We start from the raw sequence: 57,671 nt of genomic DNA, 5'->3' as shown, positions 1-57,671 counted from the left end.
GACCCGGAGATTCGTCGCCGAATTGACCAGGAAATCAGGTCATCCGGACCGTAGAATCATGATCATGACTGAAAAGATACCCTCTGCCTCCACGACCGCGGCGCCGTTCCAGGCCGTGCTGACCCGCTGTGCTGACGCCGAGACCTGCGCCGACCCGAGCAGTGTGATGACCCTGCTGGGCGAGTCGCACGACGCCGGGAGCGGCTTCACGAGCTACCGGTCGACCTTCGCCAAGGGAGCGGTGGGGGCACCGGCCCATTTCCACACCAAGGCGACCGAGCTGTTCTTCGTGATCAGCGGATCCCTGCAGGTGCTGGTGGGCGAGGAGATCACCGTCCTGAACGAGGGTGACTTCCTGGCCGTGCCGCCGCACACCCCGCACGCCTTCGCCGCGGCGCCCGGTGCCGAGGCGGACGTCCTGTTCGTGTTCACCCCGGGCATGGACCGGTTCGACTACCTGCGCCTGCTCGGCCGGGTGCTGCGCGGCGAGGCCGACCCCAAGGAGATCGCCGAGTCGGGCGAACGCTTCGACAACCACTACGTCGACAGCCCGGTATGGCGTGCCGCTCTCGAGAACTCGGTGTGATCGACGCCAAGACGACGGTGGCGGCCCTGCCGTAGCGGGTGGCAAGGCCGCGCCACTGCTTGAGCTTGTTGACTTCTCGATGTTGTTGGCCCTCCGGCGTGTTGCTGCGCTTGCGTGTCTGGTCGACCGCGGCGCGACCGTACGGCGAGAGCGGGCCGGGTCTGGGCGTCATGGCCGAGTGCCCTGCCTGAGGACCCTGGTGGGTTCGTGCAGCCGGGCGCGCCACAGCAGAAAGCGGCGGGTGCGGCGTTCGACCGTGTTCCGCTGGTGGTAGCTCTCGGCATCGGAGGGGCTCCGGCGGCATGGTGATGAGCCCTGCAGTCCCGTCCGGAGACCCGGTGTCCTGGCGCATCGGTCGTTCGACGACGAAGGAGTCACTGTGCCGACCCCGCCCTACTTCCCCTTGCCACCCACCGATCGGGTGCGCTCCCCGCGCACCGGCTGGACCCGTGCGCACTGGGAGGCGACCGCCGACCATCTGCTGCGTGCCGTGGCGCCCTACGCGACTCCGGGCGGCGCACAGTACCGGCTGCCGGGGCGGCACAGCTGGTCCGGTGTCGTGTCGGACGGCCTGGAGGGCTTCGCGCGTACCTTCCTGCTGGCCGCCCTGCGGATCGCCGGCGCCCACGGCGAGGTCGAGCCCGCCCTCGTGGAACGCTATGCGACGGGGCTCGCCGCCGGGACGAACCCCACGAGCGGCGAGGCCTGGCCCGCGCTCACGCCCTGCTCCCAGCAGATGGTCGAGTCCGCCTCCATCGCCATCGCCCTCCACGAGACCCGCCCCTGGATCTGGGACCGGCTCGACCCCCACGTACAGGAGCGGATCGTCGGATGGCTTTCCGGCTTCGTGGGGTCCCGTACCTGGGACAACAATTGGCGGCTCTTCCAGGTCGTGGTGGAAGAGTTCCTCGCCTCGGTCGGCGCGCCGCATTCCCGGTCGGAGATCGACGCGGGCCTGGACCGGATCGACGACTGGTACGCGGGAGACGGCTGGTACAGCGACGGTGACGGTCGTAACTTCGACTACTACGGTGGCTGGGCCCTGCACCTGTACCCGCTGCTGTGGGCCCGGATCGCGGGGGACCAGGACGGCGAACGCGCCCGGTGCCACAAGGCGCGACTCGCCCGATTCCTCAACGACTACCAGCAGTTCTTCGGCGCCGACGGCGCGCCCGTACATCAAGGCCGCTCACTCACCTATCGCTTCGCCTCCCTTGCCCCGGTCTGGATGGGCGCCCTGGCCGGCTGCACCCCGCTGCCCCCGGGACGCACCCGCCGCCTCGCGTCCGGTGTCCTGCGGCACTTCGCCGAACGCGGCGTACCCGACGAACGGGGGCTGCTGCCGCTCGGCTGGTACGGGCCGTTCCTCCCGGCCACCCAGTCCTACTCGGGCCCGGCGTCCCCGTACTGGGGGAGCAAGGGCTTCCTGGGCCTGCTCCTGCCGCCGGAGCACGAGGTGTGGACCGCGGATGAACTGCCGTTGCTCATCGAGGAGTCCGACCAGTACACCGCCCTCCCCGCCCCGGGCTGGCTCCTCCACGGCACGCGGCACGACGGCATCGTGCGGCTCATCAACCACGGCAGCGACCACGGAGGCGACGACCCCCACTACTCCAAGCTCGCGTACTCGACGGCCACCGCCCCCGATGCGGCCCCCCACGCGTGGACGAACGCCGTCGACAACCACCTCGCGCTCGTCGCCGCCGACGGCACGCCTTCACGGCGCACCCTCATCCACCCCCTGCACTGCGCGGAGCGGACGGCAGCTTCGTGGTACTCGGCACAACTGCCGGACGAGGAAGGTGAGTTCAGGGTCGAAACCGCTTCGTTCCTCCACGGCCCGTGGGAACTCCGCGTGCACTGGGTGGCGGCCCCACCGAGGGTGACCGTCCGGGAAGGGGGCCACGCGGTCGCCTCCGCCGCGCGCCCAGGGGGCCGAACCGGCGCGATGTGGTCCCTGGCGCAGACCGCCGATGGCCTGAACAGCACCCTGGTGGCCCTCCACGGCTGGCCCGATGGGTGCGCAGGCATCGCCCGCAATACAGCGGCCAACGCGTTCGGCCCGCACTCCGCCACCCCGTTCCTGGCCCTGGAGAACCATCCTGGTGGTCGGTCGGTCCATGTCTCCCTCATCGGCCTGGCCCGCGATGTGCTCCACCCCCAGGCGCTGCGCGAATCGATCACCGTACGCCTCGACGGCCCCCGGGTGATTCTTCATCTCCCTGACGGACGGCTCCTGCACGCGGAGCCGTCCGGCCTGCCGCCATCGGGTCAGGGTGTCGTCGGGAGTCCAGGCTGAGCGGGCTGGGGATCGGCATCTGGTCGGAGGCCGCCGCGACGTTACGTGGTTCCCGCGTGGGGGTTGCTCCCGCTGCGGTGAGGAGGTCGGCAGTTGCGGGGTGAGGGCCGTGGTTCGCCCAGTCCAGGGGGGACCAGCCCGTGCCGTGCTCTTCGCGAAGGTTCGGGTCGGCGCCGTGCGCCAACAGTTCACGCACCGTCTCGGTGTGCCCCCAGCACGCGGCCGCGCACAACGGCGTGCCGTCCGAGCCGAGCCCGCTGCTCTCCCTGTCGGGCAAGGCCCCGGCCGTCAAGAGCAGGCGGACGATCTCCGCCCGTCCGTTCACGGATGCCTCGTACAGCGCGGTGGTGCCCTCGCCGTCGCCTCGCTCCGGGTCGGCCCCAGCCCGCAGCAGCGCCTTCACGCGGGCGGTGTCACCCAGCGGAATCGCTGAGAAGAGACTTCGGGAGAGCTTCTTCTGCTTCCGTTGGTTCATGGTGCCGAGGTTAAGGGCCGTCCCGTCATGCCGGGCGGGCGCACGACGACAGCTACGGCACCTCGCCGCGTCCCGATCCCGTCCCGCACCAGCGTGTTGACGGAGACGGTGCCGAAGCAGCCGGAACTCCACGGGCGGCTACAGGACGACCACATCGGCATGGCCGAGCCTCGTGTGGACGTCGGCGGTCGAGCCTTTGCTGCGGGTGCGCCCCTCAACCCCGGGTGACCGCGAGCAGCGCCGTGTCATCGGTGATGCGGCCGTCGGTGTGGCGGCTCACCTCGGTGAGGAGCGTGTCGAGCAGCGCGTCCGGTCCGGGAAAGTCACGCCCGGTCAGTCCGGCGCCGGGGTCGTAGAAGTCCCCGGCGCGGTTGCGCGCCTCGGTCAGGCCGTCGGTGTACAGCAGCAGAGTCGCCCCCGGGGGGAACGGCACCGTGTCGGTCCGTTCCTGGTCGGCGCCCAGCTCCGCCAGTCCCAGAGGGAGGGCCGGCTCGGACGGTTCCGCGCTGCGCACCCGGCCGGCGTGCAGCAGCAGAGGTGCCGGGTGGCCGCGGTTGACCAGCCGCAGCTCATTGCCACAGCGCGGGATCTCGACGAGCACTCCGGTGACGAATCCCTCGGTCCGCTCGGGTCCCGCCCGCCGCTCCCTTTCCCGCAGCAGTGCCCGCTCCAGCCTGGCCGCGACCCCGACGAGCGTGGATTCTTCCTCGGCGGCCTCCCGGAACACCCCCATGGCCACGGCCACCACCTTGACCGCCTCCACGCCCTTGCCCCGTACGTCGCCCACCAGACAGCGCACGCCGTACGGGGTGTCCTGCGCGCTGTACAGGTCACCACCGATCTGTGCTTCTTTCATGGCCGCCTGGTAGCGCACGGCGATCCGCAGCGCCCCGATCGATTCCGGCGGCTGCGGCAGCACGGCGCGCTGCACGGCCAGGGCGACTCTGCGTGCGGACTGCAGGCGCACATTGCTGTAGTACATGAGGCGGTTGACGACGATGGCGAAGGCCGAGACGGTCGCGACCGCCGCCAGCTCGCTCTCCCCACCGGATTTCCCTATGAAGCCGAAGTGGGTGAGCAGCGCGAAGTCGATGGCACAGGCACCGATGCCGGCCAGGATCGTAGCGGGCAGCGACAGCAGCGCGGCGGCCGTCATCGGCGCGGCCGTGTAGAAAGCCTCTCCACTGAAATGCGGAGGGGTGTGGTAATCGATGAGGGCGCCTCCGACGAGCAGCACGACGGGCAGCAGCTGGAGGCGACGCACACACCAGTGCCTGGCGGTGGTGCGCCTCGCGCTCGGTGCCCTCACGTAACCGCTCCCGGTCCGTCGTGCCGTACACCTCCCCAGCATCCTCGGGCCGGAATACGTCTGCCAGTCGTGGGGCGCCGCCTGTACGGGGACGCGCCGTATCGCCGCGGGTGTCGGCGTCGGGCCCTGGGGGCATGCCTTTGGCATATCCGCACATGACTACAGAGGGTGGTGCGAGTGCCGGTCCGGTGCCGGCGCCCGTGATCGGGAGAGGGACGAGCCTCAGGTCGCCGGGCTGCCGCCGTGCACCTGGCGGTGGGTCAGTGCCCACCAGATCTCCGCGAGGTCGGCCGGGTCGCGCAGGCTGGTGCCGGTGATCTCCTCGAAGCGCCGGAGCCGGTTGCGCAGGGTGTTGGGGTGCACATAGAGGGTCCGCGCGGCGGCCTCCAGGCGCAGCCCCTGTCGTAGGTAGGCGGCCGCCGCGTCCTCCAACTGGGCGCCCTCTTCGCCCCGTTCGGCCAACGGCGCCAGCCGAAGTCGCACCAGCTGCTCACCCACGGCCGGCATCGCCACGACCGTGGCCCGCAGCCCCAGCTCCTCGCGGGTGAACGCCCCGACGAGCCCGCAGCCCGCGGCGGCGCGGAGCGCCTGAGTGGCCTCGGCGAATTCCGCGGCGAGTCCGGATGCGGGCGCGGGGGCGCCCAGCCCCACGATCAGCGCGCGGCACAGTCCGCTCGGCCGGCCGGCAAGCAGCCCGGCCGCATCCCCGTCCACGGTCGTGACCAGGGGCTTCCCCGAGGCGTCCAGGGCAAGCCAGGGGCGCAGCAGATCGACGGCGCGGGTGAGAACACCGTCGCCGGAAGTGCGGGCGCTGTCGGCCGAGTCGGGCAGCCGTGCGCGGAAGGGGAGCCGGAGGGCGGTGTTCCGGTCGTATGCGTCGCTCGCCTCCACGGCGTCCTTCTTGCCGAGCAGCAGCGCGCGGACCAGCGTCGACCGTCGGCGGTCCGCCGCCGCGCCGTCCGGGACGCCGGCCCGGCAACTGCGGACGAGGTGCAGGGTGTTGGCGTCGGCCCAGATGCGGAGCGTCTCGGCGATCGGCAGCAGATCCTCGGCGGTGCCCTGCCGAGCCGCCATTTCCCCACAGAACCGCCGCCAGACGATGTCCGTGCCGATCCGGTACGCCGTGATGAGGTCTTCGACGGGCAATGAGCGGGCCAGGGGCGTGACCTCGTCGAGATACGTGGCGGGGATGTCGTACGAGCGCCCGCCGCCACGCCCCGGCCCCACCGGTGACCGGCGCTGCTCGTCGGACCAGCGGCCCACCAGCGACAGGCCGTTCCGCAGCGACGCCCTCACCCGCGGCCGCAGCGCGTGGGCCGACACCGATGCGTAGCAGGGAAGTTGGGCCCGGAGAGCGTGGATGACCTGGTCGGTGAGGGTGTCGAGGCCGGCGTGCAGCGCAGCGACGGCCTCCGGCACCGTTGTGGAAGTCTCCACCCATCCCCTCCCGACGCGGTGTCTTTCCCCATGGCGAAAACGATCATTCGTCGCCATGCTACGAGCAAGCCGCCCGAACCCCTACAGATGTTCGATCTTGGACGACTTTTCCACCGTCGTCGGGATCCGTCCGTCGTTCGGTACCCGGCCCCCGCAACCCCCGGGTCACTCGACACCCTCAAGGAATTCCATGGCCGTTTCCTGGCGCCGCATCGCGGTGCCCGCCGCCGCCGTCGGCGTACTCGTCCCCGCCGCCCTGGGCGCCCACGCCCTGCTCTCCGACTCCGGGAATTCCGGCGCACCCCCGACCGGGATACGGGCCGCCGGGTCCGCGGACCCCGACGGCGTACCGGATGGCAGCGCGGGAGCCACCGGTCCGGAGGGCGGCGCCGTCGTCGCCAAGCCCTCCGACGCGCCCGCCGGTTCCGGCCGTTCGCTGCCCGTGCGGCTCTCGTCGTACGACGCCCGCAACGGGCAGGCGGTATGGAAACCGGCAGCCGGTAAGACCGTGCGCACGGGAGACGTCGTTGCCGCCGCGCCCAACCGGCACGCCCCGTCGGGCGCGCTGTTCAAGGTGGGCAAGGTCACCGGGTCCCGCGGCGGCGAGGTCCGGGTGACCACGGTTCCCGCGACGCTCTCGGAGCTGCTCGGCGACCGGAAGGTGGACCGGCGGGCGGGGCTTCGGGCCGGTGAACTCACCGTCAAGCCACTCTCTTCCGGTGTCACGGTGCAGCACCCGCCCGCCGGGGGCGACCAGGACAGCGGCGCCCCGTCCGCACCGTCCGACGGTGCGAGCCTGCCGTCCGGCGACACCAGCGCCGGTGCCAACGCCGATTCGGGTGCCGACGCCGGTGGTACGGGGCGGGACGCGCCGGCCGAGGGCTCGCCCGGTCCGTCGGCCTCCGCCACCGGGGCGGCGCGCGCCCAGCTCACCGGCCCCGGTGCCCGCGCGGCGCAGCCCTCTCCGCGCGGCGATGCGCTGCCGCGCGATGCGGCGAAAGCGCTCACCACCCTGCGGCTCGGGATCGATGTGCCGCTGCCGAAGGGCGTGGAGGCGACCGGAAAGTCTCCGGCCCGGCTGTCCGGCGAGGTGACGTTCCGGCCCGAGCTGATCTTCCAGTACGAGAAGCGCGGCGGGCCGAACCTGCTACCGCAGCGCGCGGCCATCGGCCTCGGCGGCTCCTACGCCTATGACTGGCAGGTGCACGGCAAGGTGCGCGGCACCGCCGACACCGGGCAGATCGCGGTGCCGCTGGCGGCGGTCACCGGCCGGCATGTCTTCTGGGTGGGCCCCGTCCCGGTCGTGGTCAGCACCGAGGTCACCTTCACCTACCGCTTCACCGCAGGCGGGCGCATCGTGCTCGACGCCGACCAGCGCACCTCCGGATCGTTCGCCATCGGTGCGCACTACGACCGCGGGCACGGGTGGCGGCCGCTGCACGAGGCGCACCAGCGGACCAAGGGCGCCGCGCCCCGGGTGGCGGGCGCGGCCTCCGCAACGGCCCGCATCGGGACGCACGCCCAGGTGTTCCTCTACGACACGGCGGGCGTCGGCGGCGACCTCTCCGTTCACCTCACCGGACGGGCCGCGGCGGCCACCGACGGCCGCGCCCCGGCGTGGGCGCTCAGCGCGGGCTACGACCTGAAGACCGAGCTGATGCTGCGACTGAAGATCTTCGGCATCGAGATCGCGAACCTGAGAACCACCCCGTTCGCCCTGCACGACGAGCGCAAGCTCTTCGGCCGCGGAAAACTGCCCGCTGTCTGAGGCGGCGGTCGCCTGCCGCCCGCTCGGCCATCGGTTTCCAGATGCCCCGTCCGCCCGGGTGAGCCGTGTCCCACCCGGGCAGTACCCCTTGTCCAGGCAACGAGTTGTGGGCCGGACGCACCCCTCGCGGTCCCTGCCCTCTGCCCTTCTCGGGGCCGACCGGAGGAGGCATCCGGCAACCGCCGTCCCTTGCGCGAAGCCGGGCTCAGAAGGCGGAGTTGTCGAACCAGCGCGTCAGCAGATCCTCGTCCCCATGCGTCTCGAAGGCGTCCGCGTCGTGGCCGAGGCGGCCGTACATGAGGAGCAGCAGATCCGCGGCGGCGCCGTGCACGGCGGCGTCGGCGCTGCCCGGCGCCGCGGGGCTCTCGTCGAGGCCGAAGCCGTCGGGCCGCAGGCGGACCAGCCAGTCGCCGTCGGCGTCGGTGCACCGGAAGCGAAGGGTTTCGCCGTTGCCGCGCAAGGCGGCGACCTTGGGGGCGAAGAAGGCGGCGAAGGGAAGATTGACCAGGAACTCGTCCACACCGTCGGCCGCGAGCCCGCAATCGATCTCGGGCGTCAGCCCGAGGGCGACCTCCGCGTCGGTGCGGTGCACCAGGGTCTCGAACAGCATCCGCCGTACCCAGAACCTGGCGTGCTGATCGGCACCCCACGCCCACATCGGGGCGTCCGGATCGGTGGCCGCGAACACGCTCCCGGCCTCCGCCGCGCTCGCCGTGAGCCAGTCGGCGTAGCCGTCCTCGTGCTTCGGCAGATCCAGCTCGACGTCACGGCTCCGCGGCGCTTCCTGCACGAGCTGACGCAGCAGGACGGAGAACCAGCGCTGCACGCTCCCGGCGTGCCTGACCAGGTCCACGAGAGTCCAGCCCGGACAGCCGGGCACCGGGGTCGCCGGGTCGGCACCCCTGATCACCTCCACGAACCTGCCGGTCTCCGCCGCGATGGCCGCACGATGGGCAGCGGGGGCACCTGCCCAGCCCGATTGATTCGGCATGTCCTCTTCGCCACGCTTTCCTGACGTCCGGCCCGACCACCTGACCGGCCGGGCATCCTGGTGCAGCGTGTCACAGCGGTGCGACCGGTGAGCGGGCGGCAGCGGCCATCCGGCGGCGGCGATCCGCCCCATCCGGTCCGGCCGGTGCCGTAGGTGTCGAACCGCAGGCTCATCACGCCGTCACCGCCGAGGGTGTCGGCGAACAGGGCGAGGGTGTGCGGGGTGACTGCGGGCGGCTGGTCGCCGTCGCGGTCGGTCGGACCGCGGTGAACCGTATCTCGCGGTCGGTGGCGGGAATCAGCGGTGCGGGGCGGGGAGTTGTCGCCGTCCGGGCGGTAGCCGAGGCGGGCCCGGTCGTCAGTGGGCGATCAGCGGCAGGACGAGCGGAACGCCCACGAGGAGTGCGCACAGGAGCAGCGCGCGGGGATTGCCGAAGTTGAAGGTCCAGCCGAAACCGGACCGTTTCTGCACCAGCAGCGAGGGATCGGCGCGATTGACGTAGAGCGATCCGGCTCCGCGCCAGTACCGGTCGTCCTCGCGCTGCACCACGCCGGTGTCCGGCTCCGCCGCCCCGTCACCCGCCGCGGCGGGCAGTCGGCTGCCCGCCTGCCCGGTACGGATCGCGATGCCCACGACAATGGCCAGGCCGAGCAGCAGGGGGAGCAGAACGAGTGCCGGCGACAGCCTTCCGACGCGCCACATCGACCAAGCCCCGACGCCCATCGACAGGTCGGCGCACGCGGCGAGCAGCAGTACGGAGATCACCGCGCGCACCGAGAAGCGCCGGTGCCTGCGCGCGGAGTCGGCCGGTCGGGCCGGGTCGAGTTCCGGCCGGGCGCGGAACGAGAACCAGGACACCACCACGAGCAACGCGCTCACCCCGACCTGCGCGAAGACCAGGGAGAACACGCTGCCGATCGACTTGGTGGCGTACTGGTCGGCGTACCCGGACGTGTTGAAGTGCACCGCCAGGCGTTCGGGCACCGACGGATAGACGAGGACGCCGGTCACCGCCGTGCCCGCAATGACCAGCAGCGCGGGGAGCGACCAGAACCAGGGGAAGCGTTCCGGTTCGGTGCGCAGCGAGGTGTCGGTCACCACGCCCTGACGCAGGCCGCGATACCACTCCTCGTCCCGTTTGACCGCCGCGATCGCCGCACGGGCCCGGGCGAAGGCGGCCAGGCATACGGCGAGGACCAGCGCGGGCAGCGCGCCGGACCAGGTGAGAGGGGTGGTGGCCGCCAACACGGTGCCCACGACGATCAGTCCTGCGCCGACGGCGCCCACCCGCCACCGGTAGCGCCCGCGTTGCTCGGCGATCACCGGAGCGTCCGCCCGCGCGGCGGGTATGCGTACCCCGAAGGGCAGCGTGGGACCGGCCAGCGAGGGCGCCACCCACGCCAGTATCGTGATCATCAGTGGCGGCACCGCGTTGCCCAGTAGCGCTCCGCTGTTCATGGCTCCGGATCTCCTTGCTCTGCCCCGTGGTCCGCGCCGCGTGCGGCGAGCGCGGGTGGTGTGAACGAGGTCAGGACGGAGCCGCAGCTGCCCAGTACCGTCGGATCGCCGACGCCGTGGGCGACCGCTTCGGCGAGCAGCGTCCGCAGCCGTGTCTCCCACTCGTCGGTGAAGCCGGGCTCCGGCGGACCGGTGCGGGCGTCGCGCTGCACCAGCGCGCCGCTCTTGCGGTTGATCCGCAGCAGCCCTTCCCGCCGCAGCACGTCGTAGGCCTTGTTCACGGTGTGGAAATTGATGCCCAGATCGACCGCGAGCTGCCGGGTCGAGGGCAGCTGACTGCCCTCGACCAGCTCACCGGACGCGATGGCCTCAACGATCCGGTTTCGGATCTGGAGGTAGATCGGCACCTCGCTGTCAAGGTCGAGGCTGAGGATCACGTGAGGACTCCCGCTGTCGCTCTGTTATAGCTTTTATAGAACAGTACAGCCGACTGGGGTACTCCCAGGGGGAGTTAAGGGTGCGTCAAATTCGGGGGGAGCGGTGCTGTTCAGCCGACGTGGACGCGGGGCCGGCGCTCGCGGTCGGGTTCGGCCTCGCGCAGGACCTCGCGGGTGACCGGGGCGACCTCGCCCTGGCCGAAGAGGAAGAAGCGGAGGAACTGGGCGAAGGGGTTGCCCTCGGTCCATTCGAAGTAGATGTGCGGCCGCTGTCCGGTGGTGTCGCGGACGTGCAGGAGCAGGGCGGCCAGGGCGTTGGAGATGGTGGAGCTGTCGAGGCAGAGCACGCGGTAGCGGCCGTGCAGGACCTCGCCGCGGACCCGTAGTTCGCTCTCGAATTCGGAGGGGTCGCCGACGGTGACCTCGACGAAGATGCAGTCGTCCTTGATCGAGAGGTCGTTGTCCGTTCGGATCTGCTGGAGCTTGTCGCGGTATTCGGCCACGTCGCGCTGGTCGGGCTCGTTCGCGATGAAGCGGATCGTGCGCTGAGCGGTGTCGCGGATGAACCGCTCCGCCACGTCGTCGAGGATCACGCTGGTCACCCGGAGCTCGAAGGCGCGGGCGAGGCGGGAGAGGAACGACAGCAGGATGATGCCGGCGATGAAGCAGGCGCCGATCTTCACGCCGTCCGGCCGCTCGATGACGTTCGTGACCGTGGTGTAGAGGAAGACCAGGGAGATCACGGCGAAGCCGATGGTCCAGCCCCGCTGACGGGCGCGCCGGGCGGCAATGGTCACGGCGATCGCGGCGGAGCTGATCAGGACCAGGACGCCGGTGGCGTAGGCGCCGCCCTGGGCGTCGACATCGGCGTTGAAGATCCAGGTCACCAGGAACGCGACCAGGGTGAAGACCAGGACCATCGGCCGGACCGCCCGTGCCCAGTGGGGCGCCATGCCATAACGGGGCAGATACTGCGGCATGAGATTCAGCAGGCCCGCCATGGCGGAGGCGCCGGCGAACCAGAGGATGGCGATGGTGGAGACGTCGTAGACGGTGCCGAAGGCGGAGCCCAGGTACTCGTGGGCCAGATAGGCCAGGGCGCGGCCGTTGGCCTGCCCGCCGGGCTTGAAGGCGTCCTCCGGAATCAGCAGCGTCGTGATGAAGCTGGTAAGGATGAGAAAGACGCTCATGATGACGGCGGCGGTGGTGAGCAGTTTCTTCGCTCCCCGGATCCGTCCCGCCGGCCGTGCTTCGGTGTCGTCGGGGTCGCCCTCGATGTGCGGCATGACCGCGACGCCGGTCTCGAAGCCGGACAGTCCCAGCGCGAGTTTCGGGAAGACCAGCAGGGCCACCCCCACCATCGCCAGCACATTGCCGTGCTCGGTGGTCAGCGCGTGGGACCAGTCGGGGACGACATGCGGCGCGGTGGCCACATGCCACAGTCCGACGACGACCACGGCCACATTCAGCGCGAGGTAGAGCCCGACCAGGACGACCGCCACCCCGATCGCCTCCAGGAAGCCCTTGAGGAACACCGCGCCGAGCAGGGCGACCAGGATCAGGGTGGTGACCAGCTGCTGGTTGTGCAGGACGCTGTTGACGTGCGGGTTCTCCACCAGGTGGGTGGAGGCATCGGCCGCCGACAGGGTGATGGTGATCAGGAAGTCGGTGGCGGCGAAGCCCAGCAGGGTCAGAACGAACAGCTTGCCCTTCCAGAACGACAGCAGCCGCTCCAGCATCGCGATCGACCCCTGGCCGTGCGGGCTCTCCTCGGCCACCCGCCGGTAGACCGGCAGCGCGCCGGCGAGGGTCACGATGACCAGGACGATGGTGGCGATCGGCGACAGCAGGCCCGCCGCGAGGGCCGCGATGCCTGGCTGATATCCGAGGGTGGAGAAGTAGTCCACGCCCGTCAGGCACATGACCCGCCACCACCGTTGCCCCTTGTGGGCGCTCTGGGGTCCGGCGTGCGGGCCGGGGTGGTGCTTGGCCATGTCGGTCAGGCCTTCCAGCATCCACGCGCGCACGCGATGCCGGGCGGCGGCCCCGGAAGAGGAGGCGGCAGGGGAGGGGGTGGCCATCGTGCGCTCCTGTCGTACGGGTACAGCTCGTACGGCGAATTCTGGCCATCGACACGACGGCCACGTCAGGTTACGCACCCGAGGCCTGTCCGCCAACGCGTTCGTCGGCATGGCGGCCTCGTGTCCCCGGAGCGGTGGCGAGGATGTCCGCAGCCCGATGGTGAAGGAAGGACACGGGCGGGTGCGTGGACGGTCCCCGGTGCAGGACCTTCTCCCCGGCAGCGCCGACCAGTTCAGGAATCGTCCGCCGGGACGTCCGACGGCTCTCCCGGCCGACCCGCCGCGGCGGCCTCCGCCTGCCGGTTCCGTGGCGGCGGAGCGGTGGATCCGCGGGGGATGAGGTGGGTGGGGAGTACCACCTGCCGGGCGGGGTCGCCGCTGGGGTCCGCGAGGATCGACGAGACGAGCTCGGCGGCGATGCGACCCGTGTCCCGAGGCGACTGGGCGATGGTCGACAGATCGAGAGCCTCGGCGAGGGAGTGGTCGTCAAAGCCGAGGACCGACATCCGGCCGGGTACCTCGATGCCGCAGGAACGCAGGATGCTCAGTACCTCAAAGGCCATCTCGTCGGTCTCCACGAAGACGGCCGTGGGCATCTGAAGCAGGCTCAGCAGGGAACCGATCCCCTCGCGGAGGCCTTCCCGGCTGTATTCGGCGCGCACCACCAGGGCGTCGTCACAAGGCACTCCGGCATCTTCCAGGGCCTGGCGGTAGCCGGCCAGCCGGTCGTGCGCGCTCCAGGCGAAGGATTCCACGACGGCCGACTGGATGTGGGCGATGCGCCGATGCCCGAGGTTGAGCAGATGCTGCGTGCCTTTGCGGGCGGCCTCGGCGTCATCGACGTAGACGCCGGCCCGGCCGGGGGCGTGCTGACTGACGAACACCACGGGTACGCCGAGTTCGTCGAGCCGCTCCCGCTCCTCCTGGGTGAGGATGAAGGAGACCACCATCAGGGCGTCGGCGTTGTGCCGGGCCGGGAGGCGGTCGAAGAACGCCGCGCGCTCCGCCTTGTTGGTGACGACATAGACCAGCAGATCCAGTTCGGCCTCGCCCAGCACTCCCGCTATGCCGGTGAGCGTGGTGCCGAGAAACCAGGGGGCCCGCGCGAGCCCCGGCATCAAGACGGCGACCCGGCGCGTCTTGCCCGTCACGAGGCTCGACGCACTGCGCGAGAGGGCGAACGACATGTCCCGCGCCGCCCGCTCCACACGGCTCCGGGTTTCCGGGGTCACCGTCGGTACGCCGCGGAGGGCCCGCGAGACCGTCGAGACGGATACCCCGGCCTCGCGCGCGACGTCTGCCATCGTGGCCTGACGCTGCTCTCCCACCATGGTCCAGAACCTACACGAAGCCCCTGGGCCCCGGATGGCCCGACCGAGGGGCGCTTCTTCCTGGTCGGGGGCCGGTCGACCGGGTCGATCAGCGCCGGGATGCCGGCGGGGTCCGTCAGCCGCCCCTACGAGCGCGCGTATCGGTGAGATGACCGATGTGCGGGGAGCGGAGGCGCGGCCATAGTCCTCGGGAGATCGTTTGCGGGTGGCCGTGGTCGCCCGGTTTTCGTGAGGAGCTTCTGTGGACACGTATGCGGATCTGGTGTTTCTCGGCGGGCGGGTGGTCACGGTCGACGCGGAATTCTCCGTCGCCTCGGCCCTGGCAGTAACCGGCGGGATCATCACTGCCGTCGGGGGGCGGGACGACGTCGCGCCGCTCGTCGGGCCCGGCACCCGCGTCGTCGACCTTCGAGGGGCGACGCTGCTTCCCGGTATCAATGATTCCCATCTGCACGGCTGCGCCTTCGGCATGGCGACGCCGCCGCTCTCCCTCGACCTCGGCCATCCCGCCGTGTCCTCCCTCGCGGACGTCGCCGAGGTGGTACGGGAGGCCGTCGGGCGGGTTCCGGGCGGGCGGTGGATCACGGGGCACGGGTGGGACACCGGTTACCTCGGCGAGTGCGTCGCCGATCCGTCGCGACGGCCCTCGCGGTGCGACCTCGACGCCGTGAGTCCGGACCACCCCGTCGTGCTGTACTCCTTCTCCGGGCACGCCACCTGGGTCAACTCCAAGGCACTGGAACTCATCGGGATCGATCGGCACACCGTGGCGCCGCCCGGCGGGGCCATCGTCGTGGACGACGCCGGGGAACCGACCGGGCTGCTCCACGAGGGGGCCCAGGCCCTCGTCCAGAACGCGCTGCCGCCGCTCAGCCGGCAGGAGCGGACCGACGCGATCAGGTCGACCCTCGCCACGCTCGCCCGGCTCGGCGTGACCAGCTACACCGAGCCTGGGCTCGGCCCCGGCGGCGACGGCATCATGCGGGGCGCGCTCGGCGCTCAGACCCTCGACGTCTACCGCCGGCTGCTGGCCGACGGCGAACTGACCGCCCGCCTCGGCGTCCTGCTCCTGCCCACCGGAATGGCGAGCACCGCCGACGATTTCGCCCGCACCCTCACCGCCCTCGGCGAGTCCGGCGACGCCGATCCTCGCCGCCTGGCGATCCACGGGGTCAAGATCTTCGCCGACGGCATCGTCCCCAACAAGACGGCCTGGATGCACGAGCCGTACGTCGGCGGCGGCTGCGGCTCCCTGTGCGTCGGCGGCGAGACCGACGCCGAGCGGACCGCCGAGATCGACGCCATGATCCGGCATGCCCACGCCGCCGGGCACCAGTTGGGCGTGCACGTCACCGGCGACCGGGCCATCGACACCGTCGCGGACGCCTTCGCCGCGGCCATGGCCGAGCACCCGCGGCCCGACGCCCGCCACTACGTCATCCACGGCGACTTCCTCACCGCGCACAGCATGAAGGTGCTGGCCGCGCACGGCTTCGGCGTCAACATGAACCCCACCATCAAGTGGACCGTCGCCGACATGGAGGAGGAGTTCGTCGGCGTCGGCAGGGCCGCCTACGCATGGCCCTACCGCGATGCCCTCGACGCCGGGGTACGGGTCGCGAGCGGGTCCGACGCCCCCGTCACCTACCCGGACTGGCGCCAGGGCGTCGCCACCATGATGCTGCGCGAGTCGAAGGCCGCCGGCCGGGTCAGTGGCCCCGAGCAGCGCATCGGCCTGGCCGAGGCGATCCGTACGTACACGATCGACGCGGCCTGGCAGGACTTCGCCGACGACTGGAAGGGCTCCCTGGAGCCGGGCAAGGTCGCCGACCTCTGCGTGCTCGACGGGGATCTGCTCGCCGCCGACCCCCACGACATCCCGGAGATGCCCGTCGTCCTCACCGTCGTGGACGGGCAGGTCGTGCACGACACCCTTCGCGATTGACGTATTCCGGGCGCATGATCATTCTTGGGGGATGGCAGCGCAGCGGAGCACGGCGGACATCCTCGACGCGGCCGTCCACGTCCGTGCGGCCGCCAGGAGCGCCACGAACGGCGCCACCGGCGTCGGCACGGTCCTGGCGGCGCTGTCGGAGGTGATGGAGTACGACCACGCCTCCCTGGCCCGGTGGGATCCGCTGCGCAGGCGCCACACCACCTTGGCCGGGAGCTACCCGGACGACGCCACGGCCTACATCGAGTCCCGCCTCCACCACGACCCGGTGTTTCCCGTGCTCCGCAGCCCGGCCCGAGGCGGTCTCTGGCTCAGGGACGTCCCCCGGCAGCTCCTGGCGGCGTCCCCCGGCTTCCAGGAGGTGCTGTCTCCCCTGGGCATCGAGGACGGCGTGGCCCAGTGCCTGTTCGCCACCGACGGCCGGTACGTCGGCATGCTGAACGTCAGTACCCGCCGGCCGCGGCGCGCGCCCGACCCGGCGCGCGCCGTGGTCACCCTGCTCACCGAGGCCCTCGCCGCGGCCGTCGACCCCCGGTCGGGCCCGCCGACCGCGGAGGTCGCCGCGGCCGACCCGGTCGCGGACGCGCGGCGGCCTGGCGGACTCTCGCCGCGGGAGCTCCAGGTGCTGGCCGAACTGACCACCGGCCGCACCAACCGGGAGATCGCCGAGCGGCTGTACATCACGCCACGCACCGTAGGGACCCACATCGAGCACATCCTCGCCAAGCTCGACCTCCCCAACCGCGCGGCCGCCGCCGCCCGAGCCGCCGCCTGGGGAATCGAACTCTCCCGCTGACCCGAGCCCCACAATGCCGTCAGGGTGTCGCGCGACACCGCGTACGCGAGGCAAGGAATCCCGGAATGAGAATGGCCGGGACAACGGAATGGCGCACATGTGTCACGGAGCGCGGCCTACCGCAGGCCGCCCGTGCCCGTGGAGCCGGTCCGGGCCGGACAGCGTGGTGTCCGGCCCGGACTCATGAGTGGGTCAGGAGCCTTCGGCGGCCAGCTCGGTGCGGATCTCGCGGGCGGCGGTGACGAGGTTCTCCAGGGAGGCCCGGGTCTCGGGCCAGCCGCGGGTCTTCAGGCCGCAGTCGGGATTGACCCACAGCCGCTCGGCCGGAATCGCCTCAAGTCCCTTACGGAGCAGCCCTGCCGCCTCTTCGGCGCTCGGGACGCGCGGGGAGTGGATGTCGTAGACGCCGGGGCCGGCTTCGCGGAGGTAGCCGTGCTCGGCCAGTTCCCGCGCTACCTGCATATGGGAGCGGGCGGCTTCCAGGCTGATGACGTCCGCGTCGAGGGCGTCGATGGCCTGGACGATGTCGCCGAACTCCGCGTAGCACATGTGGGTGTGGATCTGGGTGTCCGGCCGCACGCCGCTGGTGGTCAGGCGGAACGCCTCGGTCGCCCAGTCCAGGTAGGCGGCGTGCTCGGCGGCGCGCAGCGGCAGCGTCTCGCGCAGTGCGGGCTCGTCGACCTGGATGACCGAAGTGCCCGCCGCCTCCAGGTCGTTCACCTCGTCGCGCAGGGCGAGCGCCACCTGGCGGGCGGTGTCGCCGAGCGGCTGGTCGTCGCGGACGAAGGACCAGGCCAGCATGGTGACCGGGCCGGTGAGCATGCCCTTGACCGGCCGTTCGGTGAGCGACTGGGCGTAGGAGGTCCAGCGCACCGTCATCGGCTCGGGGCGGGAGATGTCCCCGGCCAGGACCGGCGGGCGCACATAGCGGGTGCCGTACGACTGCACCCAGCCGTGCTGGGTGGCCAGGTAGCCGGTCAGCTGCTCGGCGAAGTACTGCACCATGTCGTTGCGCTCGGGCTCGCCGTGCACCAGGACGTCGATCCCGGCCTTCTCCTGGAAGGCGAGGACCTCCCGGATCTCGTCCTTGATCCGCTCCTCGTAGCCGTCCGTGTCGATCCGCCCGGCCCGCAGATCGGCCCGGGCCGTGCGCAGCTCGGTGGTCTGCGGGAACGAACCGATCGTCGTCGTGGGCAGCAGCGGCAGTCCGAGGTGCGCGCGCTGGGCCGCGGTCCGTTCGGCGTACGGCTGGGAGCGGCGCCCGTCGGCGTCGGTGACGGCCGCGGTGCGGGCCCGTACCGCGGGATCGTGCGTGAGAGCGGACCCGGCCCGGGAGGCGAGGTCGGCGCGGTTCGCGGCGAGTTCGCCGGCGATGGCCTCCGTGCCCTGGGTCAGACCGCGCGCCAGAACGGCGATCTCCCGCGTCTTCTGGCGGGCGAAGGCGAGCCAGCGGGCGATCCCCGGGTCGATGTCGCGTTCGGCGGTGGCGTCCAGCGGTACGTGCAGCAGCGAGCAGGAGGCCGAGACATCGACGCGGTCGGCGAGACCGAGGAGCGTGCCGAGCGTGGACAGCGACTTCTCGTAGTCGTTGATCCAGATGTTGCGCCCGTTGACGACGCCCGCGACCAGGCGCTTGCCCGGCAGTCCGCCGGCCGCGGCGAGGTCCTGGAGGTTGGCGGCGCCCGACTCGGTGAAGTCGACGGCCAGGCCCTCGACCGGCGCCTTGGCCAGGACGGTCAGCGCGTCGCCGAGACGGCCGAAGTACGAGGCGACCAGGAGCTTCGGCCGGTCGGTGGCCGCGCCGAGCTCACGGTAGGCGCGGGCGGCGGCATTCAGCTCGGCCGGCGTGCGGTCCTGGACCAGGGCCGGCTCGTCGAGCTGCACCCACTCCGCACCCGCCGCCCGCAGGTCGGCGAGGACCTCGGCGTAGACGGGCAGCAGCCGGTCGAGCAGGGTCAGCGGCTCGAAGTCCGCGGCCACCCCCGGGGCGGGCTTGGCCAGCAGGAGATAGCTGACCGGCCCGACGAGGACCGGGCGGGCGGCGTGCCCGAGCGCGAGGGCCTCCGTCAGCTCCGCGACCTGCTTGCCGGAGTCAGCGGTGAAGACGGTGTCCGGGCCGAGCTCGGGGACCAGGTAGTGGTAGTTGGTGTCGAACCACTTGGTCATCTCCAACGGGGCGACATCCTGGGTCCCCCGCGCCATCGCGAAGTAGCCGTCCAAGGCGTCGGCGCCGACCGCCGCGCGGTGCCGCTCGGGGACGGCGCCGACCATGACACTGGTGTCGAGGACATGGTCGTAGTACGAGAAATCACCGGACGGCACTTCGTGGATGCCGGCGTCGGCCAGCTGCCGCCAGTGGGAACGGCGCAGATCTTCCGCGGTCTGCCGGAGGGCGTCGGCGCTGACGCGGCCCTTCCAGTAGCCCTCGATGGCCTTCTTCAGTTCCCGGTGCTGTCCCTGGCGGGGGTAGCCGTACACGGTGGCCCGTGCTGCCGCGGCTGCGGGCTTCGCTGTCACGGAACTCTCCTTCGCGAGATGTCTCGTTCGGTGTCCCGGAGACGGAACGAGAGCGCGAAGGAACGACCCATCGGGCGGACCGCGCCGCTGTGCCGTCGCGTATGCCGCTCGATATGTGCGCCGACCCGCCCACGAGGTCACCGGGATGGCCGCACGCGATCGGTCGCGTGCGGGCAACGGGCAGGTCTTCGGACTCGCGGGCCCGTCTCGTACGCGTACGAGACACCTACTGGCCGTCGCTTCCCAGACCCGGCCGGGCCCAGTGCGTATGACGGCGTTCGTTCCCACTCACCGCTGCGGGGCAGTCCCGGATTCCCACCGGGTTCCCTCTTACGACGCTCCCGCCTGGCGGACGGGGCGAACCAGCTGCACCGGTCACCCTAGAGGACGGCCGCGCCCCCGCACTACACCGGCCGGGGGCGCGCGCTCACCGGCCGCGGGCGTGGTCGACGGCGGCCGCGGCCAGTCCGGTGATCAGCGGGTGGGCCCGGGTGCCGTTACCGTCCAGCTCGGGTTGGAAGAGCGTGGCCAGGAAGAAGGGGTGGGTGGGCAGTTCGGCGATGCGGATGTCGCCGGATTCGTCGATGCCGGTGAACGTCAGGCCGTGTTCACGCAGGAGGTCGAGGTGCTGGGGGTTGGGGCCGTAGTTGCAGTGGTAGCGCGCCTGTGCGCGCTCGACGCCGAGCAGGCGGGCGGCCCGGGAGCCGGGGGTGATGCTGACGGTGCCCTCGTGACCGACCAGGGAACAGGCCAGCGGGAGGACCACGGCGTCCGCGTCGGCGATTTCGGGGTCGTTCTCGGCGTGGCCGGCGTGCGTCATGCCGCATACGGTGCGGGCGAACTCCAGCAGCGTGTGCTGGAAGCCGCCGCAGGTCCCCAGGAAGGGAATGCCGCCTTCGCGTGCCGTGCGGATCGCTGCCAGGACGCCGCTCTCGCTGCGGTAGGGGCTGCCCGGCAGGACCCAGATCGCGTCGAAGCCGTCCATGTCCTGGTCGGTGTCCTCGGTGGGGATCCAGTAGGCGTCCAGGTTCAGCCCGTCGCGTCGGCGCAGCGCTTCGAGCAGGCCGGGGATGCGGGTGTGGGAGCGGACGGCGTCGGAGCGGTCCCCGACCAGGGCGATGCGTGCGGTGTGGTTCATGGCGACGATCCTGCAACCCCACCCTGCATCAGGTCCAACGATGATCTCTGCACTCCGCATAAGCAATGCTGATGCATAAGCGATACTGGCGCACATGGATCCGCATCTGCTGCGCACCTTCGTCGCGGTCCTCGACCACCGCTCGTTCTCCGCCGCCGCCTCGGCCCTCGGCTACACGCAGTCCGCCGTCTCCCAGCACATCGCCGCCCTTGAAGCCGACCTGGGTGCCCGGTTGGTCGAACGCCGCCCCGTGGCTCCCACGCCGGCCGGAGCGCGACTGATGGAGCACGCCCCCGCCGTGTTGCTGCGCCTGGACGCCGCTCGCGCCGACCTCGCCCGCCTGCACCACCCCCACACCACTCGGCTGACCCTCGCCTGCTCGCCCGCCGCCCTCGGCCCCGCCGTCGCGCAGGCCCTGGCCCATCTGCACGTCACCGCACACCCGTTGGAGCTCGAGGTGCGCATGCTGGGCCGGGAAGCGGTGCTCGAGGACGTGCTCACCGGGCGCGCCGACCTGGGCCTCGTCGACGGCGCCGCCGCCCCCAGCGACCCGCTCCCGCTTCCCGACCTCGGGCCCACCACCACCCTCGCCGCAGCCGAAGAGCCCCTGGCCGTGCTCTTCCCCCGCGACCATCCCCTGGCGCGGCGCCGTTCGGTGCGTCTGACCGATCTGACGCAAGCTCAGTGGATCGACGCCCCCGACACCGCCATCCCCCTCGACCGACTGCGCGCCGTCTGCCGCACCGACGGCTTCCGCCCTCGCATCCGCCACCGCGGCACCGACCTGCACGGCCTCGCCGCGCTTGCCACCGCCGGCCTCGGCCTCGCCGCCCTCCCCCTGCCGCTGGCCGCCACGCTCGGCGGCGCAGCCGTACCGGTGGAAGAGCCCCGCCTCGTACACCGCACCGAACTCGTCCACCCCACCAACGCCGCCGGTCCGGCCCGACAGTTGGCCGACCTCATCACCGGATGACGGCGGTCGCGCCGGCCGCGTAGCAACGGCATGGCGACGCCGTCTCTCTCTCTCACCTATCGATGGCTGTCAGTTCTTGACCGGGACGACGGACATCAGCCCGCTGAAGTACGTGACCGGTACGGTGTCCGTCTTGTTGGTGGTCGTTCCGCTGCTGGTCGAGGACGTCTCGGACGAGGTGAGACCCGCGCCGAACGAAATGACCTTGTCGAAGCTGGCGTTGATCTGCCCCGACACCGCCTTCTCCAGGCCCTGCTGCCGGATCTGCTGCTCGCTCAGCGTCACCGAGGTGAACTTGACCTCCCGTTGGATCGAGAAGACGTAACTGCGCTGGGTGGGATCCAGACCGGCGAGCGTCACCTTGCCGACCAGATGGGTGGTGATCAGGATGCCGGGAGGTGTCCCGGTGGTGGCCGGGTTGCCCGCCATGGCGGAGGAGTAGATCGAGGGGTAGGTCACCCAGTGGGTGGACGAGCCGTCGACGACGACGTCCAGGGGTTTGTTCGCGGCGACCTTGCCGTTGAGGATGACGCTGGGCGCCGCGGGCACCACATTGTCCTGGCTGAGCACCGGCTTGCCGTCCTGGAAGATCGCGATGGCGAACCTGCCGCGCTCCCAGTCCGCCTCGCTGGGGCCGAAACTGACCGGGGCGAAGCTGAACACGAACGACCGGTTGTCCGAGCCGATCGGCACGGGCGGCCGGGGAGTGGGGCGGGGCGCCGGAGCGGGCGGCTTCGGCGTGCCGGAGCCGCCGTCGCCGGAGCCGGTTTGCGTACCGGGCCCGGTCGTACCAGGGGTGCCGCCCGGGTGGGGGTCCGTTCCGCCGGCACCGCCGGTTCCCGGGGGTGTGGTGCCTCCGGTTCCGGTGCCGCCGCCCGGGGTGCCGCCGCCGGACGGAGCGCCGCCGGTTCCCGTGCCGGGAGCGCCGGTTCCCGTACCGCCGCCCGTTCCGGTTCCCGCCGTCGAGCCGGTGCCGGGCGCGCCGGGGTTCTTGCCCGCGAGGCCGGCCGCATTGCTCGCGAGCGAGGTCAGCAGCGCGGCGATCTCCTTCTGCATCGACATATCGCGGAAGATGTCGCCCTGGCCGAGGAGTTGCAGGGCGGCCGCCATGCCCACGGGGTCCGGGGCCTGCGGCGGCTGGACGATGGTCACCGACGAGGCGGGCAGCCCCGAGGGCGTCGTGGCGACGACCACCTCCCGGCTCCCCGTGGACACCGGAGCGATCGCCGGGGCGCTGTCCGGGTCGGGCGACTTCTGCCAGTCCCAGAACCGGGTGTTGTCGATGACCTCCGCGGAATTGCAGTGGCCGAGTTTGGCCTCGGCGAAGACTCCCCGGGTCGGCAGGCTGATCAACTGCTCGCTGCGGGCGGGATCCACCTCGGGAAGGCGCACCTGTCCCTCGTCCGAGTCGTCGAACAGGGCGGGGTCGAGCGGGAAGGCCGTAGAGTCCCCGAGCACTTCCAGGGCCCGGTTCTCGACGGCCTGGAACAGCGGGCGCGTGGTGCCCCCGACGGTGAGGCGGCTGCCCGCCAGCTCCGTCCACCGGGCATTGGGATCCTCGCCGAGCCGGATCAGCCGGTAGTAGTGCTCGCGGTTCTGCACCAGGTGCCTGCGCAGCCGGATGCGCAGCAGGTTCTCCTCATCGCTGAGCCGCTGGAACGGGCTCGGCGCGGGCGCGGGCTCCGGCGCCTGACGGACCGCCAGCGCCCAGGTCGTGGACGGCTTCTGGAACAGCTTGCCGCCGGGCTCGTCGACCAGCAGGTGGGTGATGCCCGCGGTGTCCACGGCCGTGACGACCAGATGCTCCACCGCGACGTCGTCGTTCCTGCCCTCGGTGTGGGGTGGGGTCAGGGTCACCGAAATCGTGCGCAGATCCCGCCAGTTGACGCGCTCGTCGGGCCTGGGGGCACCGGCGAGATCGACCAGGGCGTGGGTGTGCTGGAAGTCGCCGGGGTTCTGCAGATGGGTCGGATCGGGGTCCCAGTCGCTGTGCTGCGGGCGGACGAGATTCGTGACCTTCTGGCCGCCGTCCGGCGCTCGCTGGGTCAGGGTGACCGTCGTCGGCACCCGGTCCTGGAAGCTGGACAGGTCACCGATGGTGAAGCGGAACTGGAAGAGGATGAACTCGACGCTGCCCGGGTCGGGCGGCACCGGGACCTCGGGCTGGAGTTCCTGCCAGGCTGCGTACTTCTCCACCGCGTCGAATCCGCCGGCCAGCTGGGGATCGAGCAGCCCGGCCTGCAGCAGGCGGCGGTAGCGGACGATGACCAGCTCGTCGTCGAGGTTCGGGGACGCGGCGGGCAGCAGGACGGCCGGACGCACCGTGCCGCGCTCGACGAGCACCCGGAAGTGCCGCAGTACCTCGTAGTAGAGCAGGGTCATCGCATGCGCGTGATTGTGGTTGCGCACGGTCCGCGTCTGCGCGGTGGAGTTCTCCGTCTGCCGGGACTGCACGACCACCGTGCTGCGCATATCGCGTACGGAGGTGGAGTGCTGGCGGATCTGGTCGTGCAGGTTCTGCACGGTGTCCGCCGAGACGCTGCGGTCGCCGGTCGTCGTGGCGTAGCCGCCGCCGATCGCGGCGGAGCCGCCGAACATGCCCATCGACGCCGCCCCCGCCGCGCCGGCCATCACCGAGCCGCCGCGCTGCCACTCGTTGACGGCGCCCTTGACCACCTCGTCGACCGTCCGGTCGCGGGTGAGGGCATGCTCCAGGTCGTCCGTGAGGGCGATGTCCTCCAACCGGCTGTCCGTCGAGGTGCGCGACCAGTCCACGACCGCGAGCTGCACCTGCTCGCCCGGTGCCAGCGGCAGGCTGTACGTGACCTGGCCGAGCCCGTGCCCGACGGGGATCCAGGTGACGTCGTAGCTGATGACCAGCGCGATCGGCACCGGCAAGCCGGAGGTGCCGTCGGAGGTGCCGCCGCCGTCCCCGGCCCGTGCCGCGTACCGGGCACCGTAGTCCAGGTTCGCCAGAAGATGCGGGACGGTCACGATCTGGTGCACCTGGTACTGCTGGGTGGCCACATTGGAGGGCAGCAGGGTCTCGCAGCCGTCCTGACCGATGAGTTCGGCCGGTACGTAGGCGAAGGAGGCCGGCGAGAGATACCAGTCGAGGAGCGAGGGCGACTGCATCGCCGGGAAGCCGCCGGCGGAGCCGGTGAAGACACCGCCGCGGTCCACGCCGAGCCGCAGGACCAGTGCCTGCGCCCGTTCGTCGGCCTCGGCCAGGACGTCCACCGCGCTCTGCAGCGGACCGCCGAGGTAGAGCCACACATGGGTGAGCCGGACCTCGGCGGTGGACCCGTCGGGCCGCTCGGCCAGTTGCAGCACCTGCCGCCACAGCGGCGCCAGGTCCCACGACAGGTATCCGGCGTGGTCGCTGCCGAGGAGCCCCAGCGGGATACGGACCGTGTCCCCGGCGCGGGTGGCATGCGCCTCCTCACCGCCGGATCCCTCCTCGGTGACGGTCAGTTGGGCTTCGAGGAAGGCCAGCGCCCCGGAGACGGGGCCGCCGGTCCTGTTGTCGGAGAGAAAGACACAGCAGCGGGCAGGCCTGCCGGTGTCGTCGGTCGGAAGTGCGATGTCCATGGTTCCCCCCATGACCTCGCGCCTGAACACAAGAGCCCTGACGGCGGGCGGACAGGCGACGGGAGGAACGTAGCGTAAGGAGGCCCGATCACTTCTCGAACTTCTTGTGGAGTGTTTGGAGAGAGCGTGCAGGCCGTGAACGGCCCGCGACCGAGCCGTTCAGGTCGGCCGAGGCCGTCCGGGACAGGCGGCGTCGGTAAGATCACATGCCTATGGACGCGCGCGCAGGAAACGAGATGGTCGCCATCCCGCCGGGGGAGGTAACGCTGTCGGACCGGCGGACACAGCGCAGCTGGTCGGTCGAACTCGCGCCGTACCAACTCGCAATGTTCCCGACGACCCAGGCACTGTACGCACAGATCACCGGCCGGCGGCCGAGCGCCGCCACTGGGGACCGGCTGCCCGTCGAGGGCGTTTCCTGGTGGGACGCCATCCGGTTCTGCAACGTGCTGTCCCAACACGACGGATTCACCCCGGCCTACCACCTCCACGCCGACGGCGAAGACATCGAGTGGGACGCATCCGCCGACGGGTACCGGCTGCCGACCGAGGCCGAGTGGGAGCACGCCTGCCGCGCCGGTACGACCGGACCGCATTACGGGCCGCTCGACGAGATCGCTTGGCACCGGGGCAACTCAGGCGAGCGCATCCACGACGTGGGCGGCAAACGGGCCAACCCGTGGGGACTTCACGACATGCTGGGCAACGTCTGGAACTGGTGCTGGGACATCTATGACGCCGAGGTCTACGGCGCCTACCGAGTGCTACGCGGCGGCGGCTGGTTCGACGAGCACTGGAGCTGCCGGGCCTCCGCGCGGCGCCGCAGCCACCCGAGCTTCCAGGTCGACGACGTAGGTTTTCGCCTCGCGCGTTCCGTCGTGTGCTGAACGGCGTCGTACGCCGATCCGCGTCATACCTTGGGGTCGGTCCGCAACGACCGGCGCGATCCGGTCAGTTGGCGATGCCGAGGCCGAAGGCGTCCAGGACCTGCTCGGCCAGCTGCTCCGCCCGGTCCGGCGGCAGGTACCCGTCCACGATCATCTGTGAAAGGCCGTAGACGACCGCCTGGCCGGCCAGTCCCACGACCGCGGGGTCGCCGGGGCGCAGCACACCGGCCTTCTGGTCGGCGACGATGATGTCGGTGAAGAGCCGCTCGATGTCGGAGAGCCGCTGCTGCAGTTCGGCCGGCTGACTGCCGCCGAAGACTCGGCTTCTGATCAGCTCGAAGCGGTGCGGGTGACGGATCGCGAACCGGACGAAGCCCAGGCCGAGCGCGCGCATCACGGAACCCTCGACGTCCGCGACCATGCCGAGCTGCCACTCCCCGAAGTCGGCCAGGATGCGGTCGGCGACCGCCGTCAGCAGCGCCTGCCGATCGGCGAAATGCCGGAACGGCGCCCCCGGCGACACCCCTGCCCGGCGCGCGACTTCACGGACGGTCACCCGCTCCATCCCGCGCTCGTCCAGCAACTCGATCGCCGCGGCGGTGAGCGCGGCAGGGAGATCGCCATGGTGATAACCAGCGCGCTCGGAGGACTTGCCCTTCATGTACGCAGTGCTACCACACGCGGGCGCGCGACCGCCCGGCGCATCGTGTGCCGAGCGGGCCGCCGCTCCAGCGCTCTTCATCGTCGCCGGTCGACGTCCGCGGGCAGGGAGGGAAGGCGCAGGTGGGCGAGGTCATCGGGGGCCGGGGTGGTGTGGGGCCACAGGGGGGTGGTGTCGGCGTCGTCCGTCGCGGGCGCATCGGTCAGGCGCATGCGCTCGCGCAGCCTGCCGTAGAAGTCGGTCGGTCCGAGCCGTGCGACGCGCAGGCGCTGGGGAGCCGCGTAGACGCCGACCCAGTCTCCCGGGTCCAGGACGCCGCGCAATTGGCCGTCGATGCTGACCGCCGCGCGGCCGGAATGGTCCAGGACGCGGAGCACGACCGCCTCGTCGGGGGCGGCGACCACCGAACGGTTGAAGGTCATGTGCGGAGCGACCGGGGTGAAGACGATGGCGTCCGCACCAGGGGAGATGACGGGGCCGCCGGCGGCGAAGCTGTAGGCGGTGGAACCGGTGGGCGTGGCGACCAGGACCGCGTCGGCGGAGTAGGAGGCGAGCAGTCGGCCCGAGAGGTACACGCCGAGGGAGACCTGCCGGTCGCGCGCCAGTTTCTCCAGGACGATGTCGTTGAGGGCCGTGACGTTCAGGGCCACCCCCCAGTCCAGGGCGACGGCACACTCGGAGCGCACCAGCGGAGGCGGCAGCGCGGGACCCCGGCCGTAGCGCAGGAGGGCATCCATCCCCTCGGGGAGTTCCAGGGGACAGGACGCCCGCATCGTCAGCATCAGACGGGTCTCGATGTCGGCCCGGCCACGATGGATGGTGTCCAGCGCGCACTCGACGCCGTCGGCCGGGACCTCGGTCAGAAAGCCGAGGGTGCCCAGGTCGACACCGAGGACGAGCGCGTCGTTCTGTGCGGCCAGCCGCGCTCCGCGGAGGAAGGTGCCGTCTCCGCCGAGCGTGACGATCAGGTCGGGGCTGCCGGCGGCTTCGACCTCGTCCAGCGCATCCCGCCGTTCCTCGTCCGGACTCCACACATCGATGGCGACGCAGCCGACGTCCTGGCGTCCGCACCACCGGCGGACGACGTCGGCGACCGCCACCGCGGCGGGACGTCCCCCGTGGACGACGAGGCCAACCCGTTGCACGCTCACGCAGCACCCTCTCTCTCCGGATGCCCTGCTCGCCCGCCGCTGCGGGGACCCGGTCGAACCCCGTCCCGACGCACCCACCGCCCCGGACACCGGCACTCCGAAGCCCTGATGCCTATTTGGGCATATTTGTCCACCCTTCCGGGTCATCTTAACGGGCGCCCCGGTCTCCACGGGGACGGCGGCTCACGCCATGCGGCCGGCGGAAGGCCCCGCCGTGTCCGGTGCGAGGCGGGTGAAGGAGACCGGGAGGCGTTCCGGGCCGCGCAGGATGGCGTTCTCCCGGTAGGGCGGGGGATCGGCGACCAGGCGGGGGGACTCCAGGCGGCGGGCGAGTGCCGTCAGGGCGATCTGTGCTTCGGCGCGGGCGAGGGTGGCGCCGATGCAGTAGTGGATGCCGCCGCCGAATCCGAGGTGGGTGTTGTCGGTGCGGTCGGGTACGAACCGGTCCGGGTCCGCGAAGCGCCGCGGGTCGCGGTTGCCGGCGGCGAGGAGCAGGCGGACGCGGGAGCCCTTGGGGATGGTGGTGCCGGCGATGTCGATGTCGGCCAGGGTGCTGCGTCCGGACATCTGCACCGGCGGGTCGTAACGCAGCACCTCCTCCACGAGCGGAGTGACGAGATCGGGGTCGGTGCGCAGCCGGGCGAGGGCTTCGGGGTGGCGCAGGAGGGCGAGGGTGCCGTTGGCGATGAGATTGACGGTGGTCTCGTGGCCGGCGATGAGCAGCAGGCCGAGCGTGACGCGGAGGTCCACGGGGTCCATGGGGCCCTCGGAATCCTGGCCGTGCATCAGGCCGGAGAGCAGGTCGTCGCCCGGGGCGGTGTCGTGCCGTGTGATGAGTCCTTCGAGGTACTGCTGCAACTCCGTGCGCGTCTGCTGGAGTTCGCGGATCTCGTCCTCGGTCTGGGTGTCGATGGGGTCCAGGCCCCGGGTGAGCCGGCGGGCGAGGCTGCCGAAGAGGGATTCGTCCTCGCGTGGCACGCCGAGCAGTTCACAGATGACGGTGACGGGCAGGGGGTAGGCCAGGTCGGCGACGACGTCCAGCTGTCCCGGACGTTCGCTGGTGTGCGCGTCGAGCAGCCCGGTGACGAGTGCGTCGATGTGGTCGCGCATGCCCATGACGCGGGGGACGAACTGCTGGGTGACCAGGCGGCGCAGCCGGTCGTGCTGGGGCGGGTCCTCGACCAGCAGGCTCTTGCGGATCGGCCGCTGTTGCGGCGGGGGGAGCCGGTCGGCGCTGATGCGCGGGTCGTGCAGCAGCAGGCCGATCTCGCGGTGGCCGCTGACCATCCAGGTGTCGTTGTCCATGCGGACGACCGGCTGCCGGAGCAGCTGCTCGTAGAAGGGGTAGGGGTCGGCGCGGTGCTCGTAGCGGAGGGCCTGGGCGAACAGCTCCGAGGCCGGGTGCTGGTGGGTGGCCGAGGCCGGGGTCGAAGTCATGGTGGATTCCCTCACTCGTGTCCGGACAGGACGGACGGGGTGGGCGGGACGGACGTGGGCGACGGGATGGCCGGACGACCCGGTGCGGGGGCGGCGGGCCGGGGGAACGCGGGGTCGCGCGGATCGAGCCGGTCCGGTCCGTCGGTGGCGTTGAGTACCGGCGGGAAGGGCGCTTGGGCCTCGATGAGGGCGGCGTATCCGTCCAGCACGCGGGGGGAGTCCACCGCGACGGCGGCGACCAGACGACCGCGTCGACCGTAGGCGGCCACGAACCGCCGCTGGTCGAGCGAGCCCTGGGTGACGACGACCTGATCGGCCAGGGCGGGCAGCCCCACGCACTTGAGGTTGACGCCGAACTGGTTGGACCAGAACGCCGGCAGGGGCTGGTGGGGACGGGGCGCCCGCGACCCGTGGATCATGTTGTGTGCGGCGGTCCGGGCCTGCGCGACGGCGTTGTCCCAGTGGTCCAGGCGCAGCAGCTGCCCGGGGTAGAGGGGGTGCGGCCAGCGGGCGACGTCGCCCGCGGCGAAGACGTCCGCCACGGGTGTGCCGTCGTCGGCCAGGGCCCGGCAGGAGTCGTCGCACACCACCCCGCGGGCATCGGCGGCCAGCCCGGAGCCGGTCAGCCACTCGGTGTTGGCGAGGGCGCCGGCGGCGACCACGGCCACCTCGGCCGCCACCCTCGTGCCGTCGGAGAGGGCGGCCCGCCGCAACCGGCCGTGGGCGTCGCCCTCCAGGGCCCGGACCGTGGTGCCGAGCCGCAGATCCACCCCGGCGTCGCGGTACCAGCGGGTCACGGCGCCGCCGATCGCGCCGCCCAGCGCACTTGCCAACGGGGAGCCGCCGCGCTGGGTCACGGTCACATCGAGGCCCAGGTCGCGGCAGGCCGAGGCGACCTCGCCGCCGGTGAAGCCGGCGCCGATCACCAGCACCCGGTCCGGCCCCGCGGCCAGCGCCGCGCGCAGCCGGTCGGCGTCGTCGCGCGACCGCAGCAGATGCACCCCGTGCAGGGCACCGCCCTGCTGCTCGGGCCAGGGCCGGGAGCGGGTGCCGGTGGCGATCAGCAGCCGGTCGTACGGCACCTCGCGTTCGTCCGCCAGCAGCACCCGGCGTCCGGCCAGGTCGACGCCGGTCGCGGGGGTGCCGAGCAGCCACCGGGTGTCGATGTTGCGCGCCCGGGGCAGCGCGGTGCGATCGGTGGGCAGTCGGCCGGACAGGACCGCCTTCGACAGCGGCGGACGGTCGTAGGGCGCGTACGGTTCGTCGCCGATGAGCGTGAGCTCACCGTCGAACCCCTCGTCGCGCAGCGCCTCGGCGGCGCGCAGGCCGGCCAGGGAGGCGCCGACCACGACGATGCGCTCGGGGCCGTTCACCGTGCACGCTCCGGGGCCAGGGGCGCGGGCTCGGTGGCCCTGCCCAGAGCGATGGCTTGTACCGGACACGCCGCGGCGGCCCGCTCGACCTCGCGGCGGGTACGGGGATCGGGCGCGTAGTCGTACTCCAGCGCCTCCTCACCGTGGAACCGGAAGACGTCCGGTGCGGCGTAGACGCACTGTCCGTAGCTCTGGCATCGGTTCAGATCCACGACGAGCCGGAGCTCGTCGGGGGGCGGATCGGTGGGCATCTCTTCGCTCTCCTCCCAGGTCAGCGGGGGTTCGGCGGCTCCTGCGGCGGTTGTCGGGCGTCGCCTCGCGACGGGCCCTGCGGCGTCGATCGCATCCGCCATTCAGATAGCAACCACTATTTGGACTGTACACGCTATCGGCGCGTTGACATAGTGCCCACTATGCGAATAGCATCGTCAATATGAGCACCGATCACGAGGGACCCGCACGGCAGCGGCTCACCCGCGCAGAGGCCAAGGCCCGCACTCGGCGACTGCTGCTGGATGCGGCGGCCCGGGTCTTCGCCCGCAAGGGCTTCGCCGGCGCCTCGGTGGAGGAGATCGCCGAGTCCGCGGGCTTCTCCATCGGCGCGCTGTACTCCAACTTCGGCGGCAAGGAGGCCCTCTTCCTGGAGCTGATGGCCGAGCGCGGTCTGGGTCGCGTCGCCGAGGCCGCCCAGACCCTCGACCGTCACGAGGCGGGCACCGGGGAGGCCGCCGCCGAGCTGGGCCGTCTGCTGGTGCACGTCGCCGACAAGGACACCGACTTCGCGCCGCTCCAGGCCGAGTTCTGGCTCTACGCCGTACGCAATCCGCACGTCCTCGACACGATGGCCAGTGCCTTGCGCGAACCGCGCCAGGCGCTGGAGGGCCTGATCGACGCCTGGCTCGCGGAGCAGGGCGCGCCCGCCGAGGTCCCCGCCGACTCCGTGGCCACGGTCGTGGCGGCGCTGTTCCAGGGGCTGGTGCGCCTGCGGCGGGTCGATCCCGACAGCGTGCCCGAAGAACTCTTCGGCCAGGCCCTGCAATGGCTGTTCAGCGGCATCGGCGCAAGCCCCGCGCCGGCCCGCCCCACCGACCAGGACTGACCGACACGGCGTCCCGGACCGCCCCGCTCCGCCACCGGCGGCGGGAGCCCCCGCGCGCCGCCGCCACGGCAGAGTCCCGGATCGCTCGCAACTCCTCCCGCAAGGAGCCACTCTCGTGAACCCGCAACGGCGATCAGCTGCCCAGGGCGTCCGCAGAGGCTACGCCGTGGCCGGTGTGGTCCTCGCCTTCATGTGGCTGGGGGAGGGCAATGAGCCGGCCTGGGCCCACGCGGTGCGTGCCGCCTTCCTCCTGATGCTCATCCCGCCCCTGCTCCTGCGGACCAACCGCCGCCTCACCACCGCGTTCTACGAGTCCCCGCACCCTCGCCGGGCGCTCGCACGGCTGATCGCCGCCCGGATCCTCATCGTCTCGGCGGCCCTCGTCGCCAGTGCCGTCCTCGGTCACCTGATGGATCCGCACACCACCCACGAGAGCAGAGCGCTCGGCATCCGCGCGCTGTGCGTCCTGCTGACCGTCCCGCTGCAGATCCGCGCCGCACACCGCGCACGGGCCGGCGGCGTGCACCCCTCGTCCCGCCCCACCCTGTCGGCACCCCGGGTGATCTGCGCCAAACTGGGCCTCATCGCCGCCGCACTGCTGGCCCAGATGCTGATCGACCCTTATGTGGCCGAGGCTCAGGTGTGCATCGCCGCCGCCGTCGCCGTCACCGTGGCCGTCCTGGGCCCCAGGATCCACGCCAAGCTGCTGATCGCCCCCACTCCCCGCGCCGCCGAGCAGCGGAGTCCGGCGCGGGCGACCACCTGAACGCGCGCGGCGTCGGACCGGAAGCGCCCCGGCGCCTCAGCACATCCGCTTCTTCGATGGGGTCTTGACGGCGTACACCTCGCTGTCGTCGGACCGCCCGCCGCAGGTGACCTCGTAGCCGGTGCCGGGGGAGAAGCGGCTCATGGTGACCGCCGGCGGCTCGTTGACGCGTGCGATGCGGTACGTCTTTCCCGTCTCGCGCCTTGTCCGCCGTGTTCCGTGACGAACCCTTGTGCTCGTTTCTGTTCTGCACAACACTCTCAATGCACAGAAACGCGCACTACTGAACATGTTCGAGTCATGGTCACGACCGGTCGAGTCGAGGAGAGCAGACATGACGCAGTTCAGCCGCCGTGGATTCCTGAGCGCAGCCGTGGTGGGAGCCGCATCCATGGGTGTCGCCGTGGGCAGCAGCCGAACTACCCTCGCCCAGGCCGAAACCCCGAGGGGGCTGACCATCCAGGGGACCGAATTCCTGCTGGACGGCAAGCCGTTCCGGATCCTCTCGGGCGCGTTCCACTACTTCAGGACGCATCCCAAGGACTGGCGCGACCGGTTGACGCGGATGCGCGCCATGGGCCTGAACACGGTGGAAACCTACGTCGCCTGGAACTTCCATCAACCGCACGAGAGAAAGGCCGACTTCACCGGATGGCGCGACGTCGTCGCCTTCGTACGGACCGCGGACGAGGTCGGGCTGAAGGTGATCGTGCGACCGGGACCGTACATCTGCGCGGAATGGGACTTCGGCGGCCTGCCCGCCTGGCTCCTCAAGGACAAGGACGCGCCGCTGCGCCGTTCCGACCCCGCGTTCGAGCGAGCGGTCGACACCTGGTTCGCCGAACTCCTGCCCCGCTTCGTCGATCTGCAGGCCACGCGCGGCGGACCCATCATCGCCATGCAGGTCGAGAACGAGTACGGCAGCTACGGCGACGACCACGAGTACCTGGCACATCTGCGGGACACCATGCGGGCACAGGGCATCGACAGCCTGCTGTTCTGCTCCAACGGACCCACCCAGGAAGCGCTGGAGGCCGGCAGCCTTCCCGACCTCCTCTCCACCGTCAACTTCGACGGGGACCCCACCGGACCCTTCGCGGAGCTGCGCAAGTTCCAGCCGGACAAGCCCCTGTTCTGCACGGAATTCTGGGACGGCTGGTTCGACCACTGGGGAGAGCGGCACCACACCACCGACCCGGCGAAGACCGCCGCCGATGTGAAGAAGATCCTCGAAGCGGGAGCGTCGATCAACTTCTATATGGCGGTGGGCGGAACGAACTTCGGCTGGTTCGCGGGTGCCAATCAGAGCGGTAGCGCCTATCAGCCCACCGTCACCAGCTACGACTACGACTCCCCGATCAGCGAATCCGGCGAACTCACCGAGAAATTCCACAAGGTGCGCGAGGTGCTCGCCACCTACACCACGCCGCCGGACACGCCCCTGCCGCCCACACCACGCCGGATGCCGGCCCAGACGGTCGCCGTCCGCGACTCGGTGCCGCTGCTGGACGCCCTCGATGCGCTGAGCACGCCGGTGCGGCGTACCGCCCCCGTCCACATGGAGGCCCTCGGGCAGCCGTACGGACTGATCCACTACCGCACTCGGGTACGCGGGCCGCAGGGCACCAAGGGGCTGAGGCTCACGGAGCTGGGCGACCGTGCGCTGGTGTTCTGCGACGGCGAGCGGATCGGCACCTTCGACCGCAACCAGCCGGACCACTCCGTCGACTTCACCGTGGCCGGTGCGTCCAGCACCCTCGACCTCCTGGTGGACCCCACCGGGCGGGTCAACTTCGGCCAGGACCTCAACGACCCCAAGGGAATCAGCGGCAAGGTACTCCTCGACGACGAAGAACTGCGCGACTGGGAGATCCGCCGACTGCCGCTGGACAACCTCTCGGCTCTGAAATTCGGCAGCGAAGACACGCCGACCGGCCCCGCGTTCCACCGCGCCCGGATCCACATCGACACCCCCGCGGACGGCTTCCTCGCCTTTCCGGGCTGGGACAAGGGCATGGTCTGGCTCAACGGATTCGCGCTCGGCCGGTACTGGTCCCTCGGCCCGCAGATCACCCTGTACGCGCCGAGCCATCTGTGGCGGAAGGGGCGGAACGACCTCGTCGTGCTGGAGATGGAGCAGAAGGGGGACGAGATCGACGTACGGTCCGCGCCCGATGTCGGATAGGGCGTGTCGCGAAGCGGCGTGACGGCGGTGCCGCGGCCCCTCGCCCGGGTGCCGACCGCTTCGGTCGACGGGACGGCCGACCTCGCGCCTGCGACGCCGCCCGCCTGACCTGTGGAAACTGCATCCGCCTCGGCCGTACGGGCCGCCGGCCGGGCCCTCGTTCGGGGGGTGCGGCCGGCGGCCCTTTGTGCGGGTGCGCGCGGGTCGGGACAGACTGGGGATATGCCGGAGATGCCGGAGGTGGAGGCGCTGGGCCGGTTCCTGGAGGAGCGGCTGGCCGGGCGGGTGGTCGCGCGGGTGTACCCCGTGTCGGTGGCCGCGTTGAAGACCTATGAGCCGCCGGTGACCGCGCTGGAGGGCCGGGCGTTCGACGGGGTGGCGCGGTACGGGAAGTTTCTGGCGCTGCGGGCCGGAGAGCTGCATCTGGTGCTGCACCTGGCCAGGGCGGGGTGGGTGCGGTGGAGCGAACGACTGCCGGCGGCGCCGCCGCGTCCGGGCAAGGGGCCGCTGGCGCTCCGGGTGCGGCTCTTGGAACCCGACGGGCCGGGCTTCGACGTGACCGAGGCGGGTACCCAGAAGCACCTCGCGGTGTATGTCGTGACCGATCCCCGGGCGGTGCCGGGGATCGCGCGGCTGGGGCCCGATCCGCTGTCCGAGGGCTTCACCCGGGCGGCCTTCGCCGGGATGCTGGCGGGGGAGCGGCGGCAGATCAAGGGAGTGCTGCGGGACCAGAGCGTGCTGGCGGGGATCGGCAACGCCTACTCGGACGAGATCCTGCACGCGGCGCGGATGTCGCCGTTCAAGCTGGCCGCCACGTTGTCCGAGGACGAGGTGACACGGCTGTACGCGGTGATCGGCGCGACGCTGGGCGAGGCGGTCGAACGGGACCGCGGGCTGGCGCCGGCGGACCTCAAGGAAGGGAAGCGGAGCGGGCTGCGGGTGCATGGGCGGACCGGCGAGCCCTGCCCGGTCTGCGGGGACAGGATCCGCGAGGTGTCGTTCAGCGACTCGGCGCTGCAGTACTGCGCCACCTGCCAGACCGGCGGAAAACCCCTGGCCGACCGGCGGCTGTCCCGGCTGCTGAAGTAGCCCGGGGCCCGAGCCGGCACCGGGCAGCCGACTTCGGAACCGTTGCGCCTTCCCGGCCGACCTCGCCGCCGCCCGGGAACTGCTGCAACGCGTCATCGAGCAGGTGCGCCGGTACGACGAGGGTGCACCGGCGACCCTCATTGCATCAATAGGGAGCGTATGCAATTATTGATCACGCTCACAAAGAGCGCATGCAGCTAATTGATTCCCTGGCCCAAGCTCGGCGCCCTCATCAGCAGCGCCTGAACTTCAACGACATCAACAGATGGGTGCCCCGCTCGGCGTGAGGGGTCTGGTGCGGGCCGGTTCCCCCGGCGCCCGTGCCGACCGCGCCTGAATCTCCGACCCGAACCTTCAGCGTCTCAACCGCCCGCGACTGAAAGGCCGCAACCGCCATGACGTACACGACCGTTCACGTCCCGATCTCCGGCGGTGACAGCGCCGTCAATTGTCTGGTCACCGGCTCGGGACCGGCCCTTGTGTTGGTGCACGGGACCGGTGCTACCCCCGAGGGCAACTGGGGGCCGGTGATCGACGCCCTCAAGGGCCGCTACACCATCGTCGCCCCGACCCTGTCCGGCTCGGGCGCCACCATCGACACCGGCTCACCACTGACCGTCGACGACCTGATCGCCCAGGTGCTGGGCGCCGTGGACGCGGCGGGTCTGGACGCCTTCCACCTGGCCGGGCACTCCCTGGGGGCGACAGTCGCAGCCGCTGTCGCCGGAGCGCATCCCAAACGGGTGCGCTCTCTCTTCCTACACGCGGGCTGGGCGGTGACCGACCCGTGGCAGGAGTTCCAGTTCGGCCTGTGGCAGCGGCTGTTGCGCACGGACAAGGACCTGCTCTCGCGGGTGCTGCAGGTCACCGCGATTGGTGCCGGGACGCTCGCCAGGCGCCGGATCGAGGACTTCGAGCAGGGCGTAGCCGGCTTCAACGAGCTGTTCGACGCAGAAGGCATGGCCCGCCAGTCCGAGCTGAACACCCGGGTGGACATCACTGCGGCACTGGCCCGGATCACCGCGCCCACCCTGGTCGTGTCCGGATCCCAGGACCTGATCGTCCCGCCGCACCACCAAAAGGAGTTGGCGGACGCCATCGCCGGTGCCCGCTACGTGGTGCTGGACAGCGGGCATGCGCTGCCCTTCGAGCTGCCCGAAGTGTTCGCCCATACCCTGACCGACTTCGTGGACCGGCACCAGGCGGACACCGCCAGCGCTCCGGCCGCCTGAGACTCAGCTTCCCCTGCCCGCGTGCCACATCGTCACGCAGTCCCGCCAGCGACGAACTCGATCGCGGGCATCTTCCTGTGGTCCGCCCGGTGATCCAAACGAAACGACCTAGCGGCCGGCTTCCCGGCTTTCGGGCCGCGCCGCCCGCCTCCGTCACGCGCCGGGGGCCGGGGGTGCCGAAGGCGGTGCGGAGTGGACCCGCGCCCGGTACTTGGGGATGCGGACGGTGATCTTCATTCCGGCGCCGACCGCCGTCTCGATCACCAGGCCGTGGCCGTCCCCGTACACCTGGCGCAGCCGCTCGTCCACATTGCGCAGCCCGATGCCCGTCGACGGGCCGCCCTCGCCGCGCAGGATCTTCCGGAGCCGGTCCGGGTCCATCCCCACGCCGTTGTCCTCGATGCTCACCCGCGCCTCGGCCCCGACGTCGTCCGCGGTGATCGTGACCCGGCTGCGCTCCACGGAGTCCTCCAGCCCGTGCTTGACCGCGTTCTCGACGAGCGGCTGCAGGCAGAGGAACGGCAGTGCCACCGGCAGCACTTCGGGGGCCACCTGCAAGGTGACCTCCAGCCGCCTCCCGAACCGCGCCCGGACGAGTTCCAGGTACTGCTCGATCGACCGCAGCTCCTCGGCCAGGGTGGTGAAGTCGCCGTGCCGGCGGAAGGAGTATCGGGTGAAGTCGGCGAATTCCAGGAGGAGTTCGCGGGCGCGTTCGGGGTCGGTGCGGACGAAGGAGGCGATGGCGGCGAGCGAGTTGTAGATGAAGTGCGGCGAGATCTGGGCGCGCAGGGCCCGGATCTCGGCCTCGATGAGCCTGGTCCGGGCGCGGTCCAGCTCGACGAGTTCCAGCTGGACCGACACCCAGCGCGCCACCTCGTTGGTGGCTCTGACCAGAACGGCGGACTCCCGCTCACCGAAGGCCGCCAGCGTCCCCAGAACCCCGTCGTCGACCGTCAGCGGCGCGACCACCCCCCAGCGCACGGGGCACTTCCCGTCGTCGCAGGAGACGGGGAAGGCCTGGCTTCGGCCGGTCCGCAGGACCTCGGCGACCTGCTCCATCGCCGCGTCCCGGTGGTGGCCGCCCGCCCCGTCCCAGGCGAGCACGGACTCCCGGTCGGTGAGGGCGAGCGTCTGGGTGCCCAGCAGGGGGCGCAGCCGCCGCACCGCCTTGCGGGCCGTGTCCGGCGTCAGCCCGGCGCGCAGCGGGGGAGCGGCGAACGACGCCGTGTGCAGGGTGTGGAAGGTCGCGCGTTCGACGGGCGTGCCGACGTCGCCGCCGTCCTCCGGCCGCCGGCGGCGCGCCAGGAGGAAACCGGCGGCCGCGCCCACCGCCAGGAGCAGCAGCCCTCCGACGGCGAGTGCCGCGCCGCCGAGGGCGCTCATCGGCCGGATCCCGAAGGCATCGGGTGAGGCGTGCGCATCTTCGCGCTCCTTCAGGGGCTCATGGGACGGGACCGCAGTCCCTCGGGCAGGTGGAGGCGCGCCATGGTGGCGTCCGTGCTCGCCGGGATCCTGGCGCGGGTGGCCAGGGAGACGAGCACCATCGTGAGGAAGCCGAGCGGCACCGACCAGACGGCCGGCCAGGCCAGCAGCGTGTGGGCCCAGCCCGACGCCGGACCGCCGACGATCGTCACCGCGACCGCGGTGAGCGCCGCCCCGCCGCCCGTCACCAGCCCGGCGACCGCGCCCGGCGGAGTCAGCCCGCGCCACCAGATGCCCAGGACGAGCAGCGGACAGAAGGAGGAAGCGGAGACCGCGAAGGCCAGCCCCACGGCGTCGGCGACCGGCAGATCGCTGACCGCCGCGTTCGCCGCGGTGGGCACTGCGATGGCGAGTACGGTCGCGAGCCGGAAGTGCCGTACGCCGAGCGAGGGCAGCACGTCCTGGGTGAGCACACCGGCGACCGACATCGTCAGCCCGGAGGCCGTGGACAGGAACGCCGCGAAGGCACCGCCCGCGAGCAGCGCGCCCAGCAGGTCCCCGCCCAGGCCCCCGATCATCCGCCCGGGCAGCACCAGGACGGCCGCATCCGTGTTCCCGGTGAGCAGCAGGTCGGGCGCGTACAGGCGGCCCAGGACTCCGTAGACCGGGGGCAGCAGATAGAACGCGCCGATCAGCATCAGGACGATCACCGTCGTCCGCCGCGCGGCCCGCCCGTCGGGGTTGGTGTAGAACCGCACCCCGACGTGCGGCAGCCCCATCGTGCCGAGGAAGGTGGCGAAGATCAGCCCGTACGTGGCGTACAGCGGATGCTCCTCGCGGCTGCTGGAGAGCGGCTCGGCCCAGCTCGACGCGGTGTCCGCGCGATGCGGGCCGGTCGCCCGCGCGGGCACCTCGGCGCCCGCGCGGAAACCGAGCGTGGTCCCGCCGCCGATGCGGTACGTGCCCGGGGCCAGGTCCACCGCAGCCTCGCGGTACGGCCGGCCGTCGACCGTGCCGGACACCGTGAGGTGCAGCGGCTCCCGGATCCTGAGGCGGACGGTGTCGGCCACCCGCACCTGTGTGGGCCGGCGGAACGACGGCGCCTCGTCGATGGCGGTCGACGGACCGGCGTCCCCGAGCCAGGCGAGCACCAGGAACACCGCGGGCACCAGGAGCGCGGTCAGCTTGAGCCAGTACTGGAAGGCCTGGACGAAGGTGATGCTGCGCATCCCGCCCGCGGCGACCGCCACCGTCACCACGACGGCGACCAGCAGTCCCCCCAGCCACCGCGGTGAGCCGGTCAGCAGACCGAGGGTCAGCCCGGCGCCCTGCAGCTGCGGCAGGAGGTAGAGCCAGCCGACCCCCACGACGAGCGCGCTGGCGATGCGGCGCACCGCCCGGGAGTCGAGCCGGCCCTCGGCGAAGTCCGGCAGCGTGTAGGCGCCGGACCTGCGCAGCGGAGCCGCGACGAAGAGCAGCAGGACCAGATAGCCCGCGGTGTATCCGACGGGGAACCAGAGCATGTCCACACCCTGGGCGAGCACCAGACCCGCGATGCCCAGGAACGAGGCCGCCGACAGGTATTCACCGCTGATGGCGGCCGCGTTGAGCCGTGGCGGAACGCTGCGCGAGGCGACGTAGAAGTCGGAGGTGGTGCGGGAGATGCGCAGCCCCAGCGCCCCGATGAGCACCGTGGCGAGGACGACCACGGAGACGGCCGCGATGCCGTACGTCTGGTTCACCGGGCGGCCCCGGCTCCCGGTATCGGCACCGCTCAGGAACCGTCGGCGAGTTCGGCGAAGGCCGCTTCATTGCGCTCCGCGCGGCGGATGTACCAGCGCGCGACCACCACGAGCGCCGGGTAGGCGGCCACGCCCAGGATCCCCCAGGCCAACACGCCGCCGCCGGGCCAGCCGCCGTGGGCGGGCAGCAGCGGGAGGAGCAGGGGCAGCAGGCCCAGCAGAAGCGTCAGGGCGGCCGATCCGAGCAGTGCCGCGCGTAGTTGACGACGCATCAGGTCACGGAGGTGCGGGTCGCCCGTCGCCGAACGCGCGCCGTACGGGGTGCTCTCCCACGCAGTGGCGGCCGGACGCACGGCCGATCCGCGCGCGCTCTGCGGCTCGCCGGTGACCACCTCACGCCGGGGGACCGCATCCGCACCCATCCGCCCCTCCGACCCAGTGTGCTGATCACGTCGCCGTGAGTGTACGCAGCCCGGCGTCGGCCAGCTAGGTGGTGGGACGTGTTCGGTATCTGCGCCGGATGCTCACCCGGGCCGGCGCCCGCCGCCGGTGACCTCCCTGACGTCGCCGTGGGCGATCTCCAGCTCGATATAGGACTCTTCGGCCTTGCGGAAGGCGATCTCCAGGGCGGCCGCGGCCCGCGGGCCCGCCAGCCGCTGCGCGGAACCGCGCACGTCGTAGAGGACATCGGCCCAGTGACCGGCGGCGCTCTTGATCCGGAAGAGCAGTTCGGCGAGTTCCTGCGCATCGCGCGGCGTCGCGGACGACAGCCCTCGGAGTTCGTCCAACAGCTCGTCGATCTCGGACATCCCACCCCTCCAGGGCCGCCAGGGAAGGAGCCCGCGGGGCAACGGTAGGGCGGTCGCGGCCCCTGGGCGCGAGGGAATCCGCACCCGGATCCGTGAACGGTCGATGGGGACCGCTGTACGGCCGACCGGAGCGATGAACGGCAACCGGCAGCGGCGCCGCAACGGGGCGGCGAACCGTCAGCGGCCCGCCGTGTTCTCGCCGCTGGCGTGCCGGATCAGCAGATCGCGCAGCTCCCGGGCATGCCGGCGGCTCACCGCCAGCACCGCGTCGCCCACCAGCAGGGTCAGGCTGCCGCCGTCCAGCCGCAGTTCGTCGATGGCGTCGAGGGACACCAGGTGGCGGCGGTGGATGCGCACGAACCCGTGCGGACGCCAGCGGTCCTCCAGGGCCGAGAGCGAGACCCGCAGCAGATGGCTGCCGTCGCGGGTGTGGAGCCGGGTGTAATCGCCCTGCACCTCGGCATGGGTGACATCGCCGAGGGCGACGAAGCGGGTCACGCCGCCCAGTTCGACCGGAATATGGCCCGGCCGCGCGTCCAGCGGATCCCCGGGCCCGGGCGCCGCTCCGGTGCGCTGCGCCGCGGCGGAGCCGGGCGCGTCCGCACTGCGCGCGCCCCGCAGGGCGTCGGCCTGCTCGCTGACGCGTCGAACCGCCTCCCGCAGCCGCTCCCCGCGCAGCGGTTTGAGCAGATAGTCGACGGCCTTGAGGTCGAAGGCCTGGACGGCGTAGTCCTCGTGGGCCGTGACGAAGACGATCAGCGGGGGAGCGGCGAAGCCCGCGAGCAGCCGCGCCATGTCCAGGCCGTTGAGCCCGACCATATTGATGTCGAGGAAGACCGCATCGATGGCTTCGGCGCCCTCCGGGCCCCCGTCGAGCGCGCGCCCCAGCCGGCGCAGCGCCTCCGTGGCGTCCAGCGCGCCTTCCACGCTGCCCACCCGCGGGTCCTCACGGAGCAGATAGACCAGCTCTTCGAGCGCCGGCTCCTCGTCATCGACCGCAAGTACGCGCAGCATGGCGGGGATTCTAGAGTCGGGCCCGCAGCCGCGCACCACCGGGGCGGTCGGCACGTTCCCCGAGTCGTTCCCCTGGGAGTTGGCTTCACGCGCCCTCCTCCCCCTGACCCCTCGGCGTGTTCGGCGGACCCGGCCCCTACCGCCCCATACGCGAAGTCGGCCATCGATCCCACCGGTTGGCCCTCACTGCGAAACCGTCGGTCGCAAGGGAAGCGGGCGCGCAATGCGGCCCGGGACCCGTACCGCTCGGGGCCCGTCAGCCGTCCTCCTGGCCCTCCATCAGATCCGCCTCGCCGAACAGCGCGAGCAGATCGGGCACTTCGGCCATGGCCAGGTACTCGGCGCCGCACTCCCCGCACCACCGGAGATGGGCCGCGACCCGCCCGTCCTCCTCGGGTGTGAGGGCGCCGAGCACATACGCCCCCAGGAGCAGCCGCACATGGGAGCTCTCAGGTGGTGGCGGCTCAGTCACGCTGGACCCCGATCCTCGTTCCTCCGGCCACGAAAACGGCGCTTCCATTCTGCCGTGCACGAGCGGTTCCCCGGCCGGGTTCAGCACCGCCGAACGGCATCCGCGGCGGCGGAGACCGACCGCCGGACCGTTCGCCGAGCGGTGCCCCGTACCGTTCGCCCGTTCAGCGACGGCATCCGCCACCTCCGCCACCTGGCGGATGTCCACCCCGGAGAGCGGCGGCCAGTCTTGGGACAGCACTCGGCACGAGACGCACATCACACGCCGACCGCCCCCAGACGAAGAGGTGTTACCCGTGAATCGCCCCGCTCCCGGAGCCCCGGAATCCGCGCTCACCGCACCGACCCCGGCCCGCGCCGACGAGCGGGCCCTCGCCGCACTGCAGCACGAACACGGCGGCGCGCTGTTCCGCTTCCTGCTCGGACTGACCTATGGCGACCGGCAGCGCGCCGAGGACCTGGCCCAGGAGACGCTGCTGCGCGCCTGGCAGCATCCCGAAGCGCTGGACAGCGCCCATGAGTCCATGCGCCCCTGGCTGTTCACCGTTGCGCGACGGCTGGCGATCGACGCGCGCCGCGCCCGGCACGCCCGGCCGAAGGAGGTCAGCGACCTCGCGCTGGAGTGCGCCGCCACCCCCACGGACCCGATCGACCGCTCGGTGGCCGGCCTCGATGTGCGGACGGCCCTCAAGCAGCTGAGCCCCGGACACCGCACGGTCCTGCTGCACGTCTACTTCCGTGGCCTGTCCGTCCAGGAGACCGCCGAGGTGCTGGGCGTCCCGGCCGGTACGGTCAAGTCCCGGACGTACTACGCGCTGCGCGCCCTCAAGCAGGCCCTGCGCGACTACGGCGTGACCGCCTGACCGCACGCCGTCCCCCCGTCACCGGGCGGCGTGTTCGGCGGCCTGCCGCGCCACCTCCGTACGCGAGCGCACCCCCAGTTTGCGGAGGATGTGCGAGACATGGGTCTGGACCGTGCGGCGCGACAGATAGAGCTCGGCGGCGATCTCCGGATTGGACCGTCCTTCGGCGACCAGACGCGCGACCTTCAGCTCCGTGGGGGTCAGCGCGGCCCAGCCGCTGTCGGGCCGGCCCCGGGCGGCGCGCTGCCCCGGCCGTACCCCCAGGACCCGCAGCCGGGCCTCGGCCCGCCGGATGTCCCAGGCGGCGCCGATCCGTTCGTACGCCGCCACGGCCCGGTCCAGATGGCCGCGGGCGCCGGCGAGGTCGCCGAGCGAGGCCGCCACGGCCGCGGTGTCCTCCAGGGCCTGCCCGGCCTGGAGCGGCCGGCCCGCCCGCGTGTAGGAGTCCGCGGCGGCCAGCAGCGGCGCGGGGTCCTGGTCGACGAGACCGCGGGAGCGCCGCGCGGCCGCCGTACGGCCGGCGTGCGGCTCCCTTTCCGCCTCCGCGGAACCGATCGCCGCGGCCGCCTGGGCCGTGGACCGGTCGCCGACCGCCAAGGCGAGGCGGACGACGTCGGGCAGCCACTGGTAGCGCTGGTCCAGGTCCCGTGCGTACGCGGAGGACAGCGTGGGCAGCAGGACGGCCAGGGCCTCGTGCGGGCGTCCGTCCCGCTCGGCCATCAGCGCCCCGGCCATGATGCGGTAGGACGCATGTCCGCGCTGGAGGCCCCCGGGGTCGGGGTGGCCGCGCAGCGCCGCGAAAGCGGTCCGGGCGTCCTCGTCGTGATCACGATGGCCGTGGATGAGCGCGGCCACACCGTGCCGCAGCACCGGAAGCCACGTGACCATGGGCAGTTCGGCGATGGCGTCGAGATCCGCCAGCGCCGCGTCCCACCGGCCCGTCCAGTAGTTGAGCACCGCGCCGGTCATGCCGATCCCGCTGAGGTGGCCGTGGATCCCGTGCTCCTCGCACATCCCGCGGGCCTCCCGCAACGCCTCCAGGGCCTCCATCGGCCGGTCCAGCATCCCCAGCATGACGGCGCGGTTGACCAGCATCGCCAGGCGGACGTCCGTGTTCTCCAGCGCGTGCTGGCCGACGGCTCGGACGTGGCGGGAGACCGTGAGCGCCCGGGAGTTCTCGGCCAGCGCCGCCTCGGGACGCCGTTGCCGCAGCAGCCCCAGCGCGAGGGTGTGCCGCCCGTACGCCTCCGCCTGGGTGTCGCCGGTCTCCTGCGCCCGGCACACCACGTGTGCGGCGAGTGGTCCGGCCTCGTCGTGACGGCCGGCGCTCCACAGGGTGAGCGCGCGCAGGGCGCGGATCCGGTTGTCCCAGAGCGGGGAGAGCGCGCCCGTCGTCCCGGCGTCGTCCAGGGCACACAGCACCTCGCTCCATCTGCCCTCCCAGAACAGACCGTGTGCCAGCGAGATCGTCAGCAGCGCCCGGCGGTCGGGAGTGGTGGCGCGGTCCAGCAGCCGGCGGACGATCGCGGTGCACTCGGGACGGCGCAGCCGGAACGCCGCCGTCGCCAGGTCCCGTTCCAGCGGTGCCTGCCGCGGGTCGTCCGCGGGCAGCTGCTGGAGCACCCGCTGCAACAGCTCCACGGCGACCTCGGGCCGCTTGCGGACGAGACCTTCGGCATGCCGGCCGATCCAGTCCACCGTCCAGTCGTCGGCACGGCCGTCATCGGTGGCCGACAGCAGCTGTTCGGCGACCCGTTCGCGAGGCGCTCCGCTGTCCGCCAGACCCCGCGCCAGGCGCCGGTGGGCGGCCGCTCGGGCGGACGGCGGGAGGCCGTCGTACAGCTTCTGCCGGATCGCGGGACGGCGGAAGGCCAGCCGGTCCCCGGCGTCGTCGAGCAGGCCCGCCGCCACCGCCGCGTCCACGGTGCCGAACAGGGCGGACGGGGGCTGTCCGGTCGCCGCGGCGAGCTCCGTGGCGCCGAACTCCGGGCCCAGCAGCGCGGCCAGACGGAGTGTCTCCACGGCGGCTCCCGGCAGGGGACCCGGCCCGTCCGACGGTCCGGTCACGGTGCCGAGCAGCGCCTCGGCCAGCCGCTCCAGCTCCTGCGGTGACCGCGCGGTGAGGCTCAGTACGTGGGCGCCCTGGTCGCGCAGGCCGCGCCGCAGCCGGCCCAGGTCCGGCCGTTCGAGCCCCCGGCGTACGGCGGCGACGAGCAGGAGGGGCAGGCGCGCCGCCGTCGTGCCCAGCCGCTGCCAGGCCAGCAGTGTGTCCGCGTCCGCCCGGTGCAGGTCGTCCAGGAGGAGCACCAACGGGCCATCGGCCGCCAGGCGAGCGAGGTGGGCGGTCAGCCGGTCCATGAGCAGCATGGTCCCCACGTCACCCGCGGCCGTCCGCTGCGGACCGTCGGTTCTGTCCAGAGCCGCCAGAAGAGGTCGCAACGGGACGCTCTCCGCCGGCCCGTCCGCCGCGGCCCGCAGTACGCGGCAGCCGATCCGGGCGGCCTCCCGCGCGGTCCGCGCCAGCAGCGCGGTCTTCCCGATTCCCGGATCGCCCTCGACCAGCACCGATCCGCCGCGGCCGCCCGCCAGTGCCGCAAGGTGTGCGGCCAGCGGCGCGAACTCCGCCTCGCCTGCGGTTCGTTCGCCGACCGTCATGTCCTCACTCATCCGTCGCCCTCTCCGTGCGCAGGGACCCGGCCTGCCGGGCGATCTCGGTCCGTGAGCGCACCCCCAGCTTGGTGAGGATGTGGGACACATGCGTCTGCACCGTACGCGGCGACAGGACCAGCGCCGCGGCCACTTCCGGATTCGACCGGCCCTCGGCCACCAGCCGCGCGACCTTGACCTCCGTCGGTGTCAGGGCCGCCCATCCGCTCTTGGGGCGGTGGAGGTGGCCGCGTCGGCCGCGCCGTACGCCCAGCGCCCGCAGCCGCGCGTCGGCGCGGGCGATGTCCCACGCGGCCCCGAGGCCCTGGTAGACGTCCAGCGCGCGGTGGAGGTGGGCGCGGGCGCCGTCGGTGTCGCCCCGCGCGGCCGTCACGGCGGCCAGGTCCTCGAAGGCGCGCCCCTGCCCGGTCAGAACGGCACAGGCCGCGTAGTGGGTGAGGGCGGCCGACAGCGGTCCTGGATCCGACCCGAGCAGCCCCCGGCAGTGCAGCGCGACCGCCTGCCGGTGCCGGTCGTCCGGTGCGCGTTCCGCCGCGGCCTCGGCGGCGGCCACCGCGGCCTCGGCCCGGTCCCTGACGCCCTCCGCCACCGCGAGCCGCACCACGTCGGGCAGCCAGTCGCCTTCGCGGTCGGCCCCCGCCGCGGCGGGCTGACCGAGCAGCGGCAGCAGGATCTCCAGAGCCTCCCGCGGGCACCCGTCCCGCTCCGCCGGCAAGGCCCGCGCCAGGAGCGGGAACACCGGCCCGCCGTACGGGAATCCGGCATCGGGCGGCACGTCCGCGAGTTCGGCCCTCTCCACGGAGGCCAGCCGTCCGGCGGCTTCGCCGGGCCGGTCGCGGCTGCCCAGGACGAGGGCCGCCAGGCCGTGCGCGGCGATCGCCGCCGTCGATCCGGCCGGCCAACTGCGGGCCGGGGCGAGGTCCGGGGCGAGGTCCTTCGGCGCGGCAAGGTCCTCGAGCGCGTCGTCCCAGCGTCCGGCCCGGTAGTGGAGCGTCGCGGAGAGCAGGTCCACGTGCGCCAGCAGGCCCTCGGCGCCGGTCCGCGCCACCAGCGCGCGGGCCGAGGCCAGCCAGGCACCCGCCTCGTCGGGCCGCGCGAGCCCGCCGAGCAGCCGGGCGCCCAGCAGCGTCAGCCCGACCTCGGCGTCCGGGACGTCCGCCGGGGCCCGCCGGGCGGCCGCGAGCCCCAGCTCCACCTCCGCCAACGCCTCCGCGCCGCCCCGCAGAAGGGCGCGGGTGTACCGGGCGTACGCCTCCGCGAGGCCGTCGGCCCGGCCCGGCTCACACACCGCCGCCAGCGCCCGGTCCGCCGCCTCGCCGGCCTCCCGGAGCCCGCCGCCGGCCCACAGGAGGAAGGCCCGCAGCGCGCGGAACCTGTCGGCCGGCCGGTCGCCACCGCCCGCCAGCGCCTCCTCGGCCTCGGACAGCCCCTCCTCGGTCCGTTCCTCCAGGATCAGATCGAGGATGAGCCAGCAGGTCAGAGCGGCCCGGCGGCCGGGCTCCGCGGCCCGGTCCCGCAGCGCGCGCACCGCGTCCGCCGAACCCGGTCGGCGCAGCCGGAACCGCCCGCCGACCAGCACCTTCTCCAGCGCCGTACGGTCCGGATCGTCCTGGTCCAGCGCGTCGAGGGCGCGTTGCGCCAGCCGCACCGCCGCCCCTGGATCCCGTCGGAGCAGCGCCTCGGCGTTCCGCAGCAGCCAGCCGACGGCCCAGGCGTCGGGGCATTCCACGACGGGCAGCAGCTGACCGGCGACCCGCTCCGCCGAAGCGCCCGCCCCGGCCAGGGCCTCGGCAGCCTGCCGGTGCAGCGCGGACCGCAGCGATCCCGGCAGCCCGGCAGGGAGCGCCGCCCGGACCACGTCGTGGCGGAAGCGCAGCGGCCCGTCGGCGGCCTCCTCGACGATCCCGGCGGAGCGCCATGCCGCGACGGTGCCGCCGAGCTCGGCCGGCGCGCACCGTTGCACCGCGGCGAGTTCGGCGACGGAGAAACGGTCGCCGAGCAGCGCCGCCACCCGCAGCGCCGTCAGGGCCTCCGGAGGCAGGAATCCGAGGCGCTCGGCAACGGCCCGGACGGGCAACGGAGGTTCCTCCGCGGCCAGTTCGACGCATGCCGCTCCGGTCTCGAGCGCCTGTGCCCGCACCAGGGCGTCCAGCATCTCCCGCAGGTAGTACGGGTTGCCCCCGGCGGCAGCCAGGTGCCGCAGCAGCCGGGGACCGGCGGGGGCGCCGACCGTCCGCTCGGCGAACCGCGCGGTCCCCGCCGCGGTGAGCGGCGCCAGGCTCAGCAACGTGGCGCCGTCCGCCAGCAGGCCGTCGCGGAGCCGGGCCAGGGGGCCGCCCCCGCGCGGCGTGGTCCGGGAGGCGGCGACGAGCAGCAGCGGCAGCCGGTCCGCCGCTTCGCTCAGGCGCCGCCAGACGGCGAGGCTGGGGGCGTCGGCCCACTGGAGATCGTCCACGACCAGCACCGTCGGGGAGTTCCGGCACAGGCCGGAGATCCGCTCGGCCAGGCTCTCCGCGGCCGCCGTCACCGCGCCGGTCACGCCCGGGGGGAGCGGGGCGCCGCTCTCCAGTAGGGCCACGGTCTCGGCGCGGGCCGCCGCGAGGGGTTCGCCGCCGGATTCCAGGCAGTCGAGCAGGACCCGCAAGGGGAAGCGCTGCCCCAGTTCATGGGCGGTGGCCCGCAGGAGGCGGCACCCCAGCCGTGCCGCCTCGTCGGTCACCACCTCCAGGAGCGCGGTCCGGCCCGAGCCCGGCTCTCCCTCGACGAGTATCCGGCCGCCCCGTCCGGCCGCCACCGCGCGCACCCCGTCCCGCAGGTGCCGTATCGGCCCGTCGCGTCCGACGCACACCGAGGCGTCCCCGTTCCGCTCCACCAACCCGCCCCACATCATCAAGAGCCATCTGACGGTACATCAGAATTCAACAGAATGTGCCGGAGGAGAAAGGTACTGCGCTACTCGCCGGTCGGGGTGAACCGATGCCCGCCCGGGTCCGTGCCGGGACAGCAGAACCCGCCCCCGCGCGAAAGTCGAGGTGCCGCATCCCATGGCCAAGGAGATCGAGATCCCCGGTGACGACGTGAAGAGTCTCGGGAATTTGCTGGGCCAGGTACTGGACCGGATCGACCGGAAGGATCCGCTCGCCCTCGACGAACGGGCCGTCGGCGAGCCGATGGTCGATGCGGCCAACGAGTTCGACGACAGGTGGAACGACGGCCGCAAGAACCTCAGGCGCCAGTGCGAGCAGCTGAAGCAAGCCTGCGACCAGATCATGAAGGCGTTCGAGGACGCCGACAAGGAGACCGCCGACACCCTCAAGGGCGACGGCCAACAAGGCTGACGGAAAAGGGGAGTTACATCATGACCACTGCCCAGGCGTTCTCGATGCGGGTACCGGAGAACTGGGTCGAGTTCGACCTCGCGCACGAGAGCCTCGCAAAACTCCGCGCCAAACTCGTCGCCCAGGTCGGCACCGACAAACTCACCCGCGAAGGGGTCAACGACCTTTTCCGCACGGCGCGCGAGGTCCTGGACGGCGCCCGCCGCCGGGGCGCGCTGTACGCCGCCGGTGCGTTCCACAACTACGACGACGGGCTGCTGCTGGCCAACACCATGGTCTTCGGGGTGACCCCGGCCCCCGGACTGAGGATGGACCTCCAGGACCTGGTCCGCCAACTCACCCCCACCGCCGGCCCGGCCAAGGAGGGAGCGGTGGCGAGGAAGGTCACCCTGGAGACGATCCCGGAGGTCGGTCAGGTCGGCCGGGTCGTCGGCATCGAGGAGGCCCGGGTCACCGATGAGGTCACCGTCAAGCTGCTGGTGATGCACACCGTCATACCGCTGCCCGACGACGACCGGGTGCTGATCGTCACCTGCACCAGCCCCAACCTGACACTGACCGAGGAGCTGCTGGACCTCTTCGACGCCATCAGCGGCACCTTCCGCTTCCGCGACACCGCTGTGGAGCGGCCCGGAAAGCAAGGCAAAGGGAAGGGGAAGGGTGCCGGGCAGTCCGCGCCCGCCGGCGCCGGGGCCGCGTTCCTCTCCGCCACCAGCTGACCGCCGCGGCCGCCCGGACGGCGGCCGCGGCAGACATACCGCGAAGGGCCCGGCCCACCTCCAGGTGAGCCGGGCCCTTTGCCGCGCCGCGCTACGCCGTCGTATGCGGCACCCGTACGGTCACGAACTTGCCGTCACCCAGGTGCACATGGGCCCTGCCGGGCTCCACGCCCTGGCCCACCAGCCCGTGCGGCACACGGGCCCCGACGATGTCGGACTCGGTCACCGACTGCGGCGACAGCAGTGCACCGCAGCGGTTGCGCTTGACGCTGACGATCCAGCCGCCCAGACCGCCGAACAGCGCCTCCGTGTTGCCGGCCGTCACCAGGCCCCAGCCGTTGCCGGCCCCGCCGCGGCCCAGGGTGGCCAGGTCGGCGTCGATCTCGGAGTGCAGCAGCAGCTCCGCGTCGTCGACCAGCACCACGCCGGTGTCGGTGCGCACCGACTGCATCGCCGCCCGGAACTCCGCCAGCGCGATCTCCGGATCGGCCAGCACCGCGAACACCCCGTCCGTGCCTGCCAGTTGACGCAGCGGAGAGGACTTCGGCGTGATGATCACCAGACCGGTGCCCTGCGCGAGCAGCGACCGCGCCACCGTCATCAGCACCGTGCTGCGTCCCGACTTCGGCGGGCCGCCGATCAGGAAGCTCGGCCGGTCCAGCAGATTCGGCCCCATCGCCGTCAGCTCGTCACCGCCGACGCCGACCATCGCCCACATCGGCGACGCGGTGCCGTCCGCCGGCCGCCGGTCCCAGGCCTCGTCGAAGGTCAGCTCGTCCGGCAGGGTGTCCACCCGGAACGGGCGCAGCGCGGCCGCCACCGCGGCGTCCCGCTCCGTGGCCTCCCGCGCCAGGTCCAGCAGCGCCCCGACCTGTGCGGCACCGCTGGCGTCCGCCCCGAGCAGCGCGAACTGCACCTCGGCGAGATCCTGCGGCCGCAGCGCCCGCCCCGGCGCAATGGACGCCGGGACCTGACGGGTGGGGATGCCGAACATTCCGTAGTCGGCCTTCTCGTTGAGCCGCAGCACCAGCTTGTCCTCGGTGGTGCTGGAGAACCGTGTCGAGCTGAGCACCCGGTCGCCCGCCAGCACCATGTGGACGCCCACGCTCGCGCCCTCCAGCAGCAGCCGCTGCACCTTGTCCATCAGCGAGCCCTGGTCGTACTGGGCGAAGTCACGGTCGAACGCCTCGAACCGGTCCACCAGCACCACCAGGTGTGCCGGCCGCTCCGCCACCGGCAGGACGCCGCGCAGCTCGGTGATGTCCGCGACGCCGTGCTTGGCCAGCTGCGCCTGCCGCCGGGCGACCTCCTTGCCCAGCCGGGCGACCAGCCGGACGATGCGCTCCACCTGACTGCGGTCGACCACCGCACCGCAGTGCGGCAGATGACCGAGCGCCTGGAGGGCGCCATTGCCGCAGTCGATGCCGTACAGATGCACGTCGGCCGTGCTGTGCGTGCCCGCCAGGGAGGCGGCCAGGCTGCGCAGCGCCTGGGAACGGCCGCTGCGCGGGGACCCGATCAGGTGCAGATGCCCCATCGTCTCCAGGTCGAAGACCAGCTCGTCCTGGCTCTGTTCGGCGGGCAGGTCGATCCGGCCGTACGGGACCGGGGCGAGCCGGCCCGACGGGCCGACCGGCTCCGCGGGGCGCGTCAGCGTCTCCAGCGGCAGCCGGGCGGGCAGCGGCGGCAGCCACGGCTTGCGCGACGGCACCAGCCCGAGCGAGTCGTTCGCCTCCCGGACCGACCGGACGAGCACCGACAGATCGGTGACCGCCTGCGTCGCCCGCTCCTGGACGGCCTGCCGCTCCACCGGGTTGCCCAGGGACTCCCAGTGCAGCTCCGTCAGCACCGGCTTCGGCCGGTCCTGCGACGCCGCCGCCAGCCGCCGGCCGCCGATCCGGCCGGTCTGGAACGGCATCAGGGCGGCGTGCCCCAGCCGGGCATAGGCGCGGCCGGGCGTACGCGGCGACAACTGGCCCGCTTCCGGGGCGTCGATGATGTCCCTGCTCTCGTTGGTGTCCGTGGTGCGCAGCGCGATCCGCAGATTGGTGTTGGCGCGGATGTCACCGGTCACCGCGCCGGTCGGGCGCTGCGTGGCCAGCATCAGATGGATACCGAGCGAACGGCCCCGCTGGGCGATGTTGACCAGGCCGGAGACGAAGTCCGGCAGATCGCGCACCATCGACGCGAACTCGTCGATGACCAGCACCAGCCGGGGGAGCGGAGGCAGTTCGGGACGGCGGCCCCGCTTGTCGGTGTAGTCGTCGATGTCCTTCGCCCCGCACTCGGCGAGCTGGTGCTCGCGGCGCTTGAGTTCGGCGCCGAGCGAGGTCAGCGCCCGCTCCACGAGATGGGCATCGAGGTCGGTCACCATGCCCACCGTGTGCGGCAGGTCCTCGCACTCGGCGAACGCGCTGCCGCCCTTGTAGTCCACCAGCACGAAGTTCATCGCGTCCGGCCGGTTGGCGACCGCGAGGGTGGCCACCAGGGTCTGCAACAGCTCGGACTTGCCGGAGCCGGTGGTACCGGCGATCAGCCCGTGCGGACCGTCCTTGGCCAGGTCGATCGCGAACGGACCGTCCACGCCCATGCCCAGCACGGCCCGGGTCGTGCGGCCGCCCACGGCCCAGCCGGCCGCGACCGCTTCACCGGTCGGCGGCTCCAGCCCCAGCACGTCCAGCAGCGCCGCCGACGTCGGCAGCACCGCCGCGTCGTCGCTCTCCCCGACGTCCCGGATCGGGGCCAGCGCCCGGCTCACCCCGACGCACCACTCCAGGCTCGGCGCGTCCATCCGCACCCCGTCCACCGGGTCCGCCTGGCTCTGCTCGACCCGCAGCTCGCTGCCGTCGACGACGGCCACCGCCTGGCACTCCTCGGGCAGCAGCCGCTCCTCGTCGTCGATGCACAGCACATACACCCCGACGGACGGGCCGTCGCGGAGGATCTGCACCACACCCGGCAGCGACCGCAGGCGGCGCGCCCCGTCCAGCACGACGAAGACATCGGGTTCGCCCGCCGCGCCGCCGCGCGGGGCGTTCTTGTCGGCGGCGGCACGGGCGCTGACCAGCTGGGCCAGCTCCGCGATCCGGCGGCCGACGGACTCGGAGTTGGTGCCCAGCAGCCGCAGCGCGTCCTCACCGGTGGGCGCGCACTGCGGCAGCCAGTGCACCCAGGACCAGCGCCGCTCGGCGCGCGCGTGGGACAGTACGCAGATCCGCAGGTCGGAGGGGCTCTGCAGAATCGCGGACTGGGCCAGCAGCCAGCGCACCAGCGGATCGGTGGCCTCGCTGGGCCCGGCCACGCCGAGCACCCCGACCTCGCGCAGCGGCACGGTCACCGGTACGTCCCGGGTGAGCCGGATGACCCGTCGGCGGTGCTCGTCCTGGCTGGCGTCCTCCAGGTCGATGGCGGCCGGGCGGTCGGCGGTGCCCAGGCGCAGGAGAAGGAAGTCGTCGTCGCGCCAGCGGCGTTCCCACAGCCGCTGCCGGGGGCCGGTGGCGATCAGCATCGCGGCGGCCGGGTCGGGGCAGGCGAGCCGGCGGGCGGCCTGCTCGGCCTGCACCGTCTCGTCGATGTCCTGCTCCAGCCGGTCCAGCTTCTCCTCGTGCTCGCGGACCTGCTCCTCGTACGACTGCTTGCCCTGCCGCTTGTTGTTCACCTGGCTGAGGATCGCGATGAGCGGCGACAGCAGGCCGAAGAGCAGGTACCGGTAGTTGTTGAACAGCAGCACGCTGACGGACGCCATCACGAGCGGGGCGAGCAGCAGCGGGATCAGCGGGATCTTCCGCTTGTTGGGCTCCTTCGGTGGCGCCGGGATGCGGAACCGGTTCTTGACCGGCTTGGGACGCAGCCGCGGCGGGCGGTTGTAGTCCAGGCCCAGGCCGTCGGCCGACGGGACCAGCGCGGCGTCCGGACGGGTGGGCTCGGACAGCTCCAGCAGCACGCTGCCGAGGTCGAGCAGCCCGGCGACGCGCCAGGTGGTCCACTGCGGGACGGGCGCGTTGTCCAGCTGTACGGGTGCGGTGTCGGCGGCGCGGACCTGGCTGCGGCCGTCGGCGTCGACCTTCAGCACGGCCACGATGTCCGGCAGGCCGGCCGCGTTCAGCCGGATCCGGCAGGTCGCCGCCGCTCCGATCTCGTAGTCGCCGGGCGGCAGCCGGTGCACGGTGCCGGCGTCCGGGCCGCTGACGACCCGTACCTCGGCGATGCCGTCCGGCTCGTACTGCGGTACGGACAGCGGCTTGCCGAGCGCCAGTACGCTGCCCTCCCGCACGGCCGCCGTGGCCAGCGGCTCCTCGGGGTGCAGCGCGGTGTCGCCGGAGTACAGCTCCGGGAGCGCGTCGCCGTCGCCGCGCAGGGTGCGCTGCAGTTCTTCGGCGATCTCCCCGACCGGCGCCTCGGGGTCGCTGTCGATGACGAAGTCCGAGGCGTTCCCCTCCGCGGGGTCCACGACGGTGATGGTGAGTCGCATGTCGGTGCTCTCCCTTGCACTGGTGCGTTGTTGCGGGGGGTGACGGGGCGGTGCGCGGCGCCGGGCGGGGGCCGTGGGACCCCGCCCGGCCCGGCGCGCGGCCGCCGTCAGCCGCTCTGGGTGAGGCTCCGGCCGAGGCTGGAGTCGGTCTCGGAGAAGGCGTCGCCGACGCCCTTGACGTACTGGCTGATGCCCTGGAGCCCCTGGCAGGTCTGGTTGAACCCGGTGTGGAACTGGTCGAAGAAGGGCTTGAACTGCTGCTCGGCGGCGGGGGTCTGGTAGCCGTCGGCCAGCAGGCCGTCGACCTCGGCGCGGATCTTGTTGAGCATGTCCATCGCGGCCTGGAAGTCGGCGAGGAGGGACGACGAGGTGGCCTCGGTCTGCTCGCTGCGGATCCGGTAGTCGGGCATGGCGTTCTCCTTCTGGGTGGGTGTCGCGGTACTTGCGGTGGCCCGGCCGGACGGGGGCGCCGGCCGGGACGTGCGAGGGGTGGCCCCCGGTCAGGCCGTGGGCTGACGCGGATCGGTGGGCGCATGGATGCCCGGTCCGCCGTTCTTGATCTCCTTGGTGGAGATCCGGGTGGGGTCGTCCGCATCGAGTGCGCCGGTGTCGACCGCCCCGTCCCCGTAGCCGAAGATCTTCTTCGGGAGGTCGACCAGCACCGTCTCGACGCTGTTGCCGTTGAAGACATGGGCGGTGGCCGGCTTGCTGTTGGCGAGGGTGTTGGTGATGCCGCGGGCGTGGCCGGCCCAGGCGTCCTGCCAGACCGCGTCCGGGTCCCCGCCCTGGCCGATCTTGTACGCGGCCTGGGCGGCGGTGTTGGCGAGCCCGGTGATCTGGCCGGTGGCGATGTCCCAGGCCCAGTCCTTCGCGCCGGACGGGTCGATGTGGGCGGTGTAGTCGTGCAGCGGGTTGTGCTGCTCGGAGTAGCTGCCGTTGGCGTCGACCGAGGTGGTCTTCTTGCTCGTGGTGTTGGTGACCGAGGCCGCCCCGGTGTTGCCCGCGTCAATCTTGTACACGGTGTGCGTGCCGTCGAGGTTCGGAACGGAATGGGTTCCGTCCACACCCTTCGGGCCGATCGTCAGGGAGGTGTTGCCGTCGGCGGTCGTGTAGGTGGGCTTTCCGCCGTCCGAGGGCTGGGTGATCGTGGTGTTGCCGCTCGAGGTCGTGGCCGTACCGTTGGTGATGACGGTCTCCGGGGCGCCCGTGGTCGGCGACTTCACGATCACATCGCCGCCGTAGACGCTGGTGATGACCGTGCCGTCGTTCAACGCGTGGGTCTGGATCGGTGGGGCTCCCGGGTGCGACGGGGGAAGCGGATTGCCGTTCGCGTCGAACAGCGCGCCCTTGTTGCCGACCGTGACCTTGTCGTTGGGGTCGTTGGTGGCCGTCACCTCGAAGGTGCCGTCGTTCTTGGTCGTCACGGTGTAGTTGTCGCCGGCGCTCGTCACCTTCGAGCCCTGGCCCCCCACCGGCACCTCGACGCTGGGCTCGTTGGCGTTGTTGTGCTTGACCTTGAAGGTCTCGGGCCCGATGCCGTTCCGGTCATTCGCGCTGAGGTCCTTGGGGTTGGGCGGCTCCTCGGTCTTGGTGATGGTGGTGGAGCCGGTGTCGACGGTGGTCTTGCCGCCGCCTCCGCCGGTCCCGAGGTTGCGGTCGCCGCCCTCGTGGTGGATCGTCGGGCCGTTGCCGGGCGCCTGGACGGTGATCCCGCCCTTGCCGTCGCCGTTGACGGTCGTGATGTCGACCGGCTTGCCGTTCGTCCCCTGGGTGTTGCCCCCCGGCTCCGGACCGACGCTGTGCACGCCCTCGGGCCCGTAACTCCCCTTGACCGGGCCGTAGGTGACGTCGACGTTGCCGGTGCCGTCGGCGTGCTGGAAGGTCGTACTGCCGGGCTCCTGTACCGGGTGCGTCCCCGGCGTCTCGATGGTCGTGCCCACCGGCCCGTTGCCGGCGTCCCCGTTGAACGCGATGTCGTGGCCGCCGCCGTGGACGTCGGGGCCCTTGTCCCCGAAGACGTGCTTGTCGGGGGTGTGCACGGTCGCGCTGTCCTTGCTGACGCTGATGTCGGCCTTGCTCGGCGGATTCACCACATCGACGGAACCGTCCGCGTTGGTCGTGTGCCCGGTGCCGCTGTTGTGCGTGGTGGTGTTGCTGAGACCGTTGTTGTCGCCGGTGACGGTGGTCTTGAAGCCCTGGCCGTGGTCGACGGTCGTGGTCGTGGTGGGGCCGTTGGCCCCGTTGGGGTGGGACGTGCTGTGGGTGGTGGGGCCGCCCGGGGTGGACACGTCGAACGAACCGTCCGGGTTGAGCGTGGCCTTGTCGCCGCTGGGGTGGGTGACGTTCATGCTGCCGTCGGGGTTCGCCGTGATGCCGGTGTTGGGGGCGTTGCTGTCGGTGAACTTCACCGCGCCGCCGTCCTGGGACTCGGTGTGCACGCCGCTGCCGGTGATGTCGACCTTGTCCTTCGTCACCGTGGCGTTGAACGGGGCGCCGCCGTCGGAGTTGGTGATCTCGGCGCCCGGCCCGGCCGCGGGCGGGCGGTTGTGGGTGATCTCGGCCGGTCCCTTGGTGACCGTGCCGTCGTTGCCGACCGAGAAGGTGTTGCCCTGATCGCTGATCGCGCTGCCGTTGTTGTCGGCGGTGACCGACGTGTTGTTGCCGGTGGGCGCGGTCGTGGTGGGCTGGGGTTGCTGGCCGCCGGTGTCGGTGGTGGTCGCCACGTTGGTGCCGTTGACGTCGGCGGCGGCGCCGTTGTCGTTGATGTGGGTCGTCGTGGCGCCGGAGGTGACGTCGGCACCGTTGTCCGTCGGCGCGACGTCCACCTTCGGGGTGGTGCCCTTCGGGCCGACGGACGTGGCACCGTTGTTGTGGTTCACGGTGACCGGCGCGTTGTTGGGCCCGGTGTGGATGGTGGAGCTCGTCGTCGTGGTGTGGGTGGTCGTGTCGGTCGCGGAGTTCGTGGTGACGGTCACCGGGTTGGCGGCGTCGTTGCCGGTCACCGTGGTCTTGTTCGGGGCCGTGGTGACCGTGACGTCGTTGTGGTTCAGGGTCGTGGTGTGGGCGCCGGGCGAGAAGGTCGCCGTGGTGCCGTTGCTGCCGTTGACGGTGAAGGTCGTGGTGCCGTCCGGGTT

General features: G+C 72.1%; 41 protein-coding genes, 1 pseudogene and 1 riboswitch (1 of these 43 cut by a window edge). Of the genes and pseudogenes, 15 read left to right on the top strand and 27 right to left on the bottom strand.

Translation table 11 applies throughout. The features are described 5' to 3' along the window. Positions 1-64: 64 nt before the first annotated feature. A complete protein-coding gene (locus ACIGWZ_RS15760; protein ID WP_400064781.1) occupies positions 65-586 on the top strand; it encodes a cupin domain-containing protein in 522 nt (173 codons plus the stop codon). Positions 587-965: 379 nt separating this feature from the next. Then, positions 966-2,885: a DUF2264 domain-containing protein gene (locus ACIGWZ_RS15755; protein ID WP_400064779.1), complete on the top strand. Its 1,920-nt coding sequence runs from the start codon at positions 966-968 to the stop codon at positions 2,883-2,885. Positions 2,886-2,943: 58 nt separating this feature from the next. Here the strand turns inward: ACIGWZ_RS15755 and ACIGWZ_RS15750 are convergent. From ACIGWZ_RS15750 to ACIGWZ_RS15740, 3 genes and pseudogenes are all read right to left on the bottom strand, one after another. Then, positions 2,944-3,360: pseudogene (locus ACIGWZ_RS15750) on the bottom strand (ankyrin repeat domain-containing protein); the annotation flags it as partial. A gap of 214 nt (positions 3,361-3,574) precedes the next feature. Further along, positions 3,575-4,624, bottom strand: a complete 1,050-nt coding sequence (locus tag ACIGWZ_RS15745) for a PP2C family protein-serine/threonine phosphatase (protein ID WP_400064777.1) — start codon at positions 4,622-4,624, stop codon at positions 3,575-3,577. 267 nt (positions 4,625-4,891) lie between these two features. After that, complete coding sequence (locus tag ACIGWZ_RS15740; RefSeq protein ID WP_400064775.1) at positions 4,892-6,106, bottom strand: PucR family transcriptional regulator; 1,215 nt, start codon at positions 6,104-6,106, stop codon at positions 4,892-4,894. Between the two features lie 190 nt (positions 6,107-6,296). Between ACIGWZ_RS15740 and ACIGWZ_RS15735 the strand changes: the two genes are divergently transcribed. After that, positions 6,297-7,874: a hypothetical protein gene (locus ACIGWZ_RS15735; RefSeq protein WP_400064773.1), complete on the top strand. Its 1,578-nt coding sequence runs from the start codon at positions 6,297-6,299 to the stop codon at positions 7,872-7,874. Positions 7,875-8,079: 205 nt separating this feature from the next. Here ACIGWZ_RS15735 and ACIGWZ_RS15730 read toward each other — a convergent pair whose 3' ends face one another. The 5 genes from ACIGWZ_RS15730 to ACIGWZ_RS15710 all read right to left on the bottom strand — a co-directional run bounded on the left by ACIGWZ_RS15730 (position 8,080) and on the right by ACIGWZ_RS15710 (position 14,172). Then, on the bottom strand, positions 8,080-8,865 hold the full coding sequence (locus ACIGWZ_RS15730) for a maleylpyruvate isomerase family mycothiol-dependent enzyme (RefSeq protein WP_400064771.1): 786 nt from the start codon (positions 8,863-8,865) through the stop codon (positions 8,080-8,082). Between the two features lie 357 nt (positions 8,866-9,222). Beyond that, positions 9,223-10,323, bottom strand: a complete 1,101-nt coding sequence (locus ACIGWZ_RS15725) for a DUF1648 domain-containing protein (RefSeq protein WP_400064769.1) — start codon at positions 10,321-10,323, stop codon at positions 9,223-9,225. Next, the gene (locus ACIGWZ_RS15720) at positions 10,320-10,760 is read right to left on the bottom strand and encodes a GntR family transcriptional regulator (RefSeq protein ID WP_400064767.1); all 441 of its coding nucleotides are present in this window, start codon (positions 10,758-10,760) and stop codon (positions 10,320-10,322) included. Before ACIGWZ_RS15720 ends, ACIGWZ_RS15725 begins: the two co-directional genes overlap by 4 nt. Before the next feature lie 110 nt (positions 10,761-10,870). Then, positions 10,871-12,841 carry an amino acid transporter gene (locus ACIGWZ_RS15715; RefSeq protein ID WP_400064765.1) on the bottom strand — a complete coding sequence of 657 codons (1,971 nt, stop codon included), beginning with the start codon at positions 12,839-12,841 and terminating at the stop codon, positions 10,871-10,873. 233 nt (positions 12,842-13,074) lie between these two features. Further along, positions 13,075-14,172 (bottom strand): LacI family DNA-binding transcriptional regulator, encoded by a 1,098-nt coding sequence (locus ACIGWZ_RS15710; protein ID WP_400064764.1) that lies wholly within the window; start codon positions 14,170-14,172, stop codon positions 13,075-13,077. A 241-nt stretch (positions 14,173-14,413) separates the two neighbouring features. On the opposite strand from ACIGWZ_RS15710, the gene ACIGWZ_RS15705 reads away from it, so the two are divergent. Then, entirely contained in the window at positions 14,414-16,117 is a 1,704-nt protein-coding gene (locus ACIGWZ_RS15705; RefSeq protein WP_400064761.1) for an amidohydrolase, read from the top strand. Between the two features lie 31 nt (positions 16,118-16,148). Continuing rightward, positions 16,149-16,922, top strand: a complete 774-nt coding sequence (locus ACIGWZ_RS15700; RefSeq protein WP_400064759.1) for a LuxR C-terminal-related transcriptional regulator — start codon at positions 16,149-16,151, stop codon at positions 16,920-16,922. A 192-nt stretch (positions 16,923-17,114) separates the two neighbouring features. On the opposite strand, the gene metE is transcribed toward ACIGWZ_RS15700, so the two are convergent. Together metE and ACIGWZ_RS15690 are read right to left on the bottom strand one after the other, a co-directional pair. Continuing rightward, positions 17,115-19,439 carry a 5-methyltetrahydropteroyltriglutamate--homocysteine S-methyltransferase gene (gene metE, locus ACIGWZ_RS15695; protein ID WP_400064757.1) on the bottom strand — a complete coding sequence of 775 codons (2,325 nt, stop codon included), beginning with the start codon at positions 19,437-19,439 and terminating at the stop codon, positions 17,115-17,117. A gap of 182 nt (positions 19,440-19,621) precedes the next feature. Continuing rightward, a riboswitch (cobalamin riboswitch) is annotated at positions 19,622-19,772 on the bottom strand. A gap of 94 nt (positions 19,773-19,866) precedes the next feature. Further along, positions 19,867-20,577 carry a hypothetical protein gene (locus ACIGWZ_RS15690; RefSeq protein WP_400064755.1) on the bottom strand — a complete coding sequence of 237 codons (711 nt, stop codon included), beginning with the start codon at positions 20,575-20,577 and terminating at the stop codon, positions 19,867-19,869. Positions 20,578-20,671: 94 nt separating this feature from the next. Between ACIGWZ_RS15690 and ACIGWZ_RS15685 the strand changes: the two genes are divergently transcribed. Then, a complete protein-coding gene (locus tag ACIGWZ_RS15685; RefSeq protein ID WP_400064753.1) occupies positions 20,672-21,550 on the top strand; it encodes a LysR family transcriptional regulator in 879 nt (292 codons plus the stop codon). Positions 21,551-21,619: 69 nt separating this feature from the next. Here ACIGWZ_RS15685 and ACIGWZ_RS15680 read toward each other — a convergent pair whose 3' ends face one another. Further along, positions 21,620-25,141, bottom strand: a complete 3,522-nt coding sequence (locus ACIGWZ_RS15680; RefSeq protein WP_400064751.1) for a hypothetical protein — start codon at positions 25,139-25,141, stop codon at positions 21,620-21,622. A 212-nt stretch (positions 25,142-25,353) separates the two neighbouring features. On the opposite strand from ACIGWZ_RS15680, the gene ACIGWZ_RS15675 reads away from it, so the two are divergent. Continuing rightward, the gene (locus ACIGWZ_RS15675; RefSeq protein WP_400064749.1) at positions 25,354-26,028 is read left to right on the top strand and encodes a formylglycine-generating enzyme family protein; all 675 of its coding nucleotides are present in this window, start codon (positions 25,354-25,356) and stop codon (positions 26,026-26,028) included. 64 nt (positions 26,029-26,092) lie between these two features. Here the strand turns inward: ACIGWZ_RS15675 and ACIGWZ_RS15670 are convergent, their stop codons facing one another. From ACIGWZ_RS15670 to ACIGWZ_RS15650, 5 genes are all read right to left on the bottom strand, one after another. Next, a complete protein-coding gene (locus ACIGWZ_RS15670) occupies positions 26,093-26,689 on the bottom strand; it encodes a TetR/AcrR family transcriptional regulator (protein WP_400064747.1) in 597 nt (198 codons plus the stop codon). 77 nt (positions 26,690-26,766) lie between these two features. Continuing rightward, complete coding sequence (locus ACIGWZ_RS15665) at positions 26,767-27,840, bottom strand: NAD(+)/NADH kinase (protein WP_400064744.1); 1,074 nt, start codon at positions 27,838-27,840, stop codon at positions 26,767-26,769. A gap of 183 nt (positions 27,841-28,023) precedes the next feature. Then, on the bottom strand, positions 28,024-29,277 hold the full coding sequence (locus ACIGWZ_RS15660) for a cytochrome P450 (protein WP_400064742.1): 1,254 nt from the start codon (positions 29,275-29,277) through the stop codon (positions 28,024-28,026). An 11-nt stretch (positions 29,278-29,288) separates the two neighbouring features. Beyond that, on the bottom strand, positions 29,289-30,650 hold the full coding sequence (locus ACIGWZ_RS15655) for an NAD(P)/FAD-dependent oxidoreductase (protein ID WP_400064740.1): 1,362 nt from the start codon (positions 30,648-30,650) through the stop codon (positions 29,289-29,291). Further along, positions 30,647-30,901 (bottom strand): ferredoxin, encoded by a 255-nt coding sequence (locus ACIGWZ_RS15650; RefSeq protein WP_400064738.1) that lies wholly within the window; start codon positions 30,899-30,901, stop codon positions 30,647-30,649. Before ACIGWZ_RS15650 ends, ACIGWZ_RS15655 begins: the two co-directional genes overlap by 4 nt. 182 nt (positions 30,902-31,083) lie before the next feature. Here ACIGWZ_RS15650 and ACIGWZ_RS15645 point away from each other — a divergent pair, with 182 nt between their 5' ends. The 5 genes from ACIGWZ_RS15645 (at position 31,084) to ACIGWZ_RS15625 (ending at position 37,021) form a co-directional block, all read left to right on the top strand. After that, complete coding sequence (locus tag ACIGWZ_RS15645) at positions 31,084-31,749, top strand: TetR/AcrR family transcriptional regulator (protein WP_400064736.1); 666 nt, start codon at positions 31,084-31,086, stop codon at positions 31,747-31,749. 115 nt (positions 31,750-31,864) lie between these two features. After that, a complete protein-coding gene (locus tag ACIGWZ_RS15640; protein ID WP_400064734.1) occupies positions 31,865-32,515 on the top strand; it encodes a hypothetical protein in 651 nt (216 codons plus the stop codon). Positions 32,516-32,849: 334 nt separating this feature from the next. After that, entirely contained in the window at positions 32,850-34,700 is a 1,851-nt protein-coding gene (locus ACIGWZ_RS15635; RefSeq protein WP_400064732.1) for a beta-galactosidase family protein, read from the top strand. Positions 34,701-34,922: 222 nt separating this feature from the next. Continuing rightward, the gene (locus tag ACIGWZ_RS15630; RefSeq protein WP_400064730.1) at positions 34,923-35,789 is read left to right on the top strand and encodes an Fpg/Nei family DNA glycosylase; all 867 of its coding nucleotides are present in this window, start codon (positions 34,923-34,925) and stop codon (positions 35,787-35,789) included. A 395-nt stretch (positions 35,790-36,184) separates the two neighbouring features. Then, a complete protein-coding gene (locus tag ACIGWZ_RS15625; RefSeq protein WP_400064728.1) occupies positions 36,185-37,021 on the top strand; it encodes an alpha/beta fold hydrolase in 837 nt (278 codons plus the stop codon). Positions 37,022-37,174: 153 nt separating this feature from the next. Here ACIGWZ_RS15625 and ACIGWZ_RS15620 read toward each other — a convergent pair whose 3' ends face one another. The 6 genes from ACIGWZ_RS15620 to ACIGWZ_RS15595 all read right to left on the bottom strand — a co-directional run bounded on the left by ACIGWZ_RS15620 (position 37,175) and on the right by ACIGWZ_RS15595 (position 42,480). Next, complete coding sequence (locus tag ACIGWZ_RS15620; RefSeq protein ID WP_400064726.1) at positions 37,175-38,404, bottom strand: sensor histidine kinase; 1,230 nt, start codon at positions 38,402-38,404, stop codon at positions 37,175-37,177. Positions 38,405-38,454: 50 nt separating this feature from the next. Beyond that, positions 38,455-40,185 (bottom strand): cation acetate symporter, encoded by a 1,731-nt coding sequence (locus ACIGWZ_RS15615; RefSeq protein WP_400064724.1) that lies wholly within the window; start codon positions 40,183-40,185, stop codon positions 38,455-38,457. Positions 40,186-40,217: 32 nt separating this feature from the next. Continuing rightward, complete coding sequence (locus ACIGWZ_RS15610; RefSeq protein WP_400064722.1) at positions 40,218-40,607, bottom strand: hypothetical protein; 390 nt, start codon at positions 40,605-40,607, stop codon at positions 40,218-40,220. A gap of 102 nt (positions 40,608-40,709) precedes the next feature. Next, positions 40,710-40,994, bottom strand: coding sequence for a hypothetical protein (locus tag ACIGWZ_RS15605; RefSeq protein WP_400064720.1), 285 nt, complete (start codon positions 40,992-40,994; stop codon positions 40,710-40,712). 177 nt (positions 40,995-41,171) lie between these two features. Continuing rightward, a complete protein-coding gene (locus ACIGWZ_RS15600; RefSeq protein ID WP_400064718.1) occupies positions 41,172-42,008 on the bottom strand; it encodes a LytR/AlgR family response regulator transcription factor in 837 nt (278 codons plus the stop codon). 256 nt (positions 42,009-42,264) lie between these two features. Next, positions 42,265-42,480, bottom strand: coding sequence for a zf-HC2 domain-containing protein (locus ACIGWZ_RS15595; RefSeq protein ID WP_400064716.1), 216 nt, complete (start codon positions 42,478-42,480; stop codon positions 42,265-42,267). 295 nt (positions 42,481-42,775) lie between these two features. Between ACIGWZ_RS15595 and ACIGWZ_RS15590 the strand changes: the two genes are divergently transcribed. Then, the gene (locus tag ACIGWZ_RS15590) at positions 42,776-43,342 is read left to right on the top strand and encodes a sigma-70 family RNA polymerase sigma factor (RefSeq protein ID WP_400064714.1); all 567 of its coding nucleotides are present in this window, start codon (positions 42,776-42,778) and stop codon (positions 43,340-43,342) included. 18 nt (positions 43,343-43,360) lie between these two features. Here ACIGWZ_RS15590 and ACIGWZ_RS15585 read toward each other — a convergent pair whose 3' ends face one another. Then, entirely contained in the window at positions 43,361-46,009 is a 2,649-nt protein-coding gene (locus tag ACIGWZ_RS15585; RefSeq protein WP_400064712.1) for a LuxR C-terminal-related transcriptional regulator, read from the bottom strand. After that, positions 46,002-48,881, bottom strand: a complete 2,880-nt coding sequence (locus tag ACIGWZ_RS15580) for an ATP-binding protein (protein ID WP_400064710.1) — start codon at positions 48,879-48,881, stop codon at positions 46,002-46,004. Before ACIGWZ_RS15580 ends, ACIGWZ_RS15585 begins: the two co-directional genes overlap by 8 nt. Positions 48,882-49,053: 172 nt before the next feature. On the opposite strand from ACIGWZ_RS15580, the gene ACIGWZ_RS15575 reads away from it, so the two are divergent. Both ACIGWZ_RS15575 and ACIGWZ_RS15570 read left to right on the top strand, forming a co-directional pair. After that, positions 49,054-49,347 carry a hypothetical protein gene (locus tag ACIGWZ_RS15575; protein WP_400064708.1) on the top strand — a complete coding sequence of 98 codons (294 nt, stop codon included), beginning with the start codon at positions 49,054-49,056 and terminating at the stop codon, positions 49,345-49,347. Between the two features lie 20 nt (positions 49,348-49,367). Further along, a complete protein-coding gene (locus ACIGWZ_RS15570; RefSeq protein ID WP_400064706.1) occupies positions 49,368-50,066 on the top strand; it encodes a hypothetical protein in 699 nt (232 codons plus the stop codon). Between the two features lie 91 nt (positions 50,067-50,157). Here the strand turns inward: ACIGWZ_RS15570 and ACIGWZ_RS15565 are convergent, their stop codons facing one another. The 3 genes from ACIGWZ_RS15565 to ACIGWZ_RS15555 form a co-directional block, all read right to left on the bottom strand. Beyond that, positions 50,158-54,537 carry an FtsK/SpoIIIE domain-containing protein gene (locus ACIGWZ_RS15565; RefSeq protein ID WP_400064704.1) on the bottom strand — a complete coding sequence of 1,460 codons (4,380 nt, stop codon included), beginning with the start codon at positions 54,535-54,537 and terminating at the stop codon, positions 50,158-50,160. Between the two features lie 107 nt (positions 54,538-54,644). After that, positions 54,645-54,947 carry a WXG100 family type VII secretion target gene (locus tag ACIGWZ_RS15560; RefSeq protein WP_400064702.1) on the bottom strand — a complete coding sequence of 101 codons (303 nt, stop codon included), beginning with the start codon at positions 54,945-54,947 and terminating at the stop codon, positions 54,645-54,647. A 90-nt stretch (positions 54,948-55,037) separates the two neighbouring features. Next, positions 55,038-57,671, bottom strand: the 3' portion of a protein-coding gene (locus tag ACIGWZ_RS15555) for a beta strand repeat-containing protein (RefSeq protein WP_400064700.1). Its footprint extends 2,886 nt past the window's final position; the window shows 2,634 of its 5,520 coding nt (coding positions 2,887-5,520); the start codon falls outside the window, past its right edge; the stop codon is at positions 55,038-55,040.

This window comes from Streptomyces sp. NPDC053427 (assembly GCF_044544985.1).
Classification (GTDB): Bacteria; Actinomycetota; Actinomycetes; order Streptomycetales; family Streptomycetaceae; genus Streptomyces.
The sequence above is the reverse complement of the archived record's forward strand: the minus strand, read 5'-3'. Positions and strand labels throughout refer to the sequence as shown.

Excerpts from the sequence above, each read along its gene's own strand:
- ACIGWZ_RS15760 (WP_400064781.1), top strand. The coding sequence starts at position 65 with ATGACTGAAAAGATACCCTCTGCCTCCACGACCGCGGCGCCGTTCCAG.
- ACIGWZ_RS15735 (WP_400064773.1), top strand. The coding sequence starts at position 6,297 with ATGGCCGTTTCCTGGCGCCGCATCGCGGTGCCCGCCGCCGCCGTCGGC.
- ACIGWZ_RS15730 (WP_400064771.1), bottom strand. The coding sequence starts at position 8,865 with ATGCCGAATCAATCGGGCTGGGCAGGTGCCCCCGCTGCCCATCGTGCG.
- ACIGWZ_RS15725 (WP_400064769.1), bottom strand. The coding sequence starts at position 10,323 with ATGAACAGCGGAGCGCTACTGGGCAACGCGGTGCCGCCACTGATGATC.
- ACIGWZ_RS15715 (WP_400064765.1), bottom strand. The coding sequence starts at position 12,841 with ATGGCCACCCCCTCCCCTGCCGCCTCCTCTTCCGGGGCCGCCGCCCGG.
- ACIGWZ_RS15710 (WP_400064764.1), bottom strand. The coding sequence starts at position 14,172 with ATGGTGGGAGAGCAGCGTCAGGCCACGATGGCAGACGTCGCGCGCGAG.
- ACIGWZ_RS15700 (WP_400064759.1), top strand. The coding sequence starts at position 16,149 with ATGGCAGCGCAGCGGAGCACGGCGGACATCCTCGACGCGGCCGTCCAC.
- ACIGWZ_RS15690 (WP_400064755.1), bottom strand. The coding sequence starts at position 20,577 with ATGAACCACACCGCACGCATCGCCCTGGTCGGGGACCGCTCCGACGCC.
- ACIGWZ_RS15685 (WP_400064753.1), top strand. The coding sequence starts at position 20,672 with ATGGATCCGCATCTGCTGCGCACCTTCGTCGCGGTCCTCGACCACCGC.
- ACIGWZ_RS15680 (WP_400064751.1), bottom strand. The coding sequence starts at position 25,141 with ATGGACATCGCACTTCCGACCGACGACACCGGCAGGCCTGCCCGCTGC.
- ACIGWZ_RS15675 (WP_400064749.1), top strand. The coding sequence starts at position 25,354 with ATGGACGCGCGCGCAGGAAACGAGATGGTCGCCATCCCGCCGGGGGAG.
- ACIGWZ_RS15670 (WP_400064747.1), bottom strand. The coding sequence starts at position 26,689 with ATGAAGGGCAAGTCCTCCGAGCGCGCTGGTTATCACCATGGCGATCTC.
- ACIGWZ_RS15660 (WP_400064742.1), bottom strand. The coding sequence starts at position 29,277 with ATGACTTCGACCCCGGCCTCGGCCACCCACCAGCACCCGGCCTCGGAG.
- ACIGWZ_RS15650 (WP_400064738.1), bottom strand. The coding sequence starts at position 30,901 with ATGCCCACCGATCCGCCCCCCGACGAGCTCCGGCTCGTCGTGGATCTG.
- ACIGWZ_RS15645 (WP_400064736.1), top strand. The coding sequence starts at position 31,084 with ATGAGCACCGATCACGAGGGACCCGCACGGCAGCGGCTCACCCGCGCA.
- ACIGWZ_RS15635 (WP_400064732.1), top strand. The coding sequence starts at position 32,850 with ATGACGCAGTTCAGCCGCCGTGGATTCCTGAGCGCAGCCGTGGTGGGA.
- ACIGWZ_RS15630 (WP_400064730.1), top strand. The coding sequence starts at position 34,923 with ATGCCGGAGATGCCGGAGGTGGAGGCGCTGGGCCGGTTCCTGGAGGAG.
- ACIGWZ_RS15625 (WP_400064728.1), top strand. The coding sequence starts at position 36,185 with ATGACGTACACGACCGTTCACGTCCCGATCTCCGGCGGTGACAGCGCC.
- ACIGWZ_RS15620 (WP_400064726.1), bottom strand. The coding sequence starts at position 38,404 with ATGAGCGCCCTCGGCGGCGCGGCACTCGCCGTCGGAGGGCTGCTGCTC.
- ACIGWZ_RS15610 (WP_400064722.1), bottom strand. The coding sequence starts at position 40,607 with ATGGGTGCGGATGCGGTCCCCCGGCGTGAGGTGGTCACCGGCGAGCCG.
- ACIGWZ_RS15605 (WP_400064720.1), bottom strand. The coding sequence starts at position 40,994 with ATGTCCGAGATCGACGAGCTGTTGGACGAACTCCGAGGGCTGTCGTCC.
- ACIGWZ_RS15600 (WP_400064718.1), bottom strand. The coding sequence starts at position 42,008 with ATGCTGCGCGTACTTGCGGTCGATGACGAGGAGCCGGCGCTCGAAGAG.
- ACIGWZ_RS15585 (WP_400064712.1), bottom strand. The coding sequence starts at position 46,009 with ATGAGTGAGGACATGACGGTCGGCGAACGAACCGCAGGCGAGGCGGAG.
- ACIGWZ_RS15575 (WP_400064708.1), top strand. The coding sequence starts at position 49,054 with ATGGCCAAGGAGATCGAGATCCCCGGTGACGACGTGAAGAGTCTCGGG.
- ACIGWZ_RS15570 (WP_400064706.1), top strand. The coding sequence starts at position 49,368 with ATGACCACTGCCCAGGCGTTCTCGATGCGGGTACCGGAGAACTGGGTC.
- ACIGWZ_RS15565 (WP_400064704.1), bottom strand. The coding sequence starts at position 54,537 with ATGCGACTCACCATCACCGTCGTGGACCCCGCGGAGGGGAACGCCTCG.
- ACIGWZ_RS15560 (WP_400064702.1), bottom strand. The coding sequence starts at position 54,947 with ATGCCCGACTACCGGATCCGCAGCGAGCAGACCGAGGCCACCTCGTCG.